Here is a 57,671-nt window from a genome sequence, read left to right on the forward strand (position 1 = left end):
CACAGCATTGAGCGCCGCGCCCTTGCGTACGTTATCTGACGTCAGCCACATATTTAGTTCCGCCGGGTCATCGATCCCCCCGCGCACACGCCCCACGTAGACCACATCCTGCCCTACCGCGTCGCCCACCGGGGTCGGGTAATCGCCCGCCTCCACCAGCTCGATGCCAGGCGCCGCTTCCAGGGCTGCATTGACTTTCGCCAGGTCGACGGCGCTGGCTGCCTGCACGGTCACGCTAAAGCTATCGCCAAAAAACACCGGGGCTTGAATGCAAGTGACGGAAATCTTTAACGAAGGCTGTTCCAGCACCTGACGCAATTCGCGCACCAGACGCCTTTCCAGCAGCGTATGGCCCTGCTCGTCCGGAGTGCCAACCTGAGCCAGCAGGTTGAACGCCATCTGCCGGTCGAAGAACTTTGGTTCAAGGGGACGCGCATTGAGCAACTCGGCGGTTTGACGGGCCAGCTCACTGACAGCTGCGCGGCCTTGGGCGGACACGGCAAGACTGGCGGTCAGGCTGATGCGCTGCAGTTCCAGGCATTGGCGCAGCGGCGCCAGCACCACAGCCAGCGCGGTCGCCGACGCACTGGGACTGCTGACTTGAAACGGCTTGCTCAGACCCGCCAGCAGCCCGGCGTTGGCTTCCGGCACGATCTGTGGCGCCTGCTCAGGCGGCAGGGCGCCGGACAAGTCGATCAGCGCGCAACCGGCCGCCGTGGCACGCGGAGCGAAGCTCAGGGTCACCGCCGGGCCGGCGGCAAAAAACACCAGCTGGACTTTGCCGAAATCGAATTCGTCGACTTCGCGCACCCGCACGTTTTTGCCGCGAAACATCACCGAGCTTCCCGCCGATTCGCTGCTGGCCAGCAGGTGCAGGTTGCCGATCGGGAAGTCACGCTCTTCGAGAATCTGGACAAGGGTTTCGCCGACAGTACCGGTGGCGCCGATCACGGCAATATCAAAGGACTGGCTCATGGGTCTACCTCAGGTAAAACGTGGGGAGCGGCACTTTACCGGGTGGGGGGTATGCAGGCAATTGGCTGGAGGATTTGCAGTGCCTGGACTGGCCTCATCGCGAGCAAGCTTTGCTCCCACAGAGGCTCTTCCCACAGTTGACCGTTCAGCTCCATAAAAAAACCCGCACCTCTCACAAGGCACGGGTTCTTTCACTGCAGTGACCGATCAACGCTCGAGCAAGATCCGCAGCATGCGGCGCAGCGGTTCGGCCGCGCCCCACAGCAGTTGGTCGCCAACGGTGAAGGCACCGAGGAATTGCGAGCCCATGTTCAATTTGCGCAGACGGCCCACCGGTACGTTCAGGGTGCCGGTGACCTTCGTCGGGCTCAGCTCCTGCATGCTGATTTCGCGGTTGTTCGGCACCAGCTTGACCCAAGGGTTGTGCTGGCTGATCAGCCCTTCGATGTCGGCGATCGGCACGTCTTTGTTCAACTTGATGGTCAGCGCCTGGCTGTGGCAGCGCATGGCGCCGATACGCACGCAGATACCGTCCACCGGGATCGGGCTCTTGAAGCGCCCCAGGATCTTGTTGGTTTCAGCCTGGGCCTTCCACTCTTCACGGCTCTGGCCGTTCGGCAGTTCCTTGTCGATCCACGGGATCAGGCTGCCGGCCAGTGGCACGCCGAAGTTCTCGGTCGGATACGCATCGCTGCGCATCGCCTCGGCGACCTTGCGATCGATGTCCAGAATGGCACTGGCCGGGTTGGCCAGGTCATCGGCGACAGCGGCGTGGGTCGCGCCCATTTGCTTGATCAGTTCACGCATGTTCTGCGCGCCGGCCCCGGAGGCCGCCTGATAGGTCATGGCGCTCATCCACTCCACCAGACCGGCCTCGAACAGGCCACCCAGGCCCATCAGCATCAGGCTGACGGTGCAGTTGCCGCCAATGTAGTTCTTGGTGCCCGCGTCCAGTTGCTGGTCAATGACCTTGCGGTTCACCGGGTCGAGGATGATCACCGCGTCGTCCTGCATGCGCAGGCTGGAGGCGGCGTCGATCCAGTAACCCTGCCAGCCGGCTTCACGCAGTTTCGGGAAGACTTCGCTGGTGTAGTCGCCACCCTGACAGGTCAGGATCACGTCGAGGGTCTTGAGCTCGTCAATGCTGTAGGCATCCTTGAGCGCACCGGTGTCCTTGCCCACGGACGGGCCCTGGCCACCGACATTGGAGGTGGTGAAAAACACCGGTTCAATGAGATCGAAATCCTGCTCTTCCAGCATTCGCTGCATGAGCACGGAACCGACCATGCCGCGCCAACCGATCAGACCTACACGTTTCATCGCAACTACACCTATACAAAAGAGGGCCACCGTCGAAGCGGTGGGCCGCAAAGATTACAGATTACGCAACGCGGCGACTACTGCATCGCCCATTTGCTGCGTACCGACTTTGGTACAACCGGCCGACCAGATGTCGCCCGTGCGCAAACCTTGATCCAATACCACACTGACCGCCTTCTCGATGGCATCGGCCGCGTCATTGAGGCTGAAGCTGTAGCGCAGCATCATCGACACCGACAGGATGGTTGCCAACGGGTTGGCAACGCCCTGCCCGGCAATGTCCGGCGCCGAACCGTGGCATGGCTCGTACATGCCTTTGTTGTTGGCATCCAGGGAGGCCGACGGCAGCATGCCGATGGAGCCGGTGAGCATTGATGCTTCATCGGACAGGATGTCACCGAACATGTTGTCGGTGACGATCACATCGAACTGCTTGGGCGCACGCACCAGTTGCATGGCGGCGTTATCGACGTACATGTGGCTCAGTTCGATGTCCGGGTAATCCTTGGCCACCTGCTCGACCACTTCGCGCCACAGTTGGCTGGAAGCCAGGACGTTGGCCTTGTCCACCGAGCACAGTTTCTTGCCGCGCACGCGCGCCATGTCAAAACCGACCCGGGCGATACGGCGGACTTCGCTCTCGCTGTACGGCAAGGTGTCGTAGGCCTGACGCTCGCCATTATCCAGCTCACGGGTGCCGCGCGGGGCGCCGAAGTAGATACCGCCGGTCAGTTCACGGACGATGAGGATGTCCAGGCCCGAAACGATTTCCGGCTTCAGGCTCGAAGCGTCGGCCAGTTGCGGGTAGAGGATTGCCGGACGCAGATTGCCGAACAGGCCCAGTTGCGCACGGATCTTCAGCAGGCCGCGCTCTGGACGAATGTCGCGTTCGATCTTGTCCCATTTCGGGCCGCCCACCGCGCCCAGCAGTACGGCATCGGCGGCACGGGCGCGATCCAGTGTTTCATCGGCCAGGGGGACGCCGTGTTTGTCGATCGCAGCGCCGCCGATCACATCGTGGCTGAGTTCGAAGCCCAGACCGTACTTGTCGTTCGCCAGTTCCAGGACCTTGACCGCTTCGGCCATGATTTCCGGGCCAATACCGTCGCCTGGGAGAATCAGAATCTGCTTGCTCATGTTTTCCTCGTTTGCTCTGTCGGCCCGCACTTGGGCTGGCCGGAAAAAGTGCTACCGCTCGGCCCACAGCACCAGTACGTCTGTACTGAACGAACCATCGGCCTCAATCTCAAAATATTCCCGCACCTCAACACCCATCGATCGCTGCAGCTCACGGATCGCCCCACGCATCACTTCGGGAGTGCGCATGCGCTCGACCCACGATTGGTACTCCAGGCGCAGGCGCTGGCGCGTGGTGCGGCGGGTATGCAATCCCGCTTCGCTGACCTGGCGCAACCACTCGCCGGCCGAATAATCGCGAACATGGCTGGTGTCACGCAGCACTTCAACGCTTTGCAGGTACGTGTCCAGCAACGGCATGCCGGGTGACAGGACATCAATGAACGCCGCCACCCCACCCGGCTTGAGCACCCGGCGCACTTCCCGCAGTGCCAGACCCAGATCGCTCCAATGATGCGCCGAATAGCGGCTGAACACGAAGTCGAACTCAGCGTCAGCGAACGGCAGGCGTTCGGCGGCGCCACACACCGTGGTGATATTACCCAGGCCACGATCCGCTGCCGCGGCGGCCACGACGTCAAGCATTGGCTGGGACAGGTCATAGGCCACCACTTCCCCGGCCAGTGGCGCCACGTGGAAACTCACATGCCCGGCGCCGCACCCCAAGTCCAGCACACGGGCCTCGCCACGCCCGGCAAGCTCAGCCTGCAGCAGGGCGAACTCAGTGCCCTGGGCGTGAACGGCGCTGCTCAGATAGGCCGAAGCCTGTTCACCGAATTGCTTTTGTACGACCTGACTGTGGGCGGCGGTGGTCATGGGGACTTCCTTTTGGCTAGCGTTGTTAGTGCCGCCGTCTTCGCGAGCAAGCCCGCTCCCACAGGGGGGTTGTGAACGCCGCAAATCCAATGTGGGAGCGGGCTTGCTCGCGAAGGGGCCAGCACTACTTACCTCAATCTCAAGTCAATCAGGCATCACGAAACAGCCAAGGCTGGCTCGCCCGGTGCTTGGCCTCGAACGAGGCAATCGCTTCGCCGTCCTGCAAGGTCAGGCCGATGTCGTCCAGACCGTTGAGCAGGCAGTGCTTGCGGAACGCATCGATCTCGAAATTCAACACCTTGCCGTCAGGACGGGTCACGGTCTGGGCTGCCAGGTCGACCTGCAGTTGATAGCCGGGGTTGGCCTCGACCTGCTGGAACAACTCATCCACTTCGGCGTCGCTCAGGATGATCGGCAACAAGCCGTTCTTGAAGCTGTTGTTGAAGAAAATGTCGGCATAGCTCGGCGCGATGATGCTGCGAAAACCATACTCTTCAAGGGCCCATGGCGCGTGCTCGCGACTGGAACCGCAGCCGAAGTTCTCGCGGGCCAGCAGGACACTGGCACCTTGGTAACGCTCGGCGTTGAGCACGAAATCCTTGTTCAACGGGCGCTTGGAGTTGTCCTGGTACGGCTGGCCCACATCCAGGTAGCGCCACTCGTCAAACAGATTCGGGCCAAAGCCGGTGCGCTTGATCGACTTCAAAAACTGCTTGGGGATGATCTGGTCGGTGTCGACGTTGGCACGATCCAAAGGCGCGACAAGACCAGTGTGCTGGGTAAAAGCTTTCATGCTGCGCTCCTTCAGATCAATTCACGGACGTCGACGAAACGGCCGTTGACGGCGGCGGCGGCGGCCATGGCCGGGCTGACCAGATGCGTACGACCACCGGCGCCCTGACGGCCTTCGAAGTTACGGTTGGAGGTAGAGGCGCAATGCTCGCCCGACTCCAAACGGTCCGGGTTCATCGCCAGGCACATCGAGCACCCAGGCTCACGCCATTCGAAACCGGCCTCGAGGAAAATCTTGTCCAGACCTTCGGCTTCCGCCTGGGCCTTCACCAGGCCCGAGCCTGGCACCACGATGGCTTGCTTGATGGTCGAGGCGACCTTGCGGCCCTTGGCGATTACCGCCGCCGCGCGCAGGTCTTCGATCCGCGAGTTGGTGCAGGAGCCAATGAACACGCGATCGAGCTGAATGTCGGTGATCGCCTGGTTGGCGCTCAAACCCATGTACTTCAGGGCGCGGACGATGGAGTCACGCTTGACCAGATCCATCTCCTTGGCAGGATCGGGCACGTTCTGGTCCACGGCCAGGACCATTTCCGGAGAAGTGCCCCAACTGACCTGCGGCTTGATTTGCGTCGCGTCGAGTTCGACCACGGTGTCGAATTTCGCGTCGGAATCGGAGACCAGATCTTTCCAGGCTTGTACCGCCATGTCCCACTCGGCGCCCTTGGGAGCGAACGGACGACCCTTGACGTACGCCACGGTTTTTTCATCGGCGGCTACCAGCCCGACACGAGCGCCAGCTTCGATGGACATGTTGCAGATGGTCATGCGCCCTTCCACAGACAAATCGCGGATGGCGCTGCCGGCGAACTCAATGGCGTGGCCGTTCCCACCGGCGGTGCCGATCTTGCCGATCACGGCCAGGACGATGTCCTTGGCGGTCACGCCGAACGGCAACTTGCCCTCGACGCGCACCAGCATGTTCTTCATTTTTTTGGCCACCAGGCACTGGGTGGCGAGCACATGCTCGACCTCGGAGGTGCCGATGCCGTGGGCCAAGGCGCCGAACGCACCATGGGTGGACGTGTGGGAGTCGCCGCAGACCACGGTCATGCCGGGCAAAGTCGCGCCCTGCTCCGGACCTATGACGTGGACGATACCCTGGCGCACGTCATTCATCTTGAATTCAACGATGCCGTATTCGTCACAGTTATCGTCGAGGGTCTGAACCTGCAAGCGCGACACCTGATCGGCAATGGCTTCGATGCCGCCCTTGCGCTCCGGTGTGGTCGGCACGTTGTGGTCCGGGGTGGCGATATTGGCATCGATGCGCCACGGCTTGCGCCCGGCCAGGCGCAGGCCTTCGAAGGCTTGCGGCGAAGTCACTTCGTGGATGATGTGACGATCGATGTAGATCAGCGCCGAACCATCGTCGCGCTGCTTGACCAAATGCGAATCCCAGAGCTTGTCGTAGAGCGTTTTGCCGGCCATCAGACGGTTCCTCATCAGCTTGTTTCTATGCCCCGGGTCTTGGGTGAATCAATAACCCCTTGGCTTGTGAGGCTGATCTTATGAGGCTACATTAAATAACTCAAATTCATATTTTTCATGCTTTGCATAACCATTTGGAATTCGAACGGAACGACCATGGACCTCGCCAGCCTCAACACCTTTATCGCCATTGCCGAGACCGGCAGTTTTTCCGGCGCCGGCGAACGCCTGCACCTGACCCAGCCGGCCATCAGCAAGCGTATTGCCGGGCTGGAGCAACAACTCAAAGTGCGTCTATTCGATCGGCTCGGCCGAGAAGTCGGCCTGACCGAGGCCGGCCGAGCCCTTCTGCCACGGGCCTATCAGATTCTTAACGTGCTGGATGACACCCGCCGTGCCCTGACCAACCTGACCGGCGAAGTGACCGGCCGCCTGACGCTCGCCACCAGCCACCATATCGGCCTGCACCGACTGCCACCTCTATTGAGGGAGTTCACCCGACGCTACCCACAGGTAGCGCTGGATATTCAGTTCCTGGATTCGGAAGTGGCCTACGAAGAAATTCTTCATGGCCGCGCAGAGCTGGCGGTGATCACCCTGGCCCCGGAGCCACACACGCTGGTACGGGCCACGCCGGTGTGGGACGACCCTCTGGATTTCGTGGTGGCACCGGAACACGCGCTGTTGGACAACGGCCCGGTCAGCCTGGCAGACATCGCCTTGCATCCGGCGGTTTTTCCGGGGGGCAATACCTTTACCCACCACATCGTTCAACGTCTGTTCGAGGCCCAGGGCCTGACGCCGAACATCGCCATGAGCACCAATTATCTGGAAACCATAAAGATGATGGTCTCCATTGGCCTGGCCTGGAGCGTCCTGCCGCGCACCATGCTCGATGACCAGGTGGCACGCATTCCTTTGCCCGGCATACAGCTCAGTCGCCAGCTAGGCTATATCTTGCACACCGAACGGACGCTGTCGAATGCTGCACGGGCTTTCATGTCCTTACTGGACGCACAAATCGATCTGCCAGGGACAAGGGCATAGGTTGTGCTACTCCTATAGAGCCGAAACGCCTGCGCCCAACGCCAAAATTTGCCCAAGGCTCGCGAGATAATGCCCAAATCCGCTGACAACTTCCCGCCCCTGCCGCGCATTCAGGCGCTAGACCCAAAACGGTCCGAGCAAAGCTGGGACAGCGCCCCGCAGTTGCTGGCAGCTCTGAACGGGGCGCGGCTGGGAGCCTGGTCGTGGGACATTGATACCGGACAGATCAGTTGGTCGCGGGGCACCCAGGCGCTGTTCGGCTTCGATCCGCGCCAGCCATTGCCGGCGGATGTGGACTATCTGGACCTGTTGCTCCCCCAAGACCGAGCGAAGGCCATCCGCGCCTTTCATGCGGCGGTGGCCGGTGCGCCGCTGGAACAGGCCATGCACCACCGCATCGTCTGGCCCGACGGCAGCCTGCACTGGTTGGAGATCAACGGCAGCGTACTACCCGACAAACACGGCCGCCCTCGGATGATCGGAGTGATCCGGGAAATCACGCACCAGCGCGAACGGGAGCAGGCCCTGCGCAACTCGGAAAAACGCTTTGCCACGCTCTTTCACCTATGCCCGAACATGGTGCTGCTGACCCGCCAGGAAGACGGGCTGATCATCGAGGCCAACCAGTATTTCGAAAGTCTGTTTGGCTGGCCGCTGCACGACATAATCGGTCGCACGACGCTGGAACTGGGCCTATGGGTCGACCCCGGACAGCGGACAAAACTGGTGGAGGCCATCAAGGCCAAGGGCGAAATGGCAAGCATGGAGGTGGAATTGCAGGCCAGCAACGGTCAGATCCACAGCGGTCTGCTCAGCGCCCAGAAGGTCGAACTGGAAGGCCAGCCCTACCTGCTGAGCACCTTCCTCGACACCACCGAACACAAACTCGCCGAACAGGCCCTCAAGGACAGCCAGGAACGCCTCGACCTGGCTCTCGATTCGGCGCAACTGGGCACCTGGGACTGGCATATTCCCAGCGGCATGCTGTACGGCTCGGCCCGGGCGGCGCAGTTGCACGGCCTGGAGCCCAAGCCGTTCCATGAGTCGTTCGATGCGTTTTTCGAAGGGGTGCCCGATGACGAACGCAACAACATGCGCAATGCCTACCGCAGCCTGCGGGAAGGCCCAGCGGGGAATTATCAACTGACCTACCGCGTGCAAATGCCGGATGGCAGCTCCCGATACCTGGAAAGCCGCGCACGCCTCTATCGTAACGACGACGGCAGCCCATTGCGCATGGCCGGCACCTTGCTGGATATCACTGACCAGGTAGAACGCGAACAGAGCCTGGCAGCGTCGGAAGAAAAATTCGCCACCCTGTTTCAAGTCAGCCCCGATCCGATCTGCGTAACCCATCAGGACAGTGGCCGGTTCCTGGAAATCAACTCCAGCTTCACCCAGACCTTTGGCTGGTCAACCACCGATGTGATCGGCCTGAGCGCCGACGAAATCGGCCTTTGGGATGCCTCGGGGAGCAGTCTGCAACGCATCGAAAGGGTGATTCGCGAGCGCTCCCTCAACAACGTGGCCGTCGTCGTCCACCATAAAAACGGCCAGCCGTTGACATGCGTGATTTCCAGTCGTCAGATCAATGTCGGCAACCAGCCCTGCATCGTCACCACCCTGCGGGATATCTCCCAACAGCAGCGCTCCGAAGCGGCCCTCAAGGCCAGCGAGGAGAAATTCGCCAAGGCTTTCCACTCCAGTCCTGACGCTATCACCATCACCGAACGCGACAGCGGCCGCTACCTTGAAGTCAATGACGGCTTCTGCCGCCTGACCGGCTACCGCGCCGACGAAGTGATCGGGCACTCGGTCTACGAGGTCGGTATCTGGGCCGAAGAAAAACAGCGTATGGCGCTGCTGGCCGAACTGGAGCTCAAGGGCCGGGTGCTTCACCAGGAAATGCTCGGACGCAATAAGCGCGGAGATATCCTCACGGTGGAGGTCTCGGTCGAACCCATCATGCTCAATGAAACGGCCTGCCTGTTGCTGACCGCCCGGGACGTGAGCCTGCTAAGGAATGCCGAAGCACAGATTCGCCATCTGGCCTATCACGATCCGTTGACCAACCTGCCCAACCGCGCCCTTTTGATGGATCGGCTGAGCCAGCAGATCGCCTTGCTCAAGCGCCATAACCTGCGGGGCGCCCTGCTGTTTCTGGACCTGGACCACTTCAAGCACATCAACGACTCCCTGGGCCACCCGGTGGGCGATACGGTGCTGAAAATCATCACGGCGCGCCTGGAAGCCAGCGTGCGTCTGGAAGACACCGTGGCGAGGCTGGGCGGCGACGAATTCGTGGTGTTGCTCAGCGGCCTGGAAGGCACCCGCAGCGCGGTCAGCCAACAGGTGCAAAACCTGGCCGACACCCTGCGTGAATTGCTTTCGGAGCCGATGTTCCTCGACGGCCAGCGGTTGCAGGTCACGCCAAGCATCGGCATGGCGCTGATTCCCGATCACGGCTCCACCCCGACCGACCTGCTCAAACGCGCCGACATTGCGCTGTACCGCGCCAAGGACTCGGGACGCAATACTTCGCAGATGTTCCACGCCACCATGCAAAAAGCCGCCAGCGAACGGCTGCGCATGGAGACCGATCTGCGCCAGGCCTTGGCCCGAGGCGAGTTCAGCGTGCATTTCCAACCCCAGGTCGATGCCCGGGACAACCGCATCATCGGCGCCGAAACGCTGGTGCGCTGGCATCACCCCGAATTGGGCGCCCAATCGCCGAACGAATTCATCAAAGTACTGGAAGACAGCGGGCTGATCCTGGAAGTCGGAACCTGGATCCTCGATGAAGCCTGCAACGGCTTCAAACAACTGATCGCCAAAGGCAAGATTGATCCGCTGCAATTCAGTCTGTGCGTGAATATCAGCCCGCGTCAGTTCCGCCAGAGCGACTTCGTCGAGCGCATCGAAAGCTGCCTCGCCACCCATGGCCTGCCCTACGCCATGCTCAAGCTGGAGATCACCGAGGGCATTGTGATCCAGAACCTGGACGACACCATCGCCAAGATGCGTCGTCTGAAAAAATTGGGGGTGAGCTTCGCCATGGACGATTTCGGCACCGGTTACTCGTCGCTGACCTACCTCAAACGTCTGCCGGTGGACACCCTGAAAATCGATCAGTCATTCGTGCGCGACGCCACCAGCGATCCCAACGATACCGAAATCATCCGCGCCATCGTCGCCATGGCCCGCAGCCTTGAGCTGGAGGTGATTGCCGAAGGTGTCGAGACGCCGGAGCAACTGCGTTTCCTGCAGGGGCTGGGTTGCCATTTGTACCAGGGCTACCTTCACAGCCGGCCGTTGCCACTAGAGGCGTTTGAGCGGCTGTTGCCATAAACGGGTACCCGCCATGTGAAACGGGGCATTTGTGGTGAGGGGATTTATCCCCGCCGGGGTGCGACCCCTGCCCCGCCTGACACACCGAGGTGGCCGGTTTCAGGGCTGCTTCGCACCCCAGCGGGGATAAATCCCCTCGCCACAATAAATCTTCCACTGACCTCCAAAATGAAGAAGGGCGCCATCGGGCGCCCTTCTTCATTTGCGATGCATCAGTTTTGCAGCGCCGGTTGTTGCTGTGCCCCGTTGATCGGGATGCGCTTGGCTTTCGCTTCTTCCGGGATCACCCGCAACAGGTCGATGCTCAACAGACCGTTGCTCAGGCCGGCCGACTTGATCTCGATATGATCGGCCAACCGGAAGGACAGCTTGAACGCACGTTGAGCGATCCCCTGGTGCAGGTAGGTCACGCCGTCGTTGCTCGCTTCGCGCTTACCGCCACTGATGGTCAGCACACCTTTTTCCACTTGCAGGTCCAGGTCTTCTTCCTGGAACCCGGCGGCGGCAACCACGATGCGATACTCGTCATCGCCATGTTTTTCCACGTTATAGGGTGGATAGCTGCTGCCCGGTTCGTTGCGCAAGGCGGTTTCGAACAGGTCGTTGAAACGGTCGAAGCCCACCGAGGAACGGAACAGAGGGGCCAGGGAAAATGCAGTACTCATGATTCAAATCTCCTGAAAAGTTCAGCAAGTTTTTTGTCTCCGCGACCCGAATTCGGCATCGCGTAATCCCTATCTAGGGACCGCCAAATACTTTTCAAGAGGTTGTTTTGAAATTTTTTCAGGCCGCTTCAGTGCGCTGCACGCCCAGCAAATGGCCTACCGCGTCCAGGTCGGTTTCCCGGCGCAGGGCGGTAAACAGTGCCACCGCTTCGGGATAATTACGGGTCAACATCGCCAGCCACTGCTTCAACCGGCCAGGCGCCTGACGTGGCGTCAATTGCTCGACCACCTGCACCCAGAAGTCCTGGAGCATCGGTTGTAACTCGGCCCAGGACATCTCGATCACCTCTTCACCGGCCCTGGCCGCAGCGATCTGCCGGGCCAGATCAGGGCGGGAAACGAGGCCACGACCGAGCATGATGTCTTCCACGCCACTGATCTCGCGGCACCGGCGCCAGTCTTCCACGCTCCAGATATCGCCGTTGGCGAATACCGGGACCTTGACCACCTCCTGAACCCGCGGGATCCACTCCCAGTGGGCCGGTGGTTTATAGCCGTCGGTCTTGGTCCGCGCATGCACCACAATGTGCGCCGCGCCACCTTCGGCCAATGCCGTGGCGCAGACCAACGCCCCATCCGGGCTGTCGAAACCCAGGCGCATCTTGGCGGTCACGGGAATGTGCCTGGGCACCGCGCGGCGCACGTGTTCGACAATTTCGTTGAGCAGCTCCGGCTCCTTGAGCAACACCGCCCCACCTCGTGATTTATTCACCGTCTTGGCCGGGCAGCCAAAGTTCAGGTCGATGACCTGCGAACCGAGCTCGCAGGCCAATGCGGCGTTCTCGGCCAGGCACACCGGATCGGAACCCAGCAACTGCACCCGCAGCGGCACGCCGGCAGCGGTCCGGGCATCGGTCAGCAACTCAGGGGCGAGCTTGTGGAAATAGGCCGGTGTGAGCAGACGGTCATTGATGCGAATGAACTCAGTCACGCACCAGTCGATACCGCCAACACGGGTCAAAACGTCCCGCAGGATGTTGTCAACCAACCCCTCCATGGGCGCCAGGGCAATTTGCATGGAAAAACACACTCAACGAAAAACGTGCGGCAGTTTACCGGATTTTGCCCACATATCCGGCATTCAGCACAAATCCCTTGTGGGAGCGAGCCTGCTCGCGATGCGGTGAGTCTGTTAGTAGAGGTGTTGGATGTGCCGCCGCCATCGCGAGCAAGCTCGCTTGGCTTCGGCTCGACGGGGTCTCAACGTCAGGCTCACTGAACAGAATCGCCCTGCTGATTGAACTGCAACGCCGCCAATCGCGCATACAACGCGTTACTGCCCACCAGTTCCTGATGGGTGCCCACGGCAACCACTTTGCCCTGGTCCATCACCGCGATCCGGTCGGCGTTTTTCACCGTGGCCAGCCGGTGGGCGATGACCAGGGTGGTGCGGTTCTTCATCAGGCTGGGCAGGGCTTGCTGGATCAAGTGTTCGCTTTGCGCGTCAAGGGCGCTGGTGGCTTCGTCCAATAGCAGGATCGGTGCGTCCACCAGCAGCGCCCGGGCAATGGCCAGGCGCTGGCGTTGGCCGCCGGATAACCCGAGACCGCCGTCACCCAGGTGTGTCTGGTAACCCTCCGGCATTTTTTCGATGAAATCGTGGGCATGGGCGATCTGCGCGGCTTCGCGCACCTGCTCGGACGTCGCCTCGGGGTTGCCGTAGCGGATGTTCTCTTCAACCGTGCCGAAGAACAGTGCCGGGTTCTGCGAAACCAGGGCGAAATGGCGACGCAGGTCCAGCGGATCGAGTTGGGTCAGCGGCACATCATCGATGAGAATCTGCCCTTGCGCCGGGTCGTAGAAGCGCAGGAGCAAGTCATACACCGTGGATTTTCCGGCACCGGACGGTCCGACCAGGGCCAGGGTCTCGCCAGCATGGATGGTCAGGTTCAAGCCGTCGATCGCATAGCTGTCCGGCCGGGACGGATAGCAAAAGCGCACGCCTTCGAGACGCAAATCACCCCGAACCCGCTCAGGCAGTGTCACCAGGCCGGAGGCCGGCGGCTGGATGATATTTTCCGAGCGTAGCAATTCGGCAATACGTTCAGCCGCGCCGGCCGCCCGTTGCAACTCTCCGATGACTTCGCTCAGGGTGCCGAAGGCGCTGCCGACGATCAGGCTGTAGAACACAAACGCCGCCAGCTCACCCCCGGAAATCCGCCCGGCGATCACGTCCATGCCCCCGACCCAGAGCATCACCCCCACCGCCCCCAGCACCAGCACGATCACCAGTGTGATCAGCCAGGCCCGCTGAGCGATGCGCTTGCGGGCGGTGTCGAAGGCCTGCTCCACAGTCACGGCAAAGCGCCGTTCATCCTGGACCTGATGGTTGTAGGCCTGCACGGTTTTGATCTGGCCGAGGGTTTCGGAGACGTAGCTGCCGACATCGGCAATGCGGTCCTGGCTCTGGCGCGACAGGCTGCGCACCCGCCGCCCGAATAGCAGGATCGGCGCCAATACCAATGGCAGTGCAATCACCACGATACTGGTGAGCTTGGGGTTGGTGATGAACAACAACACAATGCCGCCGATCACCATCAAGGCATTGCGCAGGAACAGCGACAGCGACGAACCGATCACCGATTGCAGCAGCGTCGTATCGGCGGTCAGGCGCGACTGGATTTCGGAGCTGCGGTTGTTCTCGTAGAAGCCCGGGTGCAGATACACCAGATGGTTGAAGACCTGCCGGCGGATATCGGCGACCACGCGCTCGCCAATCCAGGACACCAGGTAGAAACGGGAAAAAGTGCCGATCGCCAGCCCCAACACCAGCACCATGAACAGGCCTATGGACTGATTGAGCAGGTGCGGGGAGCGTGTCATGAAACCCTGGTCCACCAGCAACCGGATGCCTTGCCCCATGGACAAGGTGATAGCGGCGGTGACGGTGAGGGCCAATAAGGCTCCAGCAACCTGCTTGCGATAAGGGGCGATAAAGCCACTGGCCAGGCGTATGGCACGGCGTTGTTGGGAAGAAAGCATCAGAAGCATCCGATAATGCTGCAGGAAATGAACCGACCACCGGCACCGAAACGCAGCGGAACTTGGTTGAATCAGAATGAGTCAGGTTAAATATGACCGTAGCGACTAGAGGCTAGATGTTATCGGTCTAAAGTCTGGCTGGAAACGCGACTGTGTTTCTGATTGAGTGGAGCTGTCGCCATGAACCTGCAAGGAGTGTCATGGCTCGGTCACCTGGCGACACTAACATAGGCACACAACCTGATGAGGAGACAGGCCATGTCCTTGCAACACAGCAGCGACGACAAGATTCAAGTGATCCGCACGCAACCGGACCAGTCTCTGGGCTGTTCGATCATCGATGAAGATGGACGCGAAGTACCGATCACTGAAGACATGATCCAGAAAGCCTGCAGCGAGCTGGAAAAACGACTGGTCAAACCTGCCGAACAAAAGTGATACAGCCCGTCTTCGATTGAACCCGACCTTGATGTCGGGTTTTTTATGCCCGCAGCCTTTACGGGCTCTTGTGGGCTGGCTCCCTCGCCACAAGAGCTATCCACGATTAAAGGGTGGTGGCGCCCAGGGCGGTCATGATCTGTTGCAACGCCGGTGAATGCCCCTCGATGCGAACCTTCAAGCTATCAATCTCCCGACGCGGTGGATAATGCTTGCGCAGGGCATCGAAAGCGCCGCGTTGCTCGCTGACCGTTCCCACCAGGCTGCGACGAAAATCCGCGTCGTCACGGCGTGGGTCGTACACACCACGGCACAACATTGCCAGCGCCCAGGCCGGATCGGTTTCAGCGTCCAGCGTAATGCCGCCCAGCCATGGCCGTGGCAGCAGATCGCTCAGCCGGACCGCAACCGGTTGTTCGAGGAACGCGCACAGGGATTGGTAGATCTGCGCCGTACCACGCTGGCGACCATCGAGGCTGTAGCCGGCAATGTGCGGGGTGGCGATCACGCACAGGTCGGCCAGATCCGCATCCACGGTCGGCTCATGCTCCCAGACATCCAGCACCGCTTGCAGGTCTTCGCGCGCCAGCAACACCTCGCGCAGCGCCGTATTGTCGATCACCGGGCCACGGGCCGCATTGATCAGCCAGGTGCCGGGCTGGAGCCGGCGCAGGCGCTGCTCATCGAACAGGTGCCAGGTCGGTTGCTCACCGTCGCGGGTCAACGGTGTGTGCAGGCTGATCACATCGCACTGCTCGATGATCTGCTCCAGACTCACGTAGTCGCCGCCTTCGGCAGCCTGACGGGGTGGATCGCAAACTTTCACCGTCCAACCCAGCCCCCTGAGCACGTTGATCAACCGCCCGCCCACCTGCCCGGCGCCGACCACGCCAAAGGTGCGCTGCTTGAGGTCCGCGCCTTCGATTTCAGCCAGAGTCATCAGGCTGCCCAGCACGTAGTCCACCACGCCACGGGCGTTGCAACCCGGTGCGCTGGCCCAACGGATACCGGCCTCGGCGAAATAATCCAGATCCAGGTGATCGGTGCCGATGGTGCAGGTGCCGACGAACCTCACCTTGCTGCCTTCCAGCAGCGTGCGATTGACCTGGGTGACGGAGCGCACCAGCAACACATCGGCCTGCTCGACCATCCCGCGGTCGATGCCCCGCCCCGGGACCCGGCGGATCTCGCCAAAGCCTTGGAAAAACGCATCGAGCAGGGGAATATTTTCGTCAGCGACGATCAGCATGGCAGAGCTCCTTTGGCGGGATGGGCAGTGTAGGCGTTCCTCGCCTTGATGGGCCAGCCCCATTACCTCAGTGATTGATGTTGTGGCGAGGGAGCTTGCTCCCGCTCGGCTGCGCAGCAGTCGTCAGGATGCTGAGGCCTGCTTCGCAGTCCAGCGGGAGCAAGCTCCCTCGCCACAACAACATTCGCATGAGCGAGCAATTACAAATCCACAACACAGGTTTTTTCCTGACCACTGCGTCAAGGCGTAGAATGCGCCGCCTCGCGCTTATCTTTTTTCGGACGTTTCGCCTGTGAATCCTGTGATCGACCACGCCACCACCCTCTCCCGCCCGGCCCGGGTTCGCCTGGAGCTCAAGACGCTGATGGCCCTGGCGTTGCCGATCATGGTGGCGCAGTTGGCGACCACTGCCATGGGCTTTGTCGACGCGGTGATGGCCGGCCGGGTCGGACCACGGGACCTGGCGGCGGTGGCACTGGGCAATTCGATCTGGGTGCCGGTGTTTCTGCTGATGACCGGCACACTGTTGGCCACCACGCCGAAAGTCGCCCAGCGCTTCGGCGCCGGCACGTTCGACGAGATTGGTCCGCTGGTGCGCCAGGCGTTGTGGCTGGCGCTGGTGGTGGGGTTGATTGCGACGCTGGCGCTGCTTGGCGCCGAACCGATCCTGCACATCATGAACGTGGACCCCGAACTGATCGGCCCGTGCATGGAGTATCTGCAAGGCATCGCCACCGGTCTGCCGGCGGTGGCGCTGTATCACGTGCTTCGCTGCTTCAGCGACGGCCTGGGCCGAACGCGACCGGCGATGGTCCTGGGTTTGTGCGGGCTGGCGCTGAACATTCCGCTCAATTACATCTTCATTTACGGGCATCTGGGCCTGCCCGCCATGGGCGGCGTCGGTTGCGGCTGGGCCACGGCCCTGGTGATGTGGTTCATGGCGCTGGGCATGGCCGGTTGGGCGCGCTGGGCACCGGCCTACCAGTCGAGCCGGTTATTCAATCGCTTCGACTGGCCGCAATGGACCGTCATCAAGCGCCTGCTGGGCATCGGCCTGCCGATTGGCATCGCGGTATTTGCCGAATCGAGCATTTTTGCGGTGATTGCCCTGCTGATCGGCAGCCTCGGCGCCACGGTGGTGGCCGGACACCAGATCGCCCTGAACTTCAGCTCCCTGGTGTTCATGATTCCCTATTCGTTGGGCATGGCCGTGACGGTGCGGGTCGGCCAGGCCCTGGGCCGACGCCAGCCTCGCGAAGCGCGCTTCGCCGCCGGGGTCGGCATGGGAACGGCGCTGGCATATGCCTGCCTGTCGGCGAGCCTGATGTTCTGGCTGCGCGGGCCCATCGCGGCGATCTATACCGGCGATCCGGTGGTGATCGAAGTGGCGTCGATGCTGATTGTCTATGCGGCGTTGTTTCAGTTTTCCGATGCGATCCAGGTTACAGCGGCGGGCGCGTTGCGCGGCTACCAGGACACCCGGGTGACGATGATCCTGACCCTGTTCGCCTACTGGGGCATTGGCCTGCCCGTGGGTTACATCCTCGGCCTGACCGACCGGTTCGGCACGGCCAGCGGCCCGAGCGGCTTGTGGCAGGGCCTGATCGTGGGTTTGAGCTGCGCGGCGCTGATGCTGTCGATTCGTCTGGTACGCAGCGCACGCAAGCAGATCCGCATCAGCCGTTCAGCGGACTAAGCAAGCTTCTTGCGGATCCAGTAGCGGTAGGTGCCATCGACCTCGTCCTGGGCCACCAGTTCGTGGTCGAGGAACACACAGAATTTGGGAATGTCACGACGGGTCGAGGGGTCGGTGGCAATCACCTTCAACAGCCCGCCGGGCATCAGGTCGCGGATGTGCTGGTGCAGCATCATCACCGGCTCCGGGCAATTGAGGCCGGTGGCATCCAGCGTGCCGTCGACCGGCGTATCGTTCATTTCACTCATGTTCTACTCCTGAAACAGGCGGGCATTGTCGCGCAATGTCGGTTGAGAGCAAAGCCTGTGGAATAGCAAACATGTGAAAGCAAGCTGTGGAAGCAAACATGTGGGAGCAAGGCTGTGGGAGCAAGGCTTGCCCGCGATGCAGGCACCTCGGTCTCCTGGCCGCGTCATCGTTCATCGCGAGCAGCTTTGCTCCCACGGGGCTTTTTGGTGTCCAGCCGCCGCAGATGGCACGTCACTTCTTCACGGTCGTGGTACAGCTGCTTGCAGCCGATCTCGACCTTGATGCCGCGGGCCTTGAAGCCGTCGGCGATACGTTCGAGCAGGCGTTTCACTTCGGCGTAACGCTGCTTCATCGGCAACTTGAGGTTGACCACCGCCTCGCGGCAGTGCCCTTCGCCGATCCATTCTTCCAGCATCGCTGCATTACGCGCCGGCTTCTCGACGATGTCGCAGACCATCCAGTCCACCGGTTGCTTGGGCTTGAACGTAAAGCCGTCCGCCATCAGGTGCTGCACCAGGCCAGTGTCCATCAGGCTTTCGGCCATCGGCCCGTTGTCGATGGCCGTCACCAGCATGCCCCGATTGACCAGTTGCCAGGTCCAGCCGCCCGGCGCGGCGCCGAGGTCCACACCGGTCATATCGCTGTGCAGGCGCTCATCCCACTGATCCCGAGGAATAAAGTGGTGCCAGGCCTCTTCAAGCTTGAGGGTGGACCGGCTCGGCGCCTGCCGAGGGAACTTCAGGCGTGGAATGCCCATCGGCCACATGGCCGAATTATCGGCCTGCGCCAGGCCCAGGAATACTTCACGACCGCTTTTGAAGGTCAATAGCAGGCGCGGCTTGTACGGGTCATCCACCAGTTTGCCGGCGCCAGTCAGCGCCTTGCGCAGCGGCCCTTCGAATTTCTTGCAGAAGTTCGACAGTTCTTTACCGTCATTGGTGTCCACCACCTCCAGCCACAAGCTGCCGCAGGTCGGGAAGGCACTCATGTGGGCCAGGATGACACTGATGCGGTCGGTTTCCGGCAGATCAATAAAGGTGCCACGCGCCCACTGACGGGGAAAAATCAGCTCGGCGAAACGCTGGCCGCGCATCAGTCGCTCGGCGCCGTCGTCTTCGGTACAGACAAATTCGGCGCAGGCACTGGCCGGCTTGGCCTTGGCGTAACCGGCCACATTCAGCCGTGCGGCGTGTTCGGCGATCTCGGAACAGACCTCGCCTTCGAAACCTGGTCGGCAGTGCATGAAAAGCGTGTTCATTGAAACTCCGTAGCAAAGCCTGTCACGAAAACCGGCGCATGATAGCGGAGTTCGGAACCCCAAACCTGCCCATGGTGTCCTGTGATTAGTCATAAGCTTAAAACAGGGCTAGGTTAAAGACTCTGCCCGTCCCGTCAGTCCGTAGCCGTGCGGACTCAAAGGAGTGATTTCAATGCCGTCCCTCGATAGCCTGAAAACCCTTAAAACGCTGCAAGTCGACGCCAAGACTTACCACTATTTCAGCCTGCCGGATGCCGCCCGAAGCCTGGGTGACCTGGACAGACTGCCCATGTCCCTCAAAGTGCTGCTGGAGAACCTGCTGCGCTGGGAAGATGAAAAAACTGTCACCGGCACCGATCTCAAGGCCCTCGCCGGCTGGCTGAAGGAGCGTCGTTCCGACCGGGAAATTCAATACCGCCCTGCTCGGGTGCTAATGCAAGACTTCACCGGCGTCCCGGCCGTGGTCGATCTGGCCGCCATGCGCGCCGCCATGGAAAAGGCCGGCGGCGATCCGCAGCGGATCAACCCGCTGTCACCCGTGGATCTGGTGATCGACCATTCAGTGATGGTGGACAATTTCGCCAGCAGCCAGGCGTTCGAACAGAACGTCGACATCGAAATGCAGCGCAACGGGGAGCGCTATGCCTTCCTGCGTTGGGGCCAGAGCGCCTTCGACAACTTTAGCGTGGTGCCGCCAGGCACCGGCATCTGCCACCAGGTCAACCTTGAATACCTGGGCCGCACCGTGTGGACCAAAGAGCAAGACGGACGTACCTATGCGTTTCCGGACACCTTGGTGGGCACCGATTCCCACACCACCATGATCAATGGCCTCGGCGTGCTGGGTTGGGGCGTCGGCGGGATCGAGGCCGAAGCGGCCATGCTCGGCCAGCCGGTGTCGATGCTGATTCCAGAAGTCATTGGTTTCAAACTCATCGGCAAGCTGCGCGAAGGCATCACCGCCACCGACCTGGTGCTGACGGTCACCCAAATGCTGCGCAAGAAAGGCGTAGTGGGGAAATTCGTCGAGTTCTATGGCGACGGCCTTGCCGACCTGCCTTTGGCCGACCGCGCCACCATCGCCAACATGGCCCCGGAATACGGCGCCACCTGCGGTTTTTTCCCGGTGGACGACGTGACCCTGGACTACTTGCGCCTGTCCGGACGTCCGACCGAAACCGTGAAGCTGGTGGAAGCCTATTGCAAGGCCCAGGGCCTGTGGCGGCTGCCCGGCCAGGAACCGGTATTCACCGACTCGCTGGAACTGGACATGGGGAGCGTCGAGGCCAGTCTCGCCGGACCAAAGCGTCCTCAAGACCGGGTCTCGCTGCCGAATGTCGGCCAGGCTTTCAATGACTTCCTGGGCCTGAACCTCAAACCCACCAGCAAGGAAGAAGGCCGCCTGGAAAGCGAGGGTGGCGGTGGGGTCGCGGTAGGCAACGCCGATCAGGTGGGGGAAACCGAATACGAATTCGAGGGTCGGACCCATCGCCTGAAAAATGGCGCGGTGGTGATTGCGGCCATTACCTCCTGCACCAACACCTCCAATCCCAGCGTGATGATGGCCGCCGGGCTGCTGGCGAAAAAAGCCGTGGAGAAAGGCCTGACCCGCAAACCGTGGGTCAAGAGTTCCCTGGCGCCAGGTTCGAAGGTGGTTACCGATTACTACAAGGCTGCCGGGCTGACCGAGTACCTGGACAAACTGGGTTTCGATCTGGTGGGTTACGGTTGCACGACCTGCATCGGCAACTCGGGGCCGTTGCCCGAGCCGATCGAAAAAGCCATCCAGAGCGCCGACCTGACAGTGGCATCGGTGCTGTCGGGCAATCGTAATTTCGAAGGCCGCGTGCACCCGTTGGTAAAAACCAACTGGCTGGCGTCACCGCCCCTGGTGGTCGCCTATGCCCTGGCCGGCACGGTGCGCATCGACATCAGCAGTGAATCGCTGGGCAACGACCGCGACGGCAACCCGGTGTACCTGCGGGATATCTGGCCCAGCAGCCAGGAAGTCGCCAACGCGGTGGCCCAGGTGAACACCAGCATGTTCCACAAGGAATACGCCGCCGTGTTTGCCGGTGATGAGCAATGGCAGGCTATCGAGGTGCCGCAAGCAGCGACTTACGTCTGGCAATCGGACTCGACCTACATCCAGCACCCGCCGTTCTTCGAGAACATCAGTGGGCCGCCACCGGCCATCAACAATGTCGAAGGTGCAAAAATCCTGGCTTTGCTCGGCGACTCGGTGACCACCGACCACATTTCCCCAGCCGGCAATATCAAGACCGACAGCCCGGCCGGCCGTTATCTGCGCGAACAGGGCGTGGAGCCACGGGACTTCAATTCCTATGGTTCAAGGCGCGGTAACCATCAGGTAATGATGCGTGGCACCTTCGCCAATATCCGCATCCGCAACGAAATGCTCGGCGGCGAAGAAGGCGGCAATACGATCTACATCCCCAGCGGCGAAAGAATGCCGATCTACGACGCCGCCATGTTGTATCAGGCCATGAGCACGCCCCTGGTGGTGATCGCCGGACAGGAATATGGCACCGGCTCGAGCCGGGACTGGGCAGCCAAGGGCACGAATCTGTTGGGGGTCAAGGCGGTGATCGCCGAGAGCTTCGAGCGCATTCACCGCTCCAACCTGGTGGGCATGGGCGTGCTGCCGTTGCAGTTCAAGCTCGATCAGAATCGCAAGAGCCTGAACCTCACAGGCAAGGAAACCCTGGACATCCTGGGCCTGAGCGACGTCGAACTGACGCCACGCATGAACCTGCCACTGGTCATCACCCGCGAGGACGGGCGCCAGGAGCGGGTTGACGTGTTGTGCCGGATCGACACCTTGAATGAAGTGGAATATTTCAAGGCTGGGGGGATTTTGCACTACGTCCTACGGCAATTGATTTCAGAATAAAAAGAAGCGTCTTACGAAAACACCGCCTGTTAATAGGCGGTGTTTTCGTATGGGTCTGCCTATAATCCCGCCGGTCCTGTCAGCCCCATCGCCACAAACGGTTCTTCAGTCTCAAAGGATGTGATATGCCTGCCCTGCCCTGGCCATACCTGGCCTTCCTTTCCATCGGCTATGCCTTGGCCCTGGCCTTCGGTCAAATGGCCTGGACTGCTGCGATCTCGGTCGCGCTGCTGCTGTTCGCCGGGTATGCGGTTCGCCAGCAACAGACGCCGGTCGGCCAGTTTCTCGGCCACGCCCTGTTTGTGGTGATGGCCCTGGCACTGGCCCTGCACTGGATGCCGGGTTTTTTCAACGGGCGGGCGATCCCGCCGCAACGCTTCACCGATGATGCCGTGCCATTTGCCATGTACCTGAACCAGGACAAGCCGCTGATCGGTTTCTGGTTGCTGCTGGCGTGTCCCTGGATCGTCGGCAGGCGCTCGTTTCGCTTGTCGGTCCAGGCCACGGCCCTGGGCCTGAGCCTGAGCGCCGTGCTGGCGCTGGGCGGGGCGATGCTGCTGGGAATGATCCATTGGGCACCGAAGTGGCCGGAGCTGGCCTGGCTATGGGTACTCAATAATCTTTTATTGGTGACACTGGTGGAGGAAGCGCTGTTTCGTGGCTACATTCAGGGTGGCTTGAGCCGGCGCTTCAAACATCTGAGCTATGGCGACAATCTGGCATTGATCCTGGCCTCGCTGCTGTTCGGCCTGGTGCATGCCGGGGCAGGATGGCAATGGGTGCTGCTGTCGGGCATGGCGGGAGTCGGTTACGGCCTCGCTTATCGCTTTGGTGGGCTGGGAGCGGCGATTGCCGCTCACTTTGGCCTCAATCTGCTTCATTTCGCCCTATTTACCTACCCGATGCTGGCGTGATAGCGACCGGAAAAATAACTTCAATAAAAACCTGTCGGCGCCGACAACCTTTCAAAGCCTTGCGGACCTACACACCATGCGTAACAACCAACCCGTCACACAACGCGAAAGGACCCTCCCGGCCCAGCAGCGATTGATTTCCACTACCGATGCCAAAGGTGTGATCACCTATTGCAACGACGCGTTCGTTGAAATCAGCGGGTTTTCGAAAGAGGAACTGATCCGCTCGCCCCACAACCTGGTACGCCATCCCGATGTGCCGTCAGCCGTGTTTGCCCATATGTGGAACACACTGAAACAAGGCTTGCCATGGATGGGCATCGTCAAGAATCGCTGCAAGAACGGCGACCATTACTGGGTCAATGCCTACGTTACGCCCGTGTTTGAAGGCAACCAGGTGGTTGGCTACGAGTCGGTGCGGGTCAAGCCCAGCGCCGAGCAGATCGCCCGGGCCGAAGCGCTCTATCAACGCATCAACCAAGGCAAGCCGGCGATCCCGCGCAGCGACAAATGGTTGCCGATCCTGCAGGACTGGCTGCCGTTTATCCTGGTCAGCCAGTTGAGCTTCGTGGTTGGCGCGTTTCTCAACTCCTCCTGGGGCTTTGCCCTGGCTGCCGTGCTCTCGGTACCTCTGGGCCTGATGGGCCTGCAATGGCAGCAGCGTGGGATCAAGCGCCTGTTACGCCTGGCCGAGCAGACCACCTCCGACCCGTTGATCGCCCGGATGTACACCGACAGCCGTGGCGTCCAGGCGCGCCTGGAGATGTCGATCCTCAGCCAGGAAGCTCGCCTGAAAACCTGCCTGACCCGTTTGCAGGACACCGCTGAGCATCTCAACGAACAGGCGCGGCAATCAAACTCGTTGGCCCATAACAGTTCCAGCGGCCTGGAACGCCAGCGGGTGGAGACCGAACAGGTGGCCACCGCCGTCAACGAGATGGCCGCGACCACCCAGGAAGTCGCCAGACACGTGCAACGCACCGCCGACGCCACCCAGGAAGCCAATCGCCTGACCAGTCGCGGACGCGACATCGCCGGGGAAACCCGCGAAGCCATCGAGCGTTTGTCGGTGGTGGTGGGCGAGACCGGGCAGACCGTGACCCAACTGGCCAAGGACAGTGACGAGATCGGTGGTGTGGTGGACGTGATCAAAGGCATTGCCGACCAGACCAACCTGCTGGCCCTCAACGCCGCCATCGAAGCAGCCCGTGCCGGGGAAATGGGCCGCGGCTTTGCCGTGGTGGCGGACGAAGTGCGCCAACTGGCGCAACGTACCAGTGAGTCCACCGGGCAGATCCACGCCCTGATCGCCAAGCTCCAGCAGACGGCCACCAATGCCGTGCAAACCATGGACGCCGGCCACCGTCAGGCCGAGGAAGGCGTGGCGCGGGTGATGGAAGCAGACCAGGCGCTGGTGGGCATCAGTGAAGCGGTGGCCAACATCACCGACATGACCACCCAGATTGCCGCCGCTACCGAGGAACAAAGCGCGGTGGCCGAGGAGATCAGCCGCAATATCAGCAACATCTCGGAACTGGCCGACCAGACCTCGGGCCAGGCCCACAGCTCGGCGCTGCTGAGCGAAGAACTGACCCGCACCGCCAATACGCAGTATTCGTTGGTGGAGCGGTTCAACCGCTGAGAGATGCCTGTTCCATAAAAAACCGGGAAGGTGATACTTCCTGGTTTTTTATTGCCAATTCAAAAGTGGTGTCGCGTTATGAACCGTCTTCGCGAGCAAGCCCGCTCCCACATTTTGAGATGCGTTCGCCTGAACAACTGCAATCCCCCTGTGGGAGCGGGCTTGCTCGCGAAGAGGCCAGGACAGGCGCAATCAATCCAGAAGAAGAAACGCCGCCACCCTGCCCGCCGCAGCCTCCAGATGCTGCTCATGACTAAACCCCGAAGCCTTCAACGGCTTCAGGTCATGATCCCCCGCCACCAGCCACATCACCTCGATGCTCGCTGACAGGTCATAGCCCCGCACCGCCTCACGATTGCCCAACGCATCGCGCTCACCCTGGATGATCAAGGTCCGGGTCTTCAATTCCGCCAGGTGCTCGACCCGCGGCTTTTCCGGTTTGCCCACCGCGTAAAAGGGATACCCCAGGCACATCAGGGCATCAGCTTCCAGCTCATCGGCCAGCAAGCTCGCCATGCGCCCGCCCATGGACTTGCCGCCAATGGCCAGCCGCCCAGCGACATAAGGCCGCACCGTGGCGAACACCTCACGCCAGCACTCCAGCAACTTGGCGGCCGGGTTCGGCGGACGTTTGCCCCCATCCAGGCGTCGTTGCGCCATGTAAGGAAATTCGAAGCGCAACACGTTGATGCCATGCCCGGCAAGGCGCGCGGCCATTTCGTTCATGAAGCCGCTGTCCATCGGCGCGCCGGCGCCATGGGCCAGGATCAGGGTCGGCGCCTTGGCGCTGACACCCGTTTGCGCAGCCGTCCATAGCCAGCCGTGTTCGGCCACACACCGCACCCATTGATCCTCGTCAATACTGGCCTTGTGCTGTTTGTCCATGCTGACCTCGCTTTTAGTCTGCCTATAACTCCAGGCGAAGAACGCCGCACTGCCTTGCGCAGGCGCTCACTTCGGCTGAACCGTGGATGGGGAACCATGAACACTTCTATCAGTACCGCCTACAACTACAAGGTGGTCCGCCAATTCGCCATTATGACGGTGGTGTGGGGCATCGTCGGCATGGGGCTCGGGGTTTTTCTCGCCGCCCAATTGGTCTGGCCACAACTCAACTTCGATTTGCCGTGGACCAGCTTCGGCCGCCTGCGCCCGTTGCATACCAACGCGGTGATCTTCGCCTTCGGCGGCTGTGCCCTGTTCGCCAGTTCGTTCTATTCGGTGCAACGTACCTGCCAGACGCAGTTGTTCGCGCCGAAAATTGCGGCGTTCTGCTTCTGGGGCTGGCAACTGGTGATCCTGCTGGCGGCCATCAGCCTGCCGCTGGGCTACACCAGCTCCAAGGAATACGCCGAGCTGGAATGGCCGATCGACATTCTGATCACCATCGTCTGGGTCGCCTACGCCATCGTGTTCTTCGGCACATTGGCAAAGCGCAAGACCAAGCACATCTACGTGGGCAACTGGTTCTTCGGTGCGTTCATCATCACCGTGGCGATCCTGCACCTGATCAATAACGCCGAATTGCCAGTGAGCCTCACCAAGTCCTACTCGGCCTATGGCGGTGCGACCGATGCGATGGTGCAGTGGTGGTACGGCCACAACGCCGTGGGCTTTTTCCTCACCGCGGGCTTTTTGGGGATGATGTATTACTTCGTGCCGAAGCAGGCCGAGCGGCCGGTGTATTCCTATCGGTTGTCCATCGTGCACTTCTGGGCGCTGATCACTCTGTACATCTGGGCCGGCCCCCATCACTTGCACTACACCGCGCTGCCGGACTGGGCACAGTCACTGGGCATGGTGATGTCGCTGATCCTGCTGGCACCGAGCTGGGGCGGCATGATCAACGGCATGATGACCCTCTCGGGCGCCTGGCATAAGTTGCGCAGCGACCCGATCCTGCGGTTCCTGGTGGTATCCCTGGCGTTCTACGGCATGTCGACCTTCGAAGGCCCGATGATGGCAATCAAAACCGTCAACGCCCTCTCCCACTACACCGACTGGACCATCGGTCACGTTCACGCAGGTGCCTTGGGCTGGGTGGCAATGGTGTCCATCGGCGCGCTGTATCACATGATCCCGAAAATCTTCGGTCGCGAACAGATGCACAGCATCGGCCTGATCAATGCGCACTTCTGGCTCGCGACCATCGGCACCGTGCTGTACATCGCCTCCATGTGGGTCAACGGCATCGCCCAGGGCCTGATGTGGCGTGCAATCAACGACGACGGCACGCTGACCTACTCCTTCGTCGAAACCCTGGTGGCCAGCCACCCAGGCTTCGTCGTGCGGTTGGTGGGCGGCGCAATCTTCCTCAGCGGCATGCTGCTGATGGCCTACAACACCTGGCGCACCGTGCAGGCTTCCCAGCCTGCCGAAGCCGCCGCTGCCGCGCAGATGGCCTGAGGAGTCCGCCATGAAACACGAAACAATCGAGAAGAACGTCGGCCTGCTGATGCTGCTGATGGTCCTGGCCGTGAGCATCGGCGGTCTGACCCAGATCGTGCCGCTGTTCTTCCAGGACGTGACCAACAAACCGGTGGACGGCATGAAGCCCTACACCGCGCTGCAACTGGAAGGTCGCGACATCTATATCCGTGAAGGCTGCGTCGGCTGCCATTCGCAGATGATCCGTCCGTTCCGCGCCGAGACCGAACGCTACGGCCACTATTCGGTGGCCGGTGAAAGCGTTTGGGACCACCCGTTCCTGTGGGGCTCCAAGCGCACCGGGCCGGACCTGGCCCGGGTCGGCGCGCGCTACTCCGATGACTGGCATCGCGCCCACCTGTACAACCCGCGCAACGTAGTACCTGAGTCGAAGATGCCGGCCTACCCCTGGCTGGTAACCCAGGCAGTGGACAGCAGCCACACCGAAACCAAGCTGCGCACTATGCGCACCCTCGGCGTGCCGTACACCGACGACGACATCAATGGCAGCGTGGCCTCCCTCAAGGACAAGACCGAGATGGACGCCCTGGTGGCCTACCTGCAAGTGCTCGGCACTGCCATCAAGAGCAAGAGGTGAGCCTATGTTCCTTGAAATGAGCACTGGAATGATCCGCGGCCTGGGCACGGTCGTGGTGTTCGTGGCCTTCATCGGCCTGACCCTGTGGGTCTTCAGCAGCAAGCGCAACCCTGAGTTCGCCCAGGCGCGCCTGCTGCCGTTCGCCGACGAGCCACCCGCCGACATCGCCAACCCCCAAGACCCTGCAACAAGGAGCACCCGGCCATGACCACCTTCTGGAGTACGTGGATCAGCGTACTGACCATCGGCAGCCTGATCGGTCTGACCTGGCTGCTGATCGGCACCCGCAAGGGCGAGACCAAGGGCAGCGTCGACCAGACCATGGGCCACAGCTTCGACGGCATCGAGGAGTACGACAACCCGCTGCCGCAGTGGTGGTTCCTGTTGTTCGCCGGCACCCTGGTATTTTCCGTCGGCTACCTGGTCCTCTACCCGGGCCTGGGCAACTGGAAAGGCATCTTGCCCGGCTACGAAAATGGCTGGACCGGCGCCCATGAATGGGAAAAGGAAATGGCCAGGGCCGACGCCAAATTCGGGCCGATCTTCGCCAAGTTCGCCGCCATGCCGGTGGAAGAAGTCGCCAAGGACCCGCAGGCATTGAAGATGGGTGGCCGCTTGTTCGCCTCCAACTGCTCGGTCTGCCACGGCTCGGACGCCAAGGGTGCCTTCGGCTTCCCTAACCTGGCCGACAGCCACTGGCGCTGGGGCGGCAGTGCCGAAACCATCAAAGCCACCATCATGGGCGGTCGCATGGCCGCGATGCCGGCCTGGGGCGAAGTGCTCGGGGAAGCCGGAGTCAAGAACGTGGCCGCGTATGTGCGCCATGATCTGGCGGGCCTGCCGCTGCCGGCAGACAGCGGCGCCGACCTGCAAGCAGGCCAGCAAGCGTTCAACACCACTTGCGTCGCCTGCCACGGTGCCACCGGCAAAGGCACCGAAGTCATGGGCGCGCCAGACCTGACCTTGCCGGCCGGCTTCATCTACGGCACCAGCCTGGCGCAACTGCAACAGACCATCCGTCATGGCCGCCAGGGCCATATGCCAGCGCAGAATGAGTTGCTCGGCAATGACAAGGTGCAACTGCTCGCGGCTTACGTCTACAGCCTGTCCCACGCGGCGAGCGCCGAACGCCTGCAAGCTGAACACAAAAGCGAATAAATCCTGACCACACGAACAGCCGCATCCATCTGGATGCGGCGGTTCCGTGCCCCAGCGCGACTCATTGTCGCACCCCTTCTCTTCGCGCCTTTCGGTTACCTGCAATCGGGTCTAAGCTTGCCCGAGCGTGCACTGGCGTTTGCCGGTTTCAGGTCGATCCGAGCCGATGTGTTCCACAATCCGTTCGATAAAAAGGCCGCAAAGGCCGGTGGATACCGGCTATTGCGCCCAGGGCTTCCCATGACCCGAACGCCGTGTTGGAACACACCCCGTTACAACCGAACCGACCCCCTCGCCTCTTTCCTGCGCCGCGACAATTTGCCGGGGGCCGATTTTGTCCCTACGTCGAGCATGGAAAGGCCGCAGAATCAGCTTTAGAAAGCATTGACCCAGGTCATGGCGCGTTGCAATGACCCCCCGCTTTCTCCATACTTGCGACCGATTTTTATCCTAATAAAACACCCAAACCGTGGAACCTTAGAATGAGCACAGCAATCAGTCCGACTGCTTATAACTATAAGGTAGTCCGCCAGTTCGCCATCATGACGGTGGTCTGGGGGATCCTTGGCATGGGGCTCGGTGTCTTCATCGCCTCGCAACTGGTCTGGCCGGAGTTGAACTTCGATCTGCCATGGACGACGTTTGGACGCCTGCGCCCGCTGCACACCAACCTGGTGATCTTCGCCTTCGGTGGTTGTGCGTTGTTTGCCACTTCCTATTACGTCGTGCAGCGAACCTGCCAAACGCGACTGATTTCCGACAGCCTCGCCGCCTTCACCTTCTGGGGTTGGCAAGCGGTCATCGTCGGTGCGATCGTGACCTTGCCGATGGGTTTCACCACCACCAAGGAATACGCAGAGCTGGAATGGCCCCTGGCTATTCTGCTGGCCATCGTCTGGGTGACCTACGGTCTGGTGTTCTTCGGCACCATCGTCAAGCGCAAGACCAAGCACATCTATGTCGGTAACTGGTTCTACGGTGCCTTCATCGTCGTAACCGCCATGCTGCACATCGTCAACCACGCGTCCCTGCCGGTCAGCTTCTTCAAGTCCTACTCGGCCTACTCGGGCGCCACCGACGCGATGATCCAGTGGTGGTACGGCCACAACGCCGTGGGTTTCTTCCTGACCACCGGCTTCCTGGGAATGATGTATTACTTCGTGCCGAAACAGGCCGAGCGTCCGATCTATTCCTATCGCCTGTCCATCGTCCACTTCTGGGCGCTGATCACCCTGTACATCTGGGCCGGTCCTCACCACCTGCACTACACCGCGCTGCCGGACTGGGCACAGTCCCTGGGCATGGCGATGTCGATCATCCTGCTGGCGCCAAGCTGGGGTGGCATGATCAACGGCATGATGACCCTCTCGGGCGCCTGGCATAAGCTGCGCACCGACCCGATCCTGCGGTTCCTGGTGGTTTCCCTGGCATTCTATGGCATGTCGACCTTCGAAGGCCCGATGATGGCCATCAAGACCGTCAACTCCCTGAGCCACTACACCGACTGGACCATCGGCCACGTACACGCCGGTGCGCTCGGCTGGGTGGCGATGATCTCCATCGGCGCCATCTACCACATGATCCCGAAACTGTTCGGTCGTGCGCAGATGCACAGCACCGGTCTGATCAACACCCACTTCTGGCTCGCCACCATCGGCACCGTGCTCTACATCGCCTCGATGTGGGTCAACGGCATCACCCAGGGCCTGATGTGGCGTGCAATCAACGATGACGGCACCCTGACCTACTCGTTCGTCGAAGCGCTGCAAGCCAGCCACCCTGGCTTCATCGTCCGTGCCCTGGGCGGCGCGTTCTTCGCCAGCGGCATGCTGTTCATGGCCTACAACGTGTATCGCACCGTTCGTGCCTCTGACCCGGCCGAAGCTGAGGCCGCCGCCAAGATCGCCGTAGTTGGAGCTCACTGATGAAGCACGAAACAGTAGAGAAGAATATCGGCCTGCTGGCCTTCTTCATGGTCATCGCCGTCAGCATCGGCGGCCTGACCCAGATCGTTCCGCTGTTTTTCCAGGACGTGACCAACAAGCCGGTCGAAGGCATGAAGCCGCGCACCGCCCTTGAACTGGAAGGTCGCGACGTCTACATCGCCAACGGCTGTGTCGGCTGCCACTCGCAGATGATCCGTCCGTTTCGCGCAGAAACCGAACGCTATGGCCACTACTCGGTTGCCGGTGAAAGCGTCTGGGATCACCCGTTCCTGTGGGGTTCCAAACGTACCGGCCCGGACCTGGCTCGCGTTGGCGGCCGCTACTCCGACGACTGGCAGCGTGCGCACCTGTACAACCCGCGCAACGTAGTGCCTGAGTCGAAAATGCCGGCCTACCCGTTCCTCGTAGAAAACAAGCTCGACGGCAAAGACACCGCCAAGAAAATGGAAGTCTTGCGTACCCTGGGCGTGCCTTACACCGACGAAGACATCGCCGGTGCCAAGGATGCCGTGAAGGGCAAGACTGAAATGGACGCGCTGGTGGCCTATCTGCAAGGCCTGGGCACCATCATCAAAAGCAAACGGTGATTTAGATGGATATCGGGATGATTCGCGGCCTAGGCACCGTCGTCGTGATGGTGGCCTTTATCGGCCTGGCGTTGTGGGTGTTCAGCCCCAAGCGCAAATCGGAATTTGACGACGCGACCTTGCTGCCATTCGCGGATGATCCCGAAGCCATCAAGCACGTCGAGCAAGCTTCTAGGAGTAACAAAGAATGACTACGTTCTGGAGTCTGTACGTCACAGTCCTCAGCCTGGGAACGATCTTCGCCCTGACCTGGCTGCTGCTGTCGACCCGTAAGGGCCAGCGCGCCGAACAAACGGACGAGACGGTTGGTCACTCGTTCGATGGCATCGAAGAGTACGACAACCCACTGCCCAAATGGTGGTTCATGCTGTTCGTGGGCACCATTATCTTCGCTCTGGGTTACCTGGTGCTCTATCCGGGCCTGGGCAACTGGAAAGGCCTGCTGCCAGGCTATAACTACCTGGACACCGAAAAGCAGACCCCTTTCGCCAATGGCCAGACCGGCTGGACCGGTGTTCACGAGTGGGAAAAGGAAATGGCCCGTTCGGACGCCAAGTTCGGTCCGATCTTCGCCAAGTTTGCTTCCATGCCGATTGAAGAAGTCGCCAAGGACCCGCAAGCCCTGAAGATGGGTGGCCGCCTGTTCGCCTCCAACTGCTCGGTCTGCCACGGTTCCGACGCCAAGGGTGCCTACGGCTTCCCGAACCTGACCGACGCCGACTGGCGCTGGGGTGGTGAGCCGGAAACCATCAAGACCACCATCATGGGCGGTCGTCATGCCGTGATGCCGGGCTGGGCTGCCGTGGTTGGCGAGCAAGGTGTTGCCGACGTCTCCGCCTACGTGGTGACCAGTCTGCACGGCCGTAAACTGCCGGAAGGCGCCAAGGCCGATCCGGCCAATGGCCAGAAGCTGTTCGCAGCCAACTGCGTGGCCTGCCACGGTCCAGCCGGCAAGGGCACGCCTGCCATGGGCGCACCTGACCTGACGCACCCGGCCGGTTTCATCTACGGTTCGAGCTTCGCTCAGCTGCAGCAGACCATCCGTTACGGTCGCCAGGGCCAGATGCCTGCCCAGGCCGATCTGCAGGGTAACGACAAGGTCCACCTGCTGGCTGCGTACGTCTACAGCCTGTCTCATGGTGAACCGGCGCCAGCCGCCGATGCCCAGTAAGGCACACGCCTGATGCACCAAAGGCCCCGCCAATCAATATTGGCGAGGCCTTTTTATTGGTGGGTATCAAGAGTCGAAGCTGTTTCACTTGCTCGCCGCCTACGCCAGTAGTAACGTGCCTACATTCTAGTTTCATGAGGGCACCGCCATGTCCATCACGACCATTTCCAGCCGCGAATTCAACCACGACACAAGTGGTGCCAAAAAAGCTGCCCGCCAAGGGCCGGTCATCATCACTGACCGTGGCAGGCCGGCCCACGTACTGCTAAGCATTGAGGAGTACCAGAAACTGACCGGCATTGGCACCAGCATTGTCGAGATGCTGGTCATGCCCGATGCGCCGGATATCGATTTCGATACCGAACGTACCGTCATCACTCCCCGGCCAGTGGACCTGTCCTGATGTTTCTACTCGACACCAATGTCATTTCGGAACTGCGCAAGCCGCATGCAGATAAAAACGTACAGGCCTGGGCACGTAGCGTGTCCGCCCCCAACCTGTACGTCTCGGCAATTACCGTACTGGAACTGGAAACCGGTGTATTGCGCTTCGAACGCAAGGACCCGGCGCAAGGCAGCCACCTGCGCGCGTGGCTGGATAACCACGTCATACCCGCATTTGCCGGCAGGATCCTGGCGGTCGACCGCACCGTCGCGCTACGCTGCGCTCGCCTGCACATACCCGATCGCAGCAATGAATGCGATGCACTGATTGCCGCCACCGCGCTGGTCCATGGCCTGACCGTGGTCACCCGCAATGTGAGTGATTTTCAAAGCAGCGGCGTGGCCCTGCTCAATCCATGGTCAAGCTGATATAACGTCGCAACGGACATCAATTACCGCCAAGGAGATAGGCGCAATGGGCATCGAAACACTTCAGCGCGCAACGATGAACCCCCGGCATGTCTGACGCGCTCTGGGCCGCTCGCCTGGGCGATGCACTGAACCACACCTCAATGATGGCCGACATTCTCGGCGGTGTGCTGGAAGTAGCAGCCAACATTGCGATTACCGCCCTGGCGACGGCTGCGGTGGTGGCCGCCACCGGCATCACTGTCGCCACGGGTGGCTTGGGTTGCTTCCTGCTCGGTGCGGTGGTCGGTGCGGTCGTAGGCATTGCCATGAGCAAGACCGGGGCCGACGAAGGCCTGAGTCATATCTGCGAAGGCATCGGCAACGCCCTCTTCCCGCCCACGGTGCAGGCCAACATTCTCACCGGCTCCAAGGACACCTTCACCAACAACATCCCCTCGGCCCGCGCCGCCGGAGCGGTTGTTTCCCACGTCGCGCCGGCCGGCACCGAACTGGACATGCCCGCGCCGGAAGAAGAGGCCGAGGCCAGTTACCTGGACATGGCCGGCAACTTCTTCTCACAGATGTGGCGCCCCACCGTCGCCTCGCCCGCCCCCGGCACAGAAACCCGGCCGGAAGACCTGGTGATCTGCACCAAACACCCCCCCATGCCGCCGCAGTTCATGGCCGAAGGCTCGGACAAGGTCACCATCAACGGCCAGCCCGCCGTGCGCAGCGGCGACCGCAGCACCTGCGATGCGACGGTGGTGTCAGCCGGGTTGATTTCCCCGGACGTGACCATTGGCGGCGGCTCAGTGGTGGTGCGCGAGATTCGCAGCGGCAAGACCCCGGGCGTAGGGTTGGCGGTCACGGCATTGCTGATGCTCAAGGGCGGCAAGGGCAAGTTCTTCAGCAAACTGCCGTGCATGCTGGCCGGTGGCGCGGCGTCGATGGCGGTCAGCAGCGCCATGGGCGCCGCGGCCAACGCCGCCATGGGCTCGTCGAACCCGGTGCATGCCGCGACCGGAGCCAAGGTGCTGGGCCGCGATGAAGAGCTGGACTTCGTGTTGCCCGGTGTTCTGCCGATCGACTGGCAACGCTTCTACAACAGCCGCGATGAACGTCGTGGCGGGATGTTCGGCACCGGTTGGAGCGTGGCCTACGAGGTGCAGGTGGAGATACTTGCTCATCCGGACGGCGGCGAAACCCTGGTCTACACCGACGAACAGGCCCGGCCCATCGACATGGGCTCGATCCCGCCGGGCGGCGCGGTGTTCAGCGCTGGTGAAGGCCTGGCCGTGCGGCGCCATCTTAACGGGCAGTTGCTGATCGAAAGCGATGACGGCGTGTATCGCCTGTTCGAACCCACGCCGGAGCACACATCACTGCTGCGCCTGAGCCAACTCGGTGACCGCAACGACAATCGCATCTTCCTCGACTACGACGCCGCCGGACGGCTGATGCGCCTGCGCGACACCTTCGATCTGGTGCAAGTCGAGCTGATCCGCGAGCGCGAACGCGTCACCCGGATAGAACGCCTCTACCCCGACCAACAGCGCGAAGTGCTGGTCAGCTATGCCTACGACACGGCGAACAACCTCAGCGAAGTGCGCGACGCCACCGGCCAGGTGCAACGGCGCTTCAGCTACGACGCCGGCCAGCGAATGGTGGAACACCAGCTGCCCACCGGGCTGCGTTGCTTCTACGAATGGGCTCTGATCGAAGACCAGGAATGGCGCGTGGTTCGGCACTGGACCGACGAGGGCGACACCTATCAGTTCGACTATGACCTCAAGGCCGGCGTAACCCGCATCACCGACGGCTTGCAGCGCGTCAGCACACGGCAGTGGAACCGCCAGCACCAGATCACCCGATACAGCGACAACCTCGGCCAGAGCTGGCTGTTCGAGTGGAACGACGAACGCCAGATGCTCAGCGCCACCGACCCACAGGGCGGGCGCTATGCCTACAGCTATGACGAGGCCGGTAACCTGATCGGCGAAATCGACCCGTTGGGCCGCAGCGATTCGACGTTATGGCTCGAGCACTGGGCCCTGCCGCTGGTGGACACCGATGCCGCCGGCCACAGCTGGAAATACCGCTACGATCAACGCGGCAACTGCAGCGCCGAAACCGATCCCCTGGGCCACGTCACCCACTATCGCTACGACGCCCACGGTCAGGTCATCGAAATCATCGACGCCACCGGCAAGATTAAAAAGCTGCGCTGGAACCCGTTCGGGCAATTGGTGGAGCATGTGGATTGTTCGGGCTACCCGACACGGTTCAGCTATGACCAGCGCGGCTACCTGCAGACCATCACCGACGCCCTCGGCGAGCGCACCCACTTCAGCTACGACGCCCAGGGACGCTTGCTCAGCAGCCAATTGCCGGATGGCCGCACCGAACAGTACCAGCGCGACCTCGCCGGGCAGTTGACCGGCTACACTGACCCGGCCGGGCACACCACGCTCTACCAGCACAACCGTCGCGGTCAGGTCCGCCAACGCACCGACGCCCACGGCCGGCAGGTGCAATTCGCGTACGACAGCTACGGGCGGCTGCAAGCGCTGGTCAATGAGAACTGTGAGAGCTATCGGTTTGCCTGGGATGCCGGGGACCGGCTGATTGAACAACAGGACCTCGATGGCAGCGCCAAGCGCTACACCTACGACCCGCTCGACAACGTCGCGGCGGTGACGGCCATACCAGCGCCGTACGGCACCGGCCTGGCTGTAATCCCCGAGACGCCTCCAGCGCCCATCGTCCATCGCCTGGAGCGCGACGCCGTGGGCCGACTGATCGCCAAGGTCACCGACGACGGTCGCACCGAATACACTTACGACCCGCTCGACCAGCTCACCGCCGTCACCTTCACCGATCTGCAAGACAACGCGCAAACCCTGAGCTTCGCCTACGACGCCACCGGCCAGTTGCTCGCCGAAAACAGCGCCGCCGGCAGCCTGCAACACCACTACGACGAACTCGGCAACCTGATCCAGACCCAATTGCCCGATGGCCGCTGGGTCAATCGCCTGTACTACGGCAGCGGCCACCTGCACCAGATCAACCTCGACGGCCAGATCATCAGCGACTTCGAACGCGACCGCCTGCACCGCGAAGTGCTGCGCACCCAAGGCCAGATCAGCACCCGCAGCGAATATGACCGCAGCGGCCGCCTGCGCGCACGCCAACGCCGCCATACCAGCCAACCCTCGCTGCTGCCGGCTGCGGTGCAAAAACACTTCGAGTACGACCCCACCGACAACCTGATTGGCAAACTCGACCAGCAACCCGCAGCGCAACACCGGCAACTGCTGCACTACGACGCCACCGGCCGCATCGTCGCCAGCCAGGACAGCCTGCACGGCCAGCGCGAAACCTTCGCCTACGACGCCGCCGCCAACCTGCTGGACGGCCCGCAAGCCGGCGCCGGGCTGGTGGTGCACAACAAACTGCTGACCTACCAGGACAAGCGGTATCGGTACGATGCCTTTGGCCGGATGATCGAAAAACGCAGCGCCGCGCGCGGCCTGCAACGCTTCGCCTACGACGCCGAAAGCCGCCTGATCGAAGTGCACAATGACAATGGCAGCGTGGTCAAGATGACCTACGACCCGCTGGGCCGGCGCACCGAAAAAGCCGAGCACGACAGCCACGGCTACCCACTGGGCGAAACCCGTTTCACCTGGGACGGCCTGCGCCTGTTGCAGGAACACCGCCACCAGCAAACCAGTCTGTACCTCTACGAAGACGACGGCCACGAACCCCTGGCCCGCGTCGACGGCAGCGGCCCGCTGCAAAAGATCCGCTACTACCACAACGACCTCAACGGCCTGCCGGAACAACTCACCGAGGCCGACGGGCACAATGTTTGGCAGGCCACGTATCGGGTGTGGGGCAACACGCTGGAAGAGGTGCGCGAACCGTATTACATCGAAGAGCAGAATTTGCGGTTCCAGGGGCAGTACCTGGACCGGGAAACCGGGCTGCATTTCAATACGTTCAGGTTTTATGATCCGGATGTGGGGCGGTTTACTACGCAGGATCCGATTGGGTTGGCGGGGGGATTCAACCTCTATCAATACGCACCGAATCCTATTGGGTGGGTAGATCCGTGGGGTTGGGAAGTTTGTCGACTCAGCGCCTCACAGAAGAGAGCGATGGGGCCTGCGCCTAAGGGTATGGTGAAGCCGCATTACCATCATATCGTCCGCGAAAAAGCTCCGAAAAGCTGGAAAGCGCAAAATCGAAAATACATTACCGACTCGCAAAAAATTCTGGCCAAACACAAAGTCGGCCTGAACGACGATCCGCGCAACTTCACTTGGGCCCAGAATGGTGGGGGAAATCACTCTGTAGCCAGCGCGAAAAAGGTTTATGAAATTCTTCAGAAAGCGGACATCGGTGGGACGGCCAGTGTCGAAAACGCATTGAAAAAAATGGGTGATCAAATGGCAAAAGGAATTTTTTAAATGACCAACCCAGAAGAAATTTATGAAAAGAACATCAAGACTTTATCCGCCATTCATGCCGACATCGCCTCGGGAAATGGAGCCTCGCTAAAAAAGCACCTGGAGAAAAATCCCGCTCTATTGCACCTGCCCCTGTATGGCCTTGAGGGGCAGGAGACGTTGCTGCACATGGCTGCCGAACAGGGTCAAACCGAAATTTGCCGCTTATTGGTGGCTTTAGGTATTGCACTGGACCAGCCTGCCGCGAGTTCCGGTAACAGCACCCCCCTTACCGCCGCCGCCGGCAACGGACATCTACAAACATGCCAATGGTTTCTTGAAGCTGGTGCCTTGGTAGACGGTTGGCCTGACAGCATAACCACCCCGCTGATTGACGCGATCACCTCCGGGCACCAGCACATCGTCAATCTTCTTATAGAACACCATGCCGACATCAATCGACTGCACACCCGACTGAATACCGCGCCGTTGGACATCGCCAATACGTGGGGATTTACAGACATTGCGGCCGTCTTAAGAAAAGCCGGGGCGGTCAGTATCATGGACGTTATTGAGAACCCGGCCGAAGAATTCGGCGGGCCTATAGCCACTTTCGTGCACAACACAGCAGGTTGGGTTTTACCCGCGCAACTAAGTCCCTTCAGTAATGAAGCGGGGCTGGAGCTGCGTATCAGCTGCATCGAGGGTAAGAACAAGTTCAAGTTACTCTTTACCGTCGGACTTTTTGCCAAAAGCCCTCATACCGAATTATTCGTATGCTTGCCCGGCGACTGGCCTCTCACGCAGCAAGGTTTTCCCCCGCACAGTCCTTGGGTTTTCCCGGTTGAGTTGCTGTCCCTGCTCGCTCGCCACACGTTCGATAACGGCCCCTTGTCGGAAGGCCAGATCATTTCAAAAACAGATAAAGACTTCGCCCAGCTCAGCTGGCCGAGCGATGCCGACGCGCTGTTGGTCGTGGACAAAATTTGGAACACCACCGAAGAGCCGGTGGATGAACACCATGAGGACTCGGTAAAACTCTACGTCCTGGTTCCTCTCAAGCTGCCGAAGAAAGGGCTACCTGAGGGCGACGCTTTAGCCTCGCTCTTGGAGAAAAAACGAAAGGCGGGCTGGAAAAGTATCGCGTTGACTTCACCGCTACAAAGTTAACGCGTAGAGGATGAATCTGGAGGGATCGGAGATGTAACGTGCTGCCGCCATCGCGAGCTCGCTCCCACAGGGATTGGTGGTGGCGCCCGGTCAGTGATCTCTCGGGATGGACGACACTCTCTCGGTCCGAAAGGATCAACATGCCACACCGCCCGTCATCCAGTTCATTGTCGACAAGTGCTAAAGGCTCGTTCCCGACAGATAGAGATAGGACCCCGGTGATTTTATTGGCCTGGCAGAAAAGCCCGTAACAGGAACGTCTATGAAAGACTTGCCAGATGAAAGCCCGATGCTGGCAGACGAAATAATGGACGTTCCCAAATAGAGAAATACCATGGACATCACCAATGTAATAATTCCAAAAAAATCAATCGGCGGGGTATGCATCGGAGAAAGCATAGAAAAAATTGAAGCGGGCCTTTCAGGCCACTATAAAATTAAACAAGAACAAAACTCGTTCACCCTAGACGACGGCTTTATCAGAGCATATTACGGCCCGGACGGAATTATTACCGCGATTTCCTGCAACTCGAAATTCACCGGCAGCTATAAAAATAAGTTATGGGCAGGCATGACGGTAGCAGAAGTCCTCAAGCATTCTAAAGAGCAAATAGCATGGTCCGGCTTCGTACAAGTGGATAAGATCAGCGGCATCGGACTTTCAAATGAGCTTCTATGAGCATCATAAAGTCGAGATAAAGAACTATACGCTACCTGACGGCGAAACAAGAACAGCGTACATAATCGATAGTACGTTCACCCTCTCGACCCTACCTGACGGAACAATTTTTTCAATCGGTTGCAACGCGCGATACACAGGGCTTTATCAGAAAATACTTTCTACAGGAATGCGTTTTGACCAGATAAAAAAGCTGACCAAACGCCAGCGCACATTTAAAGGCATCATAATCCTCACCGAGGATTTCGGCCTCTGCTATGTCTTGCCGGCGCCTTATGACGAGATAGCTGACAGCATCGAAAATATACCGCCGACGCTAACGCCGGATGGAATCTACGTATCAGACTTTTCTTCCTGGCTTCATAAACCGCAATAACATAAACCATCAAACTACCCCTCTGAATTCCACCTAGAAAGAAGCACAATCCACATACCGCAACAAGCACAAGGCCAAATACAGCAACGAATATCTACCTCGCAATACGAAACGGCAGGCTTAAAGCAATGGATATACTCGAACTGCTCTCATACAAGCTTGAAAATTTCCTGAACGTCCGGCCGTATCCGAAGGCGTTGGGTGCTGTTTTTTACGAAGAAGACGAGCCTTCGCTACTGAACGTCGTCGCGAAAAAACACAATGGCGCTCCCTTCAGCGTTAGCCGCTGGCGGGACTTGTTTTCCACCAGCGCTTTCGAAAAAGCCATGCTGAAGAACGGCTTCACGGAACCCGACTGCTACGCCCTCCTCCTGGTCCTGTCGCGCTTTGGCTACCTGCTTGAAATCGACAACCGTCAACGAACCAACAAGGATTACTTTATTTTCTTCTACCTGATCCAACTGATCAGCTTGAAGAACAGCACCCTGGATGCGGATGCGCGCCTCAGGAACTACATGCTTAGGTTCCTCCTCTTCGAATTGAGCATCGATGACGAGGCGTATCGTCGGTTCAGCATCGAGGGCAATCAGTTGATGATGGCGACCGACGGGCTGGGGTCCGTGGCTTTTCTGGATTTGATTGATCTGGTTTACAAAGCGATCAAGGCCAACAGCAGGAAAGAGCATCAACTGCTGAGTACGTTGAAAACGTTTCAAACAAGCACAGTCAGATTACTCAGCGAGCCCGACGATACCCATGACCGCTTCGCGATCAATGATCGTCACAGCGAGCTTATGTACCCCGACGTTTTTTTGCCCACCTATGCTCAGGACAGGCAAAAAATATTTGATGCTTTGATCGACGCGGTCAATCCGCTTCAGTCAACGGCAAACCTGTTCGTCTCCAATATGGTTGTGATGAATTACGCCTTTCACGTCCTGAAAGACAAGTCTCACGAAATTCTAAAACTGAAAAAACACGTCCGTGATGAAGCGCTGTTCGGCCAATTGCTGGAGGTGATCATCATGCGTCGGATGGCAGTCAACAAAGCGCTGTTCGAAAAAATTCCCACGGGGCACGATCTGTCCTTGATCAAGGATGAGCAAACCGCGTTCTACAACATTTTGTACCGCCAGTAGAAACTTGATGCATTTGTGCGCCTGACGCTTCTCTTTGCAGCGCACAAAAATAATCAGAGCCGGGATTCGGCTGTGCTCAAGAAAACCCTGGCGGCTAGATCAAATTGGGAAACAAGCAGTTCGATCTGGCGCTTGCGAACAAATGACCAGGCGCAGGTTAAGCGCAAATCCCCGTGGCGAGGGAACTTACTCCCGCTGGGCGGCGGAGCCGCCCCAAAAAGGCTGACGAATTCCTACAGAAAAACCGCTGCACCACCGAGCGAGAGCAAGCGCCTTCACCCCGAATCCTGGGCATTACGAAGGCTTGGTTATTCCCCCTCCGCAACGCTTCCACCAAGCTACGAATCCTTGCGCCATTGCCTACAACTACGCCAGAATTCGCCCGCTTGTGCGCCTTGCTCATGGGTTCTATCGTTTCCCTGCCACTGCCCATCAGTGGTCGGGTTTAGTAGCCCGGTAGTAGTAACGGTTGCATGAGTCTCATCAGTCAGGCATTGCCTGCACTCGATGGTGGCTGTGCGCATGGCGCCTTCGGGCGCGCCGGGTTCCGTTGCCTCTACCGGTCTACTAACTTGCGCACAGCTGCCTCCTTTCGTTTAGTAGCGAGATGGTTGCGGCCTACTCATTAGAGGTAACGCAACGATGTTCAAAATTACTCCAAATCCTCCTGAAACTGACTCAACGTCTACCCATTCCGGTCGCAAAAACAAAAAGCACGACGAAACCACCAAACGCGTCTTGGATCACTACCTGCTACCCAAACCGGAAAAGTCCGAAGAGGCATCCAATCCAGACCAGCTCTTCACCGTGGCAAAAAACGCCGACAACGAATGCCTGCTTGCCAACCTCAGCGAAAACCTGGCATCCGCCGACGCGATGATCAGCAACCTGGCCTTCGATCTGGAAGGCCCCCACCGCCACATTGCCCTCGGCATCCAGCAACTGATCGAGTTGAGTTCAATGCTGGCCAGCCGTGTGCTGGATAACGTCGACCCACGCTAGCCGCGACACCACCAACCCGTGGCGAGGGAGTGGCCGCCGCGTCTTCGACGCTGCGCTGTCGCGCAGTGAACTAGGTCCTGTGGCGAGGGGATTTATCCCCGTTGGGCTGCGCAGCAGCCCCCAAACCAGGCAACTCGGCGTGCCAGGAAGATTGAGTTAACTGCTTTAGGGCCGCTGCGCAGCCCAACGGGGCGGTGCGACGTTTCGCTAAATCCCCTCGCCACAAAGGGAGGCGCACTCGCCTAACTGAGATCACATTGCCGAAGTGTGCTTGGCAGAAAATTTTATTTTTAAAATCAGCAGGTTGTAGTTTGTTCCATGAGAGCTTGCTCCCGCTGGGTGGCGAAGCCGCCCCGAAACAGGCTGACGCATTCTCCAGATAAACCGCATCAGCCGGTTTACGACGGCTGCGCCGCCGAGCGGGAGCAAGCTCCCTCGCCAGGGATCGCCTACACCTCAAAAGCAGGCGTGTAACCCGCCTTCACCGACCGGCAAGGCAACGCGCAAACCCTGAGCTTCGCCTACGACGCCACCGGCCAGTTGCTCGCCGAAAACAGCGCCGCCGGCAGCCTGCAACACCACTATGACGAACTTGGCAACCTGATCCAGACCCAGTTGCCCGACGGCCGCTGGATCAATCGCCTGCACTACGGCAGCGGGGCGCTGCAAAAAATCCGCTACTACCACAACGACCTCAACGGCCTGCCGGAACAACTCACCGAGGCCGACGGCCACAACGTGTGGCGGGCGACATATCGGGTGTGGGCACCGAGCCCAGAAGCGCAGATGATTGGAGCTACGATGTACGACCGCCGGGTGGCAAAGCCGCCCAAAATAGTGGCACAAAGCAACCAGGCGGGCCGGTCGAACGAGTTGGCAGGCCCTTTGGTTTTTTCGCCAACGCCATGGAATGTCTATAGTCAATTGATCTGGGTCATGACTTGTTACATCCGCTACACCATTCGGCCCTTCCTCCCAACGCGACCAAAGGTCGCACCCTTGAGCTAGACCTACAGGCGTATCATTGCGCCACTGCACTACCCTTTCTGACCGTGGTCGGCACGTACTGACCCCGGCACTTTTCCACTGCCGTGGGATGCATTTTGATGAGCAACCAGATTCCGGTACATGACGTCACCCCGCCTGCCAAGGACGCGAACCAAAGCGTCGATCTCTACGCTTCTCGGGAAAAAATCTACACCCGCGCCTTCACGGGCCTGTTCCGCAACTTGCGGATGGTCGGCGGTGGCATGTTGTTCCTGCTGTACTTCGGTACGGTCTGGCTGAATTGGGGCGGGCATCAGGCGGTCTGGTGGAACCTGCCCGAACGCAAATTCTTCATTTTCGGCGCGACCTTCTGGCCCCAAGACTTCATCCTTCTGTCAGGGCTGCTGATTATTGCCGCCTTTGGCCTGTTTTTCATCACGGTATACGCCGGACGGGTCTGGTGCGGCTACACCTGCCCGCAAAGCGTATGGACGTGGATTTTCATGTGGTGCGAGAAGGTCACCGAAGGCGACCGCAACCAGCGCATCAAGCTCGACAAGGCGCCCATGAGCGGGAACAAGTTCCTGCGCAAGCTGGCCAAGCACAGCTTGTGGCTGCTGATCGGTTTCGTCACTGGCATGACCTTCGTCGGGTATTTCAGCCCCATCCGTGAACTGGTGTTCGAGTTCTTTACCGGCCAGGCCGATGGCTGGTCATATTTCTGGGTCGGTTTCTTCACCCTCGCCACCTACGGCAACGCCGGCTGGCTGCGCGAGCAGGTGTGCATCTACATGTGCCCTTACGCACGCTTCCAGAGCGTGATGTTCGACAAGGACACCCTGATCGTTTCCTACGACCCGCGTCGCGGCGAAAGCCGTGGCCCACGCAAGAAGGGCGTTGACTACAAGGCCCTGGGCCTGGGGGACTGCATCGACTGCACCATGTGCGTCCAGGTCTGCCCCACCGGTATCGACATTCGCGACGGCCTGCAGATCGAATGCATCGGCTGCGCGGCGTGCATCGACGCCTGCGACAACATCATGGACAAGATGGATTACCCGCGCGGGCTGATCAGCTACACCACCGAACATAACCTCTCGGGACAGAAAACCCATAAACTGCGCCCACGCCTGATCGGTTATGCCCTGGTGCTGCTGGCAATGATCAGCCTGCTGGTGACCGCGTTCTTCATGCGTTCGCTGGTGGGTTTCGACGTCAGCAAGGACCGTGTGCTGTACCGCGAGAACGCCGAAGGCCGGATCGAGAACGTCTACAGCCTCAAGATCATGAACAAGGACCAGCGCGATCATACGTACGTGCTGGACGCCACTGGCTTGCCGGACCTCAAGCTGCAGGGACGCCGGGAAATCAAGGTCGCGGCTGGCGAGATCTTCACCCAGCCGGTAGAACTGTCCAGCGCGCCGGAGCAACTGCCGTCGAGCGCCAACGAGGTGACCTTCATCCTCAAGGATGCCGATGACGACAGCGTTCATGTTGAAGCCAAGAGCCGGTTCATCGGCCCACAAATTCGTTGAGAGAACTGAACATGCCTGCAGCAACCGCTACAAGTCCCTGGTACAAGCACCTCTGGCCGTGGATCATCATTGGAATTTTGGCCTGCTCGGTGACACTGAGCCTGACCATGGTGACCATCGCCGTGAACAACCCGGACAATCTGGTCAACGACAACTATTACGAAGCCGGCAAAGGCATCAACCGCTCCCTGGAGCGCGAACTGCTGGGCCAGACCCTGCAACTGCATGCCAACGTGCAACTGGATGACGTCACCGGCGAAGTGAACCTGCGCCTGAGCGGCGACAGCCGGCCCCAGACCCTGGAACTGAACCTGATCTCGCCGACCCAGCCGGAAAAGGACCGCAAGGTCGTCCTGACGCGCAACGACAGCGAACCGGGACGGTATGTCGGTCAGTTGACGGACAAGATCGAAGGCCGGCGCTTTGTCGAATTGCTGGGGGTCGAGAACGACAAGACCTGGCGGCTGTTCGAAGAAGAGCAGATCAACCATGACCAGGCCGTCCTGCTCGGCGATGAACCGCTGCAAGGCGCTGAAGACCTGAAGAAATAAGCTGCTGCGCTGCGCGCAATCGCGAGCAGGCTCGCTCCCACATTGGAATGTCGTAGTGAGACAAACCTGAATGTGGGAGCGAGCCTGCTCGCGAAGAGGCCTTCAGATGCCAGAAAGTTTCGATATGTGAATACCTCATGACCACCCCACTGCCTTGCTATCACTGCGCCCTGCCCGTTCCTCCCGGCAGCCGCTTCACCGCCGTTGTCCTGGGTGAAACTCGCGAACTCTGCTGCCCGGGTTGTCAGGCAGTGGCCGAGGCGATTGTGGCCGGTGGGCTGGAGAGTTATTACCAACACCGCAGCGAAGCATCGGCCAACCCCGAAACCCTCCCGGTCCAGTTGACCGATGAGCTGGTGCTGTACGACCGCCCGGACGTGCAGCAGTCGTTCGTGCGCCATGAAGGCGAGTTGGCCGAAACCACGCTGCTGATCGAAGGCATCAGTTGCGCCGCCTGCGGCTGGTTGATCGAAAAACAACTGCGCAGCCTGCCGGCCGTGGCCGAGGCGCGGCTGAACCTGTCCAATCACCGCCTGCATGTGCGCTGGGCAGACGCTCAATTACCACTGAGCACCCTACTGGCCGAACTGCGCCAGATCGGCTACGTCGCCCACCCATACCAGGCCGACCAGGCCAGCGAACAACTGGCCGCGCAAAATCGCCTGGCCCTGCGCCAATTGGGCGTAGCCGGTTTGCTCTGGTTCCAGGCGATGATGGCGACCATGGCCACCTGGCCGGAATTCAACATCGACCTGAGCCCGGAGATGCACACCATCCTGCGCTGGGTCGCGCTGTTCCTCACCACACCTATCGTGTTCTACAGTTGCGCACCGTTCTTCAAGGGCGCGATGCGCGACCTGCGCACGCGGCACCTGACCATGGACGTTTCGGTGTCCCTGGCCATTGGCGGCGCCTATGTCGCCGGGATCTGGACGTCCATCTCCGGTGTGGGTGAGCTGTATTTCGATGCCGTGGGCATGTTCGCGCTGTTCCTTCTGGCCGGTCGCTACCTGGAGCGCCGCGCCCGGGAGCGCACCGCTGCCGCCACCGCACAACTGGTCAATCTGCTGCCGGCCTCGTGCCTGCGCCTGGAGGATAACGGCCAGAGCGAACGGATCCTGCTCAGTGAATTGCGCACCGGTGACCGGGTACTGGTGCATCCCGGAGCGGTCCTGCCGGCCGACGGCAGAATCCTTGACGGCCAGTCCAGCGTCGACGAATCGCTGCTGACTGGCGAATACCTGCCACAACCTCGTCAAGTGGGCGACACGGTGACCGCTGGCACGCTTAACGTGGAGGGCGCATTGACGGTCCAGGTGCTGGCACTGGGGCAAGACACCCGGCTGTCGGCCATCGTGCGGTTGCTGGAACGGGCCCAGGCCGAGAAGCCGCGGCTGGCGGAAATCGCCGACCGCGCCGCCCAATGGTTCCTGCTGTTCTCCCTGGTCGCTGCGGCGGCCATCGGTCTGCTGTGGTGGCAACTGGATGCCTCTCGCGCCTTCTGGATCGTGCTGGCGATGCTGGTCGCCACCTGCCCTTGCGCGCTGTCCCTGGCCACGCCAACCGCCCTTACCGCCGCCACCGGCACGCTGCACAAGCTTGGCCTGCTGCTGACTCGCGGCCATGTGCTGGAAGGCCTGAACCAGATCGACACGGTCATTTTCGACAAGACCGGCACTCTCACCGAAGGTCGTCTGGCGTTGCGCGCCATTCGGACGCTGACGGCCCTGGACAGTGATCGATGCCTGGGCCTGGCCGCGGCCCTGGAAAATCGCTCCGAACACCCCATCGCCCGTGCCTTTGGCCGCGCGCCACTGGCCGCCGAGCACGTGCAAAGCACCCCGGGGCTGGGCCTGGAAGGCCTGGTGGATGACCAGCGCCTGCGCATCGGCCAACCCGGTTTTGTCTGCGAACTCAGTGGCGCGGCGGTGCCGGTGATGCCGGATGAGCCCGGACAATGGTTGCTGCTGGGTGATGACATCGGTCCGTTGGCCTGGTTCGTCCTCGACGACCGCTTGCGCGCCGACGCCCCGGCATTGCTGGCCGCCTGCAAAGCGCGGGGCTGGCGCACACTGTTGCTGTCGGGCGACAGTTCGCCCATGGTTGCCAGTGTCGCCGCCGAACTGGGCATCGATGAAGCTCGCGGCGGTTTGCGCCCGGACGATAAACTGGCCGTGTTGCAACAGTTGCACCAGCAGGGCGGCAAGGTGCTGATGCTCGGCGACGGGGTGAACGACGTGCCGGTGCTGGCGGCGGCGGACATCAGTGTCGCCATGGGCTCGGCCACCGATCTTGCCAAGACCAGCGCCGATGCGGTGTTGCTGTCCAACCGTCTCGATGCCCTGATCCACGCCTTCAGCCTGGCTCGGCGCACCCGGCGGGTGATCATCGAGAACCTGGTGTGGGCAGCACTGTACAATGGCCTCATGTTGCCGTTCGCCGCTCTCGGCTGGATTACGCCGGTGTGGGCCGCGATCGGCATGTCCATCAGTTCGCTGACCGTGGTGTTGAATGCGCTGAGGCTGACGCGTCAGCCCAAGACGCCGGTTTTCGACGCCACGCCCGATACCCGCCCGCTGCCGGCCTGAGCCGCGCGGGCATGGAGTTCCGACATGCCAGCTCTTTACGTGATGATCCCGGCCGCACTGCTGATCGTGGCCATCGCCGTCTACATCTTTTTCTGGGCGGTGGACAGCGGGCAGTACGACGACCTCGACGGTCCGGCCCACAGCATTCTGTTTGACGATCAGGACCCCAACCACAAAGCGGCGGTGGACGAAGCCAGCGGCGAGCCCCGCAAGCCGGACGACAAGGCCCCGCCCCATGCTTGATCTGGCGCCACTGTTGGTCTCGGCGCTCATCCTGGGGTTATTGGGCGGCGGTCATTGCCTGGGCATGTGCGGCGGCCTGATGGGCGCTCTGACCCTGGCAATCCCTAAGGAACAGCGCAGTCGGCGCTTTCGGTTGCTACTGGCCTACAACCTGGGGCGGATTCTGAGCTACGCCACCGCCGGGTTGCTGATCGGCCTGGCTGGCTGGGCCGTGGCCAATAGCCCAGCGGCGATGGTCATGCGCGTGTTGGCCGGGCTGCTGTTGATCGCCATGGGCTTGTACCTGGCGGGCTGGTGGAGCGGCCTGACCCGCATCGAAGGCGTCGGTCGCGGCCTGTGGCGGCATATCCAGCCCGTCGCCAACCGTTTGCTACCGGTGTCGAGCCTGCCGCGGGCCTTGCTGCTCGGCGCGCTCTGGGGCTGGCTGCCGTGCGGGTTGGTCTACAGCACCCTGCTGTGGTCAGCCAGCCAGGGCGATGCGCTGGACAGCGCGTTGCTGATGCTCGCCTTCGGCCTCGGCACCTGGCCGGTGTTGCTCGCCACCGGGATGGCCGCCGAACGCATCACCGCTCTGTTGCGCAAACGCAGCGTACGCATGGCCGGTGGCTTGCTGGTGATTGTCTTTGGTCTCTGGACCCTGCCAGGACCGCATCAGCATTGGCTCATGGGGCACTGAACCGGCCGGCCTCAATCGCGAGCAGGCTCGCTCCCACAGGGGATTTGTGGCGAACACCACATTATGAACACCCCACGATCAAAATGTGGGAGCAAGCTCGGCTCCCACAGGCCATGCGTTGTGGCCGGAAGCCAGGAACGCCCCGATCCAGTGTGGGAGCGAGCCTGCTCGCGATGAGGCCATCACCCACACCCAGCCCCCATGCCCGTTGACGCAAATCAACACCCCCCCGCGCCCACTTCCCTAGACTCGTGCTCATGCCAGTCTATCCGGGGAACGCCCGCATGCTCGACGCCATTCGTTGGGACTCAAACCTGATCCGCCGTTACGACCTGGCGGGACCCCGCTACACCTCGTACCCGACCGCAGCGCAATTCGGTAGCCAGGTGGGGACCTTCGACCTGCTCCATGCCCTGCGCGACAGTCGCAAGGCCCTGAGGCCATTGTCGCTGTATGTGCATGTGCCGTTCTGCGCGAACATCTGCTACTACTGCGCCTGCAACAAAGTTATCACCAAGGACCGTGGCCGTGCCCACGCCTACCTGCAGCGCCTGGAACAGGAAATCCAGCTGATCGGCTGCCACCTCGACCCGGCGCAGCGCGTGGAACAGTTGCACCTGGGCGGTGGCACCCCGACGTTCCTCAACCATGACGAATTGCGCCAGTTGATGGCCAGGTTGCGCCAACACTTCAACCTGCTGGAGGACGACTCCGGCGACTACGGCATCGAAATCGATCCCCGGGAGGCCGACTGGTCCACCATGGGCCTGCTGCGGGAACTGGGCTTCAACCGCGTCAGCATCGGCCTGCAAGACCTTGACCCGGCCGTGCAGCGCGCCGTCAATCGCCTGCAAAGCCTGGAAGAAACCCGCGCGGTGATCGAAGCTGCCCGGACCTTGCAGTTTCGTTCGATCAACATCGACCTGATTTACGGATTGCCCAAACAGACCCCGGAAAACTTCGCCCACACCGTCCAGGAAGTCATCAACCTGCAGCCGGACCGGCTTTCGGTGTTCAACTACGCCCACCTGCCGGAACGTTTCATGCCCCAGCGCCGCATCAACAGCCAGGACCTGCCCAATCCGGCGCAGAAGCTGGCGATGCTGCAAGGCACCATCGAGCAACTGACCGCCGCGGGTTATCGCTATATCGGCATGGACCACTTCGCCCTGCCCGACGACGAACTGGCGATCGCCCAGGAAGACGCCACCCTGCAACGCAACTTCCAGGGCTACACCACCCACGGTCACTGCGACCTGATCGGTCTCGGCGTGTCGGCCATCAGCCAGATCGGCGATTTGTACTGCCAGAACAGCAGCGACCTGAACCATTACCAGAACACCCTGGCCGACGGGCAACTGGCAACCAGTCGCGGGCTGCTGTGCAATGCCGACGACCGGCTGCGGCGCGCGGTGATCCAGCAGCTGATCTGCCATTTCAATCTGCTATTCACCGACATCGAGCAAACTTTCAACATCGATTTTCGCGGTTATTTCGCACCGTTGTGGCCACAATTGCAGGGGATGGCCGAGGACGGCCTCATTGAGTTAACCAGCACCCACATCAAGATACTGCCCGCCGGGCGTCTGCTGGTACGCTCGGTGTGCATGGTCTTTGATACCTATCTGGAGGGACACAATCGACAGCGCTTCTCCCGAGTCATCTGAGCGCGACAATTTGACGATGAAAGCCCGCTGGCCGGAGTACCTGCGCTGAGTTACCCTTACGGCTTATGTGTGTTTCCCACAAGGATTTAAGAAATGTCCGAGCCAGTCAAATTGCGCGCCCACAACCAGGCCCATTGCAAGGATTGCAGCCTGGCCCCCCTCTGCCTGCCACTTTCGTTGAATCTGGAGGATATGGACGCGCTGGACGACATCGTTAAACGGGGCCGACCGTTAAAAAAAGGTGAATTCCTGTTTCGCCAGGGTGACACCTTCGATTCCGTCTATGCGGTGCGCTCGGGCGCCTTGAAAACCTTCAATCTGAGTGATGGCGGCGAAGAACAGCTCACCGGTTTCCACCTGCCCAGCGAACTGGTAGGTCTATCGGGCATGGACACCGAGTCTCATCCGGTCTCGGCCCAGGCGCTGGAAACCACCTCGGTGTGCGAGATCCCCTTCGATCGCCTGGACGAGCTGGCCTTGCAACTGCCGCAACTGCGTCGTCAGTTGATGCGGGTCATGAGTCGGGAGATCCGCGACGATCAGCAAATGATGCTGCTGCTCTCGAAGAAAACCGCCGACGAACGCATCGCCACGTTCCTGGTCAACCTCTCGGCACGCTTCCGCGCCCGCGGGTTTTCGGCCAACCAGTTCCGCCTGAGCATGTCGCGCAACGAAATCGGCAACTACCTGGGCCTGGCGGTGGAAACCGTGTCCCGGGTATTCACCCGTTTCCAGCAGAACGAATTGATCGCCGCCGAGGGCAAGGAGATCCATATTCTCGACCCGATCCAGCTCTGCGCCCTGGCGGGTGGCTCGATCGAAGGCTGATGAGCATGCGCGGCCCAGGGTTCGTCCTGCCGCGCTATACTTCGGCGTTTGCAGCCTGCCAGGACACCTAGACGATGGTCTTCGACTCCTTCGACATCAAATCCCTGATCCGCCCCGTGATCGACTTCCCCAAGCCGGGCGTGATCTTTCGCGACATTACCCCACTGTTCCAGTCCCCCACCGCGCTGCGGCTGGTGATGGACAGTTTCGCCCATCGTTATGTCGAGGCCGAGTTCACCCACATCGGCGCGATGGATGCGCGAGGCTTCCTGATCGGCTCGATCCTGGCCTATCAACTGAACAAGCCCCTGGTGCTATTTCGCAAGCAAGGCAAACTGCCGGCGGATGTGCTGGCCGAGGGTTACCAGACCGAATACGGCGAAGCCTTCCTTGAAGTGCATGCCGACAGCCTGTGCGAGGGTGATTCGGTGGTGATGTTCGATGACCTGATCGCCACCGGCGGCACACTGATCGCCGCCGCCAACCTGATCCGCCGCATGGGCGCCAAGGTCCACGAAGCCGCGGCGATCATCGACCTGCCAGAGTTGCTTGGCTCTCAGCGTTTGGAAGACATGGGGATACCAACGTTCTGCCTGACGCAGTTTTCGCTGAGCGAAAGGTAACCGGCACACCGCGCTTAAACCTGTGGGAGCGGGCTTGCTCGCGAAAGCGGTGGATCAACTGACACTTATGTTGACTGACACACCGCCTTCGCGAGCAAGCCCGCTCCCACATGGGCTTTTGTGTGGCGGTTATAAAGCGATCGGTTTGCGCCCGGCAAACGAATGCGCCAGCGTCCCGCCGTCCACCAGTTCCAGCTCGCCACCCAGCGGCACGCCATGAGCGATGCGTGAAGCAATCAGACCCTTGTTGTTGAGCAATTGGGCGATGTAGTGGGCGGTGGCTTCGCCTTCGACCGTCGGGTTGGTGGCGAGGATGACTTCCGTGAAAGTACCGGCTTCTTCGATCCGCGCCATCAGTTGCGGAATGCCGATGGCTTCCGGCCCCAGGCCGTCGAGCGGAGACAAATGCCCCTTGAGCACGAAATAACGGCCGCGAAAACCGGTCTGCTCCACGGCGTACACATCCATGGGGCCTTCCACGACGCATAGCAGGCTGTCATCCCGACGCGGGTCGGCGCATTGCGGACAGAGATCGTCTTCAGTGAGGGTGCGGCATAAGCGGCAATGCCCTACCCCTTCCATGGCCTGACTCAAGGCCAGAGCCAGACGCGAACCGCCGCTGCGATCACGTTCAAGCAATTGCAACGCCATGCGCTGGGCAGTTTTCTGACCCACACCCGGCAAAGTTCGCAGGGCGTCGATCAGTTGGCGAATCAAAGGGCTGAAGCTCATGGAGGAAATGTCCGACATAACAACGAGACGCGGTTTATACCCGCGCCTCCGATTAGCGTCAAATACTCAATCCTGCGCCACCCGCACCACCAGCTTGCCGAAGTTGCGCCCCTCCAGCAGACCGATAAAGGCCTGTGGCGCATTCTCAAGACCATCGACCACGTCTTCGCGGAACTTGACCTTGCCGTCACGCACCCAAGGCGCCATGGCGCTGATGAATTCCGGCTGACGGCCACTGAAGTCGTCAAACACGATAAACCCCTGGATCCGCACGCGCTTGGTCAGCAATGTGCGCTGCAATTGCGGCAAGCGATCCGGGCCGCTCGGGGCTTGATGCTCATTGTAGGAAGCGATCAGGCCACAGAGGGGAATGCGCGCCTTCGCGTTGAGCAGCGGCACCACTGCGTCGAACACCTTGCCACCGACGTTTTCGTAGTAGATGTCGATGCCCTTGTCGCAAGCTTGGGCCAGTTGCTCGGCAAAGTCATCGCGCTTGTGATCGACGCAAGCGTCGAACCCCAACTCGTTGACCACGTATTTGCATTTCTCGGGGCCGCCGGCCACGCCGACCACCCGCAGGCCCTTGATCTTCGCCACTTGGCCGACCACCGAGCCGACTGCGCCCGAGGCTGCTGCGACCACCAGGGTTTCCCCGGCCTTCGGCTGGCCAATCTCCATCAAGCCCATGTACGCGGTCATGCCCGGCATACCCAGCACACCCAGCGCCATCGACGGGCTCGGCAGCCCGGACGGGATCGGAATGACATTGCGACCATCGCTGACAGTGTGGCTCTGCCACCCCGTAGCGCCCACCACCAGATCACCCTCCTGAAACTTCGGATGCATCGAACGCTCAACCCGGCTGACAGCACCGCCGGTCATCACCTCACCGATTTCCACCGGCGCAGCGTAGGAAGGTGCATCACTCATGCGACCACGCATGTAAGGGTCCAATGAGAGGAACAGCGTCTTGAGCAGGATCTGCCCGTCCGCCAGCTCCGGCAGCGTCACCTGCTCCAGACGGAAGTTGTCCGGGGTGGGCGCGCCTGTGGGGCGGGAGGCGAGGACGATGCGCTGGTGGGTGGTCGATGCTTGTGACATGGAAGCGTCTCCTTGATCGTTGAGTGGCACTTATAGGAAGCAGACTCTTTTGAAGGGGGTGTGTTCGATGTTTTTGCCGTTGGACCGCGGCGCCTGCTTTCGCGAGCAAGCCCGCTCCCACAGGGAACTGTGGTGGACATAGATATTGATGTCCTCCCGGGACAGTGTGGGAGCGGGCTTGCTCGCGAAAGCAATCGTACAGACGCCACATTTCCCGAGCACAAACAAAAATGCCAGGCGCGATGCCTGGCATTGTGTGTAGCCCATCCCGACCGGGATGGCGAGTCAGAACGGCAGCTTCATGCCCGGCGGCAGTTGCATGCCAGCGGTCATGCCGGACATTTTGTCCTGGCTGTTGGCTTCGATCTTGCGCACCGCGTCATTGACGGCGGCGGCGAACAGGGCTTCGAGCATTTCCTTGTCGTCTTCGCTCAGGCCTTCGACCACGCTCGGGTCGATGCTGACACGCTTGATGTCGTGGCGACCGGTCATGACCACGGTCACCATGTCGCCGCCGGACTTGCCGGTGACTTCGGCGTTGGCCAGTTCTTCCTGCATCTTGGCCATTTTTTCCTGCATCTGCTGCGCCTGCTTCATCAGGCCGGCCATGCCACCTTTCATCATGGGAATCACCTCAAAAGTACTTGGATAAACACCGCGCCCGGCCCGTACGGCCCGGCGCTTTCAGTTATGAGCCCTGGGTCACCGGGGCCTCGACAGGTTCGATAGTATCGTGACGGACCACGGCGCCGAACTGTTGCATCATTTGCTGGATGAACGGATCACTGTGGATCGACTCCTCGGCCTCGCGCTGACGGTCGGCACGGCGGCGGGACGCAGCCTGGGCCGGCGTCTCCTGCTCAGGCTTGATCAGCTCGATGCTCAGCGTCAGGGTGCGCTGGTGATACTGGTTCAGCGCATCGTTGAGGCGGCGCTGCTGAGTGGCGTTGAACAGCGCGCTATGGGCCGGGTCCAGGTGCAGCAGCCAGTGGTCGCCCTCCACGGAGATCAGCGTGCAGTTGGCGGCAATGCTGCCGGTCATGCCGGTAATCGGCAGTTTCGGGAACAGCTCCAGCCATTGCAGGGCCAGTCCGGTAGCCGGCATCGCCGCCGGTTCAGGCTCGGGCTCCGGAGCCGGCTCGGCGGTGTGCTCGCTGGCCAGTTCGTCCAGATAGCTGTAGGCCGAATCCATGTCCGGCTCAATGTAATCCTCGTCCAGCGGCGGCTCATCATCCAGGTCCATGCCCGGCGTGGCGACATCAACGTCCGCCACCGTAGGCTCGGGCACCGGAGCGGCAGCCCACTCGGGTGCGTCGGGCACCACGCTATCGGGCGTGGGCACGGGCATCGGCGGCAGCTCGGGTTGCTCAGCGACGGTTTCCAGCACCGGCTCCACGGCGGGCTGCTGGACGACCTGGGCCTCGACCGGATCGTTCCAGGGCAGGTCGACCACTTCTTCGGCGACCGGCTGCGGCAAGGCCTCGACGACCGGCTCAGGCTCAGGCGCCGCGACGACAGGCACCGGGGCCGGTTGCGCCACCGCTGCCGGGGCAGAAGCCACTGCCGGCGCAACGACGGGCGCGGCAGCCACTGGCTTGGCGGAATCAGCTGTGGCCTGGCTGATCCCCACTGGCTTTAGCGGTTGCCTCGGGGCGTTTTCCGTGTCGGCCGGCCGGAACGCGAGCATTCGCAGCAGCACCATTTCAAACCCACCACGCGGATCCGGCGCCAGGGGCAGGTCACGACGGCCGATCAGCCCCATCTGGTAATAGAACTGCACGTCCTCGGCCGGCAGTGCCTGAGCCAGTGCCAGCACCCGATCACGGTCGCCATGACCGTTATCAACCCCATCAGGCAAGGCCTGGGCGATGGCGACACGGTGTAATACGTTGAGAATTTCCGAGAGCACGCCATTCCAGTCCGGCCCCTGCTCGGCCAGGTGACGCACCGCTTCGAGCAGCGCCTTGGCGTCACCTTCGATCAGCGCATGCAACACGTCGTAGACCTGGCCGTGGTCGAGGGTGCCCAGCATGGCCCGCACATCGGCGGCCATGACCTTGCCTTCACCAAAGGCAATGGCCTGGTCGGTCAGGCTCATGGCGTCACGCATCGAACCATCGGCGGCGCGACCCAGCAGCCACAGCGCATCGTCTTCGAACGGCACGTTCTCGACACCCAACACGTGGGTCAGATGCTCAACGACCCGCTCCGGGGTCATGTTCTTCAGGGAGAACTGCAGGCAGCGGGACAAAATGGTTGCAGGAAGCTTCTGCGGGTCGGTGGTCGCCAGGATGAACTTGACGTAAGGCGGCGGCTCTTCGAGGGTCTTGAGCAGTGCATTGAAGGAATGGCTGGAAAGCATGTGCACTTCGTCGATCAGGTAGACCTTGAAGCGCCCACGGCTTGGCGCGTACTGCACGTTGTCGAGCAGCTCGCGGGTGTCTTCGACCTTGGTGCGGCTGGCGGCGTCGATCTCGATCAGGTCGACGAAACGGCCTTCGTCGATTTCCCGGCATACCGAGCACTCGCCACACGGCGTCGAGGTAATGCCGGTTTCACAGTTCAGGCACTTGGCGATGATCCGCGCGATGGTCGTCTTGCCGACGCCGCGCGTGCCGGTGAACAGGTAGGCGTGATGCAGCCGCTGGCTGTCCAAGGCATTGATCAGGGCCTTGAGCACATGGGTCTGGCCGACCATTTCGCGGAACGAGCGCGGACGCCATTTACGTGCAAGAACCTGATAACTCATCGAAAACCATCGCCACTGGAAAGCAGAAGCGGCTAATGCTAGCGGAGCAGGGGCGAAATTGCATCCGGTGTGCTCGTCTAATCTGTCTAAGCTTGGGTCAGGGGCCCGATTGTCGGCAGGATTTAGCACCATCAGGAGAGTTTATGCGTTCGGCCATGGGGGCTTTGCTGTTAATGGGTTCAGGGTGTTTTGCTGCCGAAACCCCGTTGCGTTTCGCCATCACCGACAGTTGGGCCATGCCCATGGTGCAGACTGAAGAAGGCCGCCCGATCCAGGGCATCATCCCCGAGGTCATGACCCGACTGGCGACCCAGGTGGGGATGCCGGCGCAGTTTCATGTCCTGGCCCGCGCCCGGCTGGACAATGCCATGAAACATGGCGAAGTCGACGTACGGTGTTATGTCATCCCCGATTGGGTAAAGGATACGGGGGGCGATTACCTGTGGAGCATCCCGCTATTTTTCCAGCGCGACGTGCTGGTGGGCACGGCCAGCGCCCCCACGGAGGTGACGCCCGCGACCCTGCCCCACCAGCCTGTCGGGACCGTGCTCAGTTATGCCTACCCGACCTTGCAACCGCTCTTCGACGGCGGGGATCTGCGACGTGACGATGCACGCAGCCAGGAACAAGTCCTGGCCAAACTGCTGGCCGGCCGCTATCGCTATGCGGTCAGCAATCAATGGGCGCTGGAGTGGTTCAATCAGCGACATACCCCTGACCGGCCATTGCGCGCCGTGGCTGTACTCCAGGAGCGCGTGTTGGGCTGCTATGTGCGCGACGATCCGAAAATCCCGGCACAACGCATTCTGCGCACCTTATTGAAAATGAAAACGTCGGGGGAAATCGACGCGATCATCCAGCGCTACACCGGCCATAGAGAGTCGCCGGGCAGCGGATCCGATTCGCCCTGAAGGTCCGGCCGATGCTGCCATTGCGGCGGCGAAGCAAATCCCCTCACC

Annotated in this window: 50 protein-coding genes and 1 pseudogene (2 of these 51 only partly in view); 33 read left to right on the plus strand and 18 right to left on the minus strand. The window is 60.9% G+C overall.

Annotated elements, in window-relative coordinates; genetic code table 11:
• From PSH57_RS19365 to leuC, 6 genes are all read right to left on the minus strand, one after another.
• On the minus strand, window positions 1–975 hold the 5' portion of the coding sequence (locus tag PSH57_RS19365; protein ID WP_305384909.1) for an aspartate-semialdehyde dehydrogenase. The gene continues 36 nt to the left of window position 1, outside the view; only the first 975 of its 1,011 coding nucleotides appear in the window; its start codon is at window positions 973–975; the stop codon falls past the left edge of the window.
• A gap of 207 nt (window positions 976–1,182) precedes the next feature.
• Window positions 1,183–2,295: an aspartate-semialdehyde dehydrogenase gene (asd, locus tag PSH57_RS19370; RefSeq protein WP_305384910.1), complete on the minus strand. Its 1,113-nt coding sequence runs from the start codon at window positions 2,293–2,295 to the stop codon at window positions 1,183–1,185.
• 54 nt (window positions 2,296–2,349) lie between these two features.
• Entirely contained in the window at window positions 2,350–3,432 is a 1,083-nt protein-coding gene (leuB, locus tag PSH57_RS19375) for a 3-isopropylmalate dehydrogenase (RefSeq protein WP_305384911.1), read from the minus strand.
• Between the two features lie 51 nt (window positions 3,433–3,483).
• Complete coding sequence (locus tag PSH57_RS19380) at window positions 3,484–4,248, minus strand: class I SAM-dependent methyltransferase (protein WP_305384912.1); 765 nt, start codon at window positions 4,246–4,248, stop codon at window positions 3,484–3,486.
• A 148-nt stretch (window positions 4,249–4,396) separates the two neighbouring features.
• A complete protein-coding gene (leuD, locus tag PSH57_RS19385) occupies window positions 4,397–5,041 on the minus strand; it encodes a 3-isopropylmalate dehydratase small subunit (RefSeq protein ID WP_305384914.1) in 645 nt (214 codons plus the stop codon).
• 11 nt (window positions 5,042–5,052) lie between these two features.
• A complete protein-coding gene (gene leuC / locus PSH57_RS19390; protein ID WP_305384915.1) occupies window positions 5,053–6,471 on the minus strand; it encodes a 3-isopropylmalate dehydratase large subunit in 1,419 nt (472 codons plus the stop codon).
• Between the two features lie 156 nt (window positions 6,472–6,627).
• On the opposite strand from leuC, the gene PSH57_RS19395 reads away from it, so the two are divergent.
• Together PSH57_RS19395 and PSH57_RS19400 are read left to right on the plus strand one after the other, a co-directional pair.
• Complete coding sequence (locus PSH57_RS19395) at window positions 6,628–7,518, plus strand: LysR family transcriptional regulator (RefSeq protein ID WP_305384917.1); 891 nt, start codon at window positions 6,628–6,630, stop codon at window positions 7,516–7,518.
• Window positions 7,519–7,587: 69 nt separating this feature from the next.
• Window positions 7,588–10,866: an EAL domain-containing protein gene (locus PSH57_RS19400; RefSeq protein WP_305416008.1), complete on the plus strand. Its 3,279-nt coding sequence runs from the start codon at window positions 7,588–7,590 to the stop codon at window positions 10,864–10,866.
• 212 nt (window positions 10,867–11,078) lie between these two features.
• Here PSH57_RS19400 and PSH57_RS19405 read toward each other — a convergent pair whose 3' ends face one another.
• From PSH57_RS19405 to PSH57_RS19415, 3 genes are all read right to left on the minus strand, one after another.
• On the minus strand, window positions 11,079–11,531 hold the full coding sequence (locus PSH57_RS19405; protein WP_305384918.1) for an Hsp20 family protein: 453 nt from the start codon (window positions 11,529–11,531) through the stop codon (window positions 11,079–11,081).
• A 118-nt stretch (window positions 11,532–11,649) separates the two neighbouring features.
• A complete protein-coding gene (locus tag PSH57_RS19410; RefSeq protein WP_305384920.1) occupies window positions 11,650–12,609 on the minus strand; it encodes a tRNA dihydrouridine synthase in 960 nt (319 codons plus the stop codon).
• Window positions 12,610–12,803: 194 nt separating this feature from the next.
• On the minus strand, window positions 12,804–14,582 hold the full coding sequence (locus PSH57_RS19415) for an ABC transporter transmembrane domain-containing protein (RefSeq protein WP_305384922.1): 1,779 nt from the start codon (window positions 14,580–14,582) through the stop codon (window positions 12,804–12,806).
• 249 nt (window positions 14,583–14,831) lie between these two features.
• Between PSH57_RS19415 and PSH57_RS19420 the strand changes: the two genes are divergently transcribed.
• Complete coding sequence (locus PSH57_RS19420) at window positions 14,832–15,011, plus strand: PA1571 family protein (protein WP_092403097.1); 180 nt, start codon at window positions 14,832–14,834, stop codon at window positions 15,009–15,011.
• Window positions 15,012–15,117: 106 nt separating this feature from the next.
• Here the strand turns inward: PSH57_RS19420 and pdxB are convergent, their stop codons facing one another.
• Window positions 15,118–16,260: a 4-phosphoerythronate dehydrogenase PdxB gene (gene pdxB / locus PSH57_RS19425; protein WP_305416010.1), complete on the minus strand. Its 1,143-nt coding sequence runs from the start codon at window positions 16,258–16,260 to the stop codon at window positions 15,118–15,120.
• Between the two features lie 292 nt (window positions 16,261–16,552).
• On the opposite strand from pdxB, the gene PSH57_RS19430 reads away from it, so the two are divergent.
• The gene (locus tag PSH57_RS19430; RefSeq protein ID WP_305384925.1) at window positions 16,553–17,956 is read left to right on the plus strand and encodes an MATE family efflux transporter; all 1,404 of its coding nucleotides are present in this window, start codon (window positions 16,553–16,555) and stop codon (window positions 17,954–17,956) included.
• Here PSH57_RS19430 and tusA read toward each other — a convergent pair.
• Both tusA and rlmM read right to left on the minus strand, forming a co-directional pair.
• On the minus strand, window positions 17,953–18,204 hold the full coding sequence (tusA, locus tag PSH57_RS19435) for a sulfurtransferase TusA (RefSeq protein ID WP_047227197.1): 252 nt from the start codon (window positions 18,202–18,204) through the stop codon (window positions 17,953–17,955). The genes PSH57_RS19430 and tusA overlap by 4 nt on opposite strands.
• Window positions 18,205–18,368: 164 nt before the next feature.
• A complete protein-coding gene (gene rlmM / locus PSH57_RS19440; protein ID WP_305384928.1) occupies window positions 18,369–19,463 on the minus strand; it encodes a 23S rRNA (cytidine(2498)-2'-O)-methyltransferase RlmM in 1,095 nt (364 codons plus the stop codon).
• A gap of 172 nt (window positions 19,464–19,635) precedes the next feature.
• Between rlmM and acnA the strand changes: the two genes are divergently transcribed.
• The 3 genes from acnA to PSH57_RS19455 all read left to right on the plus strand — a co-directional run bounded on the left by acnA (window position 19,636) and on the right by PSH57_RS19455 (window position 24,933).
• Window positions 19,636–22,377: an aconitate hydratase AcnA gene (gene acnA, locus PSH57_RS19445; RefSeq protein ID WP_305384930.1), complete on the plus strand. Its 2,742-nt coding sequence runs from the start codon at window positions 19,636–19,638 to the stop codon at window positions 22,375–22,377.
• Between the two features lie 125 nt (window positions 22,378–22,502).
• Entirely contained in the window at window positions 22,503–23,291 is a 789-nt protein-coding gene (locus PSH57_RS19450) for a CPBP family intramembrane glutamic endopeptidase (RefSeq protein WP_305384931.1), read from the plus strand.
• 76 nt (window positions 23,292–23,367) lie between these two features.
• On the plus strand, window positions 23,368–24,933 hold the full coding sequence (locus PSH57_RS19455; protein ID WP_305384932.1) for a methyl-accepting chemotaxis protein: 1,566 nt from the start codon (window positions 23,368–23,370) through the stop codon (window positions 24,931–24,933).
• A gap of 192 nt (window positions 24,934–25,125) precedes the next feature.
• Here PSH57_RS19455 and PSH57_RS19460 read toward each other — a convergent pair whose 3' ends face one another.
• Window positions 25,126–25,818, minus strand: a complete 693-nt coding sequence (locus tag PSH57_RS19460; RefSeq protein WP_305384933.1) for an alpha/beta family hydrolase — start codon at window positions 25,816–25,818, stop codon at window positions 25,126–25,128.
• Between the two features lie 96 nt (window positions 25,819–25,914).
• On the opposite strand from PSH57_RS19460, the gene ccoN (PSH57_RS19465) reads away from it, so the two are divergent.
• The 25 genes and pseudogenes from ccoN (PSH57_RS19465) (at window position 25,915) to PSH57_RS19585 (ending at window position 52,130) form a co-directional block, all read left to right on the plus strand.
• The gene (gene ccoN, locus PSH57_RS19465) at window positions 25,915–27,339 is read left to right on the plus strand and encodes a cytochrome-c oxidase, cbb3-type subunit I (RefSeq protein ID WP_305384935.1); all 1,425 of its coding nucleotides are present in this window, start codon (window positions 25,915–25,917) and stop codon (window positions 27,337–27,339) included.
• A gap of 10 nt (window positions 27,340–27,349) precedes the next feature.
• Window positions 27,350–27,958, plus strand: a complete 609-nt coding sequence (gene ccoO, locus PSH57_RS19470; protein ID WP_305384937.1) for a cytochrome-c oxidase, cbb3-type subunit II — start codon at window positions 27,350–27,352, stop codon at window positions 27,956–27,958.
• 4 nt (window positions 27,959–27,962) lie between these two features.
• Window positions 27,963–28,166: a cbb3-type cytochrome oxidase subunit 3 gene (locus PSH57_RS19475; protein ID WP_256230368.1), complete on the plus strand. Its 204-nt coding sequence runs from the start codon at window positions 27,963–27,965 to the stop codon at window positions 28,164–28,166.
• Entirely contained in the window at window positions 28,163–29,116 is a 954-nt protein-coding gene (gene ccoP / locus PSH57_RS19480) for a cytochrome-c oxidase, cbb3-type subunit III (RefSeq protein WP_305384939.1), read from the plus strand. Before PSH57_RS19475 ends, ccoP (PSH57_RS19480) begins: the two co-directional genes overlap by 4 nt.
• A gap of 482 nt (window positions 29,117–29,598) precedes the next feature.
• Entirely contained in the window at window positions 29,599–31,041 is a 1,443-nt protein-coding gene (gene ccoN / locus PSH57_RS19485; RefSeq protein ID WP_047227187.1) for a cytochrome-c oxidase, cbb3-type subunit I, read from the plus strand.
• Window positions 31,041–31,649: a cytochrome-c oxidase, cbb3-type subunit II gene (gene ccoO / locus PSH57_RS19490; RefSeq protein WP_014339380.1), complete on the plus strand. Its 609-nt coding sequence runs from the start codon at window positions 31,041–31,043 to the stop codon at window positions 31,647–31,649. Before ccoN (PSH57_RS19485) ends, ccoO (PSH57_RS19490) begins: the two co-directional genes overlap by 1 nt.
• A 5-nt stretch (window positions 31,650–31,654) precedes the next feature.
• Window positions 31,655–31,840 (plus strand): CcoQ/FixQ family Cbb3-type cytochrome c oxidase assembly chaperone, encoded by a 186-nt coding sequence (locus PSH57_RS19495; protein WP_003183474.1) that lies wholly within the window; start codon window positions 31,655–31,657, stop codon window positions 31,838–31,840.
• On the plus strand, window positions 31,837–32,820 hold the full coding sequence (gene ccoP / locus PSH57_RS19500; RefSeq protein WP_305384940.1) for a cytochrome-c oxidase, cbb3-type subunit III: 984 nt from the start codon (window positions 31,837–31,839) through the stop codon (window positions 32,818–32,820). The genes PSH57_RS19495 and ccoP (PSH57_RS19500) overlap by 4 nt, the downstream gene beginning before the upstream one ends.
• A 148-nt stretch (window positions 32,821–32,968) precedes the next feature.
• Entirely contained in the window at window positions 32,969–33,223 is a 255-nt protein-coding gene (locus tag PSH57_RS19505; protein WP_305384942.1) for a type II toxin-antitoxin system Phd/YefM family antitoxin, read from the plus strand.
• The gene (locus PSH57_RS19510) at window positions 33,223–33,633 is read left to right on the plus strand and encodes a type II toxin-antitoxin system VapC family toxin (protein WP_305384943.1); all 411 of its coding nucleotides are present in this window, start codon (window positions 33,223–33,225) and stop codon (window positions 33,631–33,633) included. Before PSH57_RS19505 ends, PSH57_RS19510 begins: the two co-directional genes overlap by 1 nt.
• 89 nt (window positions 33,634–33,722) lie before the next feature.
• On the plus strand, window positions 33,723–38,087 hold the full coding sequence (locus PSH57_RS19515; protein WP_305384944.1) for an RHS repeat-associated core domain-containing protein: 4,365 nt from the start codon (window positions 33,723–33,725) through the stop codon (window positions 38,085–38,087).
• Window positions 38,088–39,236, plus strand: a complete 1,149-nt coding sequence (locus PSH57_RS19520) for an ankyrin repeat domain-containing protein (protein WP_305384945.1) — start codon at window positions 38,088–38,090, stop codon at window positions 39,234–39,236.
• A 334-nt stretch (window positions 39,237–39,570) separates the two neighbouring features.
• On the plus strand, window positions 39,571–39,915 hold the full coding sequence (locus tag PSH57_RS19525) for a hypothetical protein (RefSeq protein ID WP_305384946.1): 345 nt from the start codon (window positions 39,571–39,573) through the stop codon (window positions 39,913–39,915).
• On the plus strand, window positions 39,902–40,291 hold the full coding sequence (locus PSH57_RS19530; protein ID WP_305384947.1) for a hypothetical protein: 390 nt from the start codon (window positions 39,902–39,904) through the stop codon (window positions 40,289–40,291). The genes PSH57_RS19525 and PSH57_RS19530 overlap by 14 nt, the downstream gene beginning before the upstream one ends.
• Before the next feature lie 128 nt (window positions 40,292–40,419).
• On the plus strand, window positions 40,420–41,430 hold the full coding sequence (locus tag PSH57_RS19535; protein WP_305416014.1) for a hypothetical protein: 1,011 nt from the start codon (window positions 40,420–40,422) through the stop codon (window positions 41,428–41,430).
• Between the two features lie 642 nt (window positions 41,431–42,072).
• Window positions 42,073–42,432, plus strand: a complete 360-nt coding sequence (locus PSH57_RS19540) for a DUF6124 family protein (protein ID WP_305384949.1) — start codon at window positions 42,073–42,075, stop codon at window positions 42,430–42,432.
• A 480-nt stretch (window positions 42,433–42,912) separates the two neighbouring features.
• Window positions 42,913–43,197 (plus strand): annotated as a pseudogene (locus PSH57_RS29370) (RHS domain-containing protein); the annotation flags it as partial.
• Between the two features lie 341 nt (window positions 43,198–43,538).
• Window positions 43,539–44,954 (plus strand): cytochrome c oxidase accessory protein CcoG, encoded by a 1,416-nt coding sequence (gene ccoG, locus PSH57_RS19550; protein WP_305384952.1) that lies wholly within the window; start codon window positions 43,539–43,541, stop codon window positions 44,952–44,954.
• Window positions 44,955–44,965: 11 nt separating this feature from the next.
• Window positions 44,966–45,505: a FixH family protein gene (locus PSH57_RS19555; protein WP_305384953.1), complete on the plus strand. Its 540-nt coding sequence runs from the start codon at window positions 44,966–44,968 to the stop codon at window positions 45,503–45,505.
• 137 nt (window positions 45,506–45,642) lie between these two features.
• Window positions 45,643–48,093 carry a heavy metal translocating P-type ATPase gene (locus tag PSH57_RS19560; protein ID WP_305384954.1) on the plus strand — a complete coding sequence of 817 codons (2,451 nt, stop codon included), beginning with the start codon at window positions 45,643–45,645 and terminating at the stop codon, window positions 48,091–48,093.
• Between the two features lie 24 nt (window positions 48,094–48,117).
• Window positions 48,118–48,336, plus strand: a complete 219-nt coding sequence (gene ccoS / locus PSH57_RS19565; RefSeq protein ID WP_047227179.1) for a cbb3-type cytochrome oxidase assembly protein CcoS — start codon at window positions 48,118–48,120, stop codon at window positions 48,334–48,336.
• On the plus strand, window positions 48,329–49,012 hold the full coding sequence (locus PSH57_RS19570) for a sulfite exporter TauE/SafE family protein (RefSeq protein ID WP_305384956.1): 684 nt from the start codon (window positions 48,329–48,331) through the stop codon (window positions 49,010–49,012). Before ccoS ends, PSH57_RS19570 begins: the two co-directional genes overlap by 8 nt.
• 284 nt (window positions 49,013–49,296) lie before the next feature.
• A complete protein-coding gene (gene hemN / locus PSH57_RS19575) occupies window positions 49,297–50,679 on the plus strand; it encodes an oxygen-independent coproporphyrinogen III oxidase (protein ID WP_305384957.1) in 1,383 nt (460 codons plus the stop codon).
• A gap of 93 nt (window positions 50,680–50,772) precedes the next feature.
• Window positions 50,773–51,507 (plus strand): fumarate/nitrate reduction transcriptional regulator Fnr, encoded by a 735-nt coding sequence (gene fnr / locus PSH57_RS19580; RefSeq protein WP_092401685.1) that lies wholly within the window; start codon window positions 50,773–50,775, stop codon window positions 51,505–51,507.
• Window positions 51,508–51,581: 74 nt separating this feature from the next.
• Complete coding sequence (locus tag PSH57_RS19585) at window positions 51,582–52,130, plus strand: adenine phosphoribosyltransferase (RefSeq protein ID WP_041020481.1); 549 nt, start codon at window positions 51,582–51,584, stop codon at window positions 52,128–52,130.
• A gap of 129 nt (window positions 52,131–52,259) precedes the next feature.
• Here the strand turns inward: PSH57_RS19585 and recR are convergent, their stop codons facing one another.
• The 4 genes from recR to dnaX all read right to left on the minus strand — a co-directional run bounded on the left by recR (window position 52,260) and on the right by dnaX (window position 56,712).
• Window positions 52,260–52,862, minus strand: coding sequence for a recombination mediator RecR (gene recR, locus PSH57_RS19590; protein ID WP_047227281.1), 603 nt, complete (start codon window positions 52,860–52,862; stop codon window positions 52,260–52,262).
• A 66-nt stretch (window positions 52,863–52,928) separates the two neighbouring features.
• Window positions 52,929–53,963 carry an NADP-dependent oxidoreductase gene (locus PSH57_RS19595; RefSeq protein WP_305384961.1) on the minus strand — a complete coding sequence of 345 codons (1,035 nt, stop codon included), beginning with the start codon at window positions 53,961–53,963 and terminating at the stop codon, window positions 52,929–52,931.
• A gap of 285 nt (window positions 53,964–54,248) precedes the next feature.
• A complete protein-coding gene (locus PSH57_RS19600) occupies window positions 54,249–54,587 on the minus strand; it encodes a YbaB/EbfC family nucleoid-associated protein (protein WP_003183512.1) in 339 nt (112 codons plus the stop codon).
• Between the two features lie 64 nt (window positions 54,588–54,651).
• The gene (gene dnaX, locus PSH57_RS19605; RefSeq protein ID WP_305384963.1) at window positions 54,652–56,712 is read right to left on the minus strand and encodes a DNA polymerase III subunit gamma/tau; all 2,061 of its coding nucleotides are present in this window, start codon (window positions 56,710–56,712) and stop codon (window positions 54,652–54,654) included.
• Between the two features lie 143 nt (window positions 56,713–56,855).
• On the opposite strand from dnaX, the gene PSH57_RS19610 reads away from it, so the two are divergent.
• The gene (locus PSH57_RS19610; protein WP_305384964.1) at window positions 56,856–57,623 is read left to right on the plus strand and encodes a substrate-binding periplasmic protein; all 768 of its coding nucleotides are present in this window, start codon (window positions 56,856–56,858) and stop codon (window positions 57,621–57,623) included.
• Here PSH57_RS19610 and PSH57_RS19615 read toward each other — a convergent pair.
• Window positions 57,575–57,671, minus strand: partial view of a putative bifunctional diguanylate cyclase/phosphodiesterase gene (locus tag PSH57_RS19615; protein WP_305384966.1) — the 3' end only. Its footprint extends 1,646 nt past the window's final position; only the last 97 of its 1,743 coding nucleotides appear in the window; the start codon falls outside the window, past its right edge; the stop codon is at window positions 57,575–57,577. The genes PSH57_RS19610 and PSH57_RS19615 overlap by 49 nt on opposite strands.

It is taken from the genome of Pseudomonas hefeiensis (assembly GCF_030687835.1).
Classification (GTDB): Bacteria; Pseudomonadota; Gammaproteobacteria; order Pseudomonadales; family Pseudomonadaceae; genus Aquipseudomonas; species Aquipseudomonas hefeiensis.

Coding starts and splice junctions, on each gene's coding strand:
- asd (WP_305384910.1), bottom strand. CDS start 2,295: ATGAAACGTGTAGGTCTGATCGGTTGGCGCGGCATGGTCGGTTCCGTG.
- leuB (WP_305384911.1), bottom strand. CDS start 3,432: ATGAGCAAGCAGATTCTGATTCTCCCAGGCGACGGTATTGGCCCGGAA.
- PSH57_RS19380 (WP_305384912.1), bottom strand. CDS start 4,248: ATGACCACCGCCGCCCACAGTCAGGTCGTACAAAAGCAATTCGGTGAA.
- leuD (WP_305384914.1), bottom strand. CDS start 5,041: ATGAAAGCTTTTACCCAGCACACTGGTCTTGTCGCGCCTTTGGATCGT.
- leuC (WP_305384915.1), bottom strand. CDS start 6,471: ATGGCCGGCAAAACGCTCTACGACAAGCTCTGGGATTCGCATTTGGTC.
- PSH57_RS19395 (WP_305384917.1), top strand. CDS start 6,628: ATGGACCTCGCCAGCCTCAACACCTTTATCGCCATTGCCGAGACCGGC.
- PSH57_RS19400 (WP_305416008.1), top strand. CDS start 7,588: ATGCCCAAATCCGCTGACAACTTCCCGCCCCTGCCGCGCATTCAGGCG.
- PSH57_RS19405 (WP_305384918.1), bottom strand. CDS start 11,531: ATGAGTACTGCATTTTCCCTGGCCCCTCTGTTCCGTTCCTCGGTGGGC.
- PSH57_RS19410 (WP_305384920.1), bottom strand. CDS start 12,609: ATGCAAATTGCCCTGGCGCCCATGGAGGGGTTGGTTGACAACATCCTG.
- PSH57_RS19415 (WP_305384922.1), bottom strand. CDS start 14,582: ATGCTTCTGATGCTTTCTTCCCAACAACGCCGTGCCATACGCCTGGCC.
- PSH57_RS19420 (WP_092403097.1), top strand. CDS start 14,832: ATGTCCTTGCAACACAGCAGCGACGACAAGATTCAAGTGATCCGCACG.
- pdxB (WP_305416010.1), bottom strand. CDS start 16,260: ATGCTGATCGTCGCTGACGAAAATATTCCCCTGCTCGATGCGTTTTTC.
- tusA (WP_047227197.1), bottom strand. CDS start 18,204: ATGAGTGAAATGAACGATACGCCGGTCGACGGCACGCTGGATGCCACC.
- rlmM (WP_305384928.1), bottom strand. CDS start 19,463: ATGAACACGCTTTTCATGCACTGCCGACCAGGTTTCGAAGGCGAGGTC.
- acnA (WP_305384930.1), top strand. CDS start 19,636: ATGCCGTCCCTCGATAGCCTGAAAACCCTTAAAACGCTGCAAGTCGAC.
- PSH57_RS19450 (WP_305384931.1), top strand. CDS start 22,503: ATGCCTGCCCTGCCCTGGCCATACCTGGCCTTCCTTTCCATCGGCTAT.
- PSH57_RS19455 (WP_305384932.1), top strand. CDS start 23,368: ATGCGTAACAACCAACCCGTCACACAACGCGAAAGGACCCTCCCGGCC.
- PSH57_RS19460 (WP_305384933.1), bottom strand. CDS start 25,818: ATGGACAAACAGCACAAGGCCAGTATTGACGAGGATCAATGGGTGCGG.
- ccoN (WP_305384935.1), top strand. CDS start 25,915: ATGAACACTTCTATCAGTACCGCCTACAACTACAAGGTGGTCCGCCAA.
- ccoO (WP_305384937.1), top strand. CDS start 27,350: ATGAAACACGAAACAATCGAGAAGAACGTCGGCCTGCTGATGCTGCTG.
- PSH57_RS19475 (WP_256230368.1), top strand. CDS start 27,963: ATGTTCCTTGAAATGAGCACTGGAATGATCCGCGGCCTGGGCACGGTC.
- ccoP (WP_305384939.1), top strand. CDS start 28,163: ATGACCACCTTCTGGAGTACGTGGATCAGCGTACTGACCATCGGCAGC.
- ccoN (WP_047227187.1), top strand. CDS start 29,599: ATGAGCACAGCAATCAGTCCGACTGCTTATAACTATAAGGTAGTCCGC.
- ccoO (WP_014339380.1), top strand. CDS start 31,041: ATGAAGCACGAAACAGTAGAGAAGAATATCGGCCTGCTGGCCTTCTTC.
- PSH57_RS19495 (WP_003183474.1), top strand. CDS start 31,655: ATGGATATCGGGATGATTCGCGGCCTAGGCACCGTCGTCGTGATGGTG.
- ccoP (WP_305384940.1), top strand. CDS start 31,837: ATGACTACGTTCTGGAGTCTGTACGTCACAGTCCTCAGCCTGGGAACG.
- PSH57_RS19505 (WP_305384942.1), top strand. CDS start 32,969: ATGTCCATCACGACCATTTCCAGCCGCGAATTCAACCACGACACAAGT.
- PSH57_RS19510 (WP_305384943.1), top strand. CDS start 33,223: ATGTTTCTACTCGACACCAATGTCATTTCGGAACTGCGCAAGCCGCAT.
- PSH57_RS19515 (WP_305384944.1), top strand. CDS start 33,723: ATGTCTGACGCGCTCTGGGCCGCTCGCCTGGGCGATGCACTGAACCAC.
- PSH57_RS19520 (WP_305384945.1), top strand. CDS start 38,088: ATGACCAACCCAGAAGAAATTTATGAAAAGAACATCAAGACTTTATCC.
- PSH57_RS19525 (WP_305384946.1), top strand. CDS start 39,571: ATGGACATCACCAATGTAATAATTCCAAAAAAATCAATCGGCGGGGTA.
- PSH57_RS19530 (WP_305384947.1), top strand. CDS start 39,902: ATGAGCTTCTATGAGCATCATAAAGTCGAGATAAAGAACTATACGCTA.
- PSH57_RS19535 (WP_305416014.1), top strand. CDS start 40,420: ATGGATATACTCGAACTGCTCTCATACAAGCTTGAAAATTTCCTGAAC.
- PSH57_RS19540 (WP_305384949.1), top strand. CDS start 42,073: ATGTTCAAAATTACTCCAAATCCTCCTGAAACTGACTCAACGTCTACC.
- ccoG (WP_305384952.1), top strand. CDS start 43,539: ATGAGCAACCAGATTCCGGTACATGACGTCACCCCGCCTGCCAAGGAC.
- PSH57_RS19555 (WP_305384953.1), top strand. CDS start 44,966: ATGCCTGCAGCAACCGCTACAAGTCCCTGGTACAAGCACCTCTGGCCG.
- PSH57_RS19560 (WP_305384954.1), top strand. CDS start 45,643: ATGACCACCCCACTGCCTTGCTATCACTGCGCCCTGCCCGTTCCTCCC.
- ccoS (WP_047227179.1), top strand. CDS start 48,118: ATGCCAGCTCTTTACGTGATGATCCCGGCCGCACTGCTGATCGTGGCC.
- PSH57_RS19570 (WP_305384956.1), top strand. CDS start 48,329: ATGCTTGATCTGGCGCCACTGTTGGTCTCGGCGCTCATCCTGGGGTTA.
- hemN (WP_305384957.1), top strand. CDS start 49,297: ATGCTCGACGCCATTCGTTGGGACTCAAACCTGATCCGCCGTTACGAC.
- fnr (WP_092401685.1), top strand. CDS start 50,773: ATGTCCGAGCCAGTCAAATTGCGCGCCCACAACCAGGCCCATTGCAAG.
- PSH57_RS19585 (WP_041020481.1), top strand. CDS start 51,582: ATGGTCTTCGACTCCTTCGACATCAAATCCCTGATCCGCCCCGTGATC.
- recR (WP_047227281.1), bottom strand. CDS start 52,862: ATGAGCTTCAGCCCTTTGATTCGCCAACTGATCGACGCCCTGCGAACT.
- PSH57_RS19595 (WP_305384961.1), bottom strand. CDS start 53,963: ATGTCACAAGCATCGACCACCCACCAGCGCATCGTCCTCGCCTCCCGC.
- PSH57_RS19600 (WP_003183512.1), bottom strand. CDS start 54,587: ATGATGAAAGGTGGCATGGCCGGCCTGATGAAGCAGGCGCAGCAGATG.
- dnaX (WP_305384963.1), bottom strand. CDS start 56,712: ATGAGTTATCAGGTTCTTGCACGTAAATGGCGTCCGCGCTCGTTCCGC.
- PSH57_RS19610 (WP_305384964.1), top strand. CDS start 56,856: ATGCGTTCGGCCATGGGGGCTTTGCTGTTAATGGGTTCAGGGTGTTTT.